The organism is Chryseolinea sp. T2 (genome assembly GCF_037203685.1).
GTDB lineage: Bacteria > Bacteroidota > Bacteroidia > Cytophagales > Cyclobacteriaceae > Chryseolinea.
Map to the genome: position 1 here is coordinate 922747 of NZ_JBBCAU010000003.1, position 57671 is coordinate 980417.

Annotated in this window: 41 protein-coding genes and 1 tRNA gene (2 of these 42 only partly in view); 22 read left to right on the top strand and 20 right to left on the bottom strand. The window is 47.6% G+C overall.

The annotated features are described in order from the left end of the window. Positions 1 to 1498, bottom strand: partial view of an ABC transporter permease gene (locus WBG78_RS13745; RefSeq protein WP_337327001.1) — the 5' portion only. The gene continues 878 nt to the left of window position 1, outside the view; 1498 of the gene's 2376 nt are visible here — the first part of the coding sequence; the start codon lies at positions 1496 to 1498; its stop codon lies beyond the left edge, outside the window. A gap of 211 nt (positions 1499 to 1709) precedes the next feature. On the opposite strand from WBG78_RS13745, the gene WBG78_RS13750 reads away from it, so the two are divergent. Both WBG78_RS13750 and WBG78_RS13755 read left to right on the top strand, forming a co-directional pair. Next, positions 1710 to 1910, top strand: a complete 201-nt coding sequence (locus tag WBG78_RS13750; protein ID WP_337327002.1) for a hypothetical protein — start codon at positions 1710 to 1712, stop codon at positions 1908 to 1910. Positions 1911 to 2157: 247 nt separating this feature from the next. Next, on the top strand, positions 2158 to 3081 hold the full coding sequence (locus WBG78_RS13755; protein WP_337327003.1) for a uroporphyrinogen decarboxylase family protein: 924 nt from the start codon (positions 2158 to 2160) through the stop codon (positions 3079 to 3081). An 817-nt stretch (positions 3082 to 3898) separates the two neighbouring features. On the opposite strand, the gene WBG78_RS13760 is transcribed toward WBG78_RS13755, so the two are convergent. After that, positions 3899 to 4246 carry an MGMT family protein gene (locus WBG78_RS13760; protein ID WP_337327004.1) on the bottom strand — a complete coding sequence of 116 codons (348 nt, stop codon included), beginning with the start codon at positions 4244 to 4246 and terminating at the stop codon, positions 3899 to 3901. A 53-nt stretch (positions 4247 to 4299) separates the two neighbouring features. Between WBG78_RS13760 and WBG78_RS13765 the strand changes: the two genes are divergently transcribed. The 4 genes from WBG78_RS13765 to WBG78_RS13780 all read left to right on the top strand — a co-directional run bounded on the left by WBG78_RS13765 (position 4300) and on the right by WBG78_RS13780 (position 11118). Then, positions 4300 to 5877, top strand: coding sequence for a hypothetical protein (locus WBG78_RS13765; RefSeq protein ID WP_337327005.1), 1578 nt, complete (start codon positions 4300 to 4302; stop codon positions 5875 to 5877). Positions 5878 to 6086: 209 nt separating this feature from the next. Then, positions 6087 to 9335: an FG-GAP-like repeat-containing protein gene (locus WBG78_RS13770; RefSeq protein ID WP_337327006.1), complete on the top strand. Its 3249-nt coding sequence runs from the start codon at positions 6087 to 6089 to the stop codon at positions 9333 to 9335. 220 nt (positions 9336 to 9555) lie between these two features. Then, positions 9556 to 9640: transfer RNA gene (locus WBG78_RS13775), tRNA-Ser, on the top strand. Positions 9641 to 10296: 656 nt separating this feature from the next. Beyond that, positions 10297 to 11118, top strand: a complete 822-nt coding sequence (locus WBG78_RS13780) for an AraC family transcriptional regulator (RefSeq protein WP_337327007.1) — start codon at positions 10297 to 10299, stop codon at positions 11116 to 11118. 82 nt (positions 11119 to 11200) lie between these two features. On the opposite strand, the gene WBG78_RS13785 is transcribed toward WBG78_RS13780, so the two are convergent. The 4 genes from WBG78_RS13785 to WBG78_RS13800 all read right to left on the bottom strand — a co-directional run bounded on the left by WBG78_RS13785 (position 11201) and on the right by WBG78_RS13800 (position 14873). Continuing rightward, positions 11201 to 12232, bottom strand: coding sequence for an SDR family NAD(P)-dependent oxidoreductase (locus WBG78_RS13785; RefSeq protein ID WP_337327008.1), 1032 nt, complete (start codon positions 12230 to 12232; stop codon positions 11201 to 11203). A 178-nt stretch (positions 12233 to 12410) separates the two neighbouring features. Further along, a complete protein-coding gene (locus WBG78_RS13790; RefSeq protein WP_337327009.1) occupies positions 12411 to 12812 on the bottom strand; it encodes a hypothetical protein in 402 nt (133 codons plus the stop codon). Between the two features lie 79 nt (positions 12813 to 12891). Continuing rightward, on the bottom strand, positions 12892 to 13845 hold the full coding sequence (locus tag WBG78_RS13795; protein WP_337327010.1) for a metallophosphoesterase family protein: 954 nt from the start codon (positions 13843 to 13845) through the stop codon (positions 12892 to 12894). A 119-nt stretch (positions 13846 to 13964) separates the two neighbouring features. Continuing rightward, complete coding sequence (locus tag WBG78_RS13800; protein WP_337327011.1) at positions 13965 to 14873, bottom strand: TolB family protein; 909 nt, start codon at positions 14871 to 14873, stop codon at positions 13965 to 13967. Between the two features lie 51 nt (positions 14874 to 14924). Here WBG78_RS13800 and WBG78_RS13805 point away from each other — a divergent pair, with 51 nt between their 5' ends. After that, positions 14925 to 15335 carry a hypothetical protein gene (locus tag WBG78_RS13805; RefSeq protein ID WP_337327012.1) on the top strand — a complete coding sequence of 137 codons (411 nt, stop codon included), beginning with the start codon at positions 14925 to 14927 and terminating at the stop codon, positions 15333 to 15335. 644 nt (positions 15336 to 15979) lie between these two features. Here WBG78_RS13805 and WBG78_RS13810 read toward each other — a convergent pair. From WBG78_RS13810 to WBG78_RS13835, 6 genes are all read right to left on the bottom strand, one after another. Then, positions 15980 to 17653 carry a sodium:solute symporter family protein gene (locus WBG78_RS13810; protein ID WP_337327013.1) on the bottom strand — a complete coding sequence of 558 codons (1674 nt, stop codon included), beginning with the start codon at positions 17651 to 17653 and terminating at the stop codon, positions 15980 to 15982. A gap of 47 nt (positions 17654 to 17700) precedes the next feature. Then, positions 17701 to 20301, bottom strand: coding sequence for a glycerophosphoryl diester phosphodiesterase (locus WBG78_RS13815; protein ID WP_337327014.1), 2601 nt, complete (start codon positions 20299 to 20301; stop codon positions 17701 to 17703). 103 nt (positions 20302 to 20404) lie between these two features. After that, the gene (locus WBG78_RS13820; RefSeq protein ID WP_337327015.1) at positions 20405 to 22687 is read right to left on the bottom strand and encodes an FAD-dependent oxidoreductase; all 2283 of its coding nucleotides are present in this window, start codon (positions 22685 to 22687) and stop codon (positions 20405 to 20407) included. A 12-nt stretch (positions 22688 to 22699) separates the two neighbouring features. Next, positions 22700 to 24730, bottom strand: coding sequence for a glycoside hydrolase family 2 protein (locus WBG78_RS13825; protein ID WP_337327016.1), 2031 nt, complete (start codon positions 24728 to 24730; stop codon positions 22700 to 22702). Between the two features lie 145 nt (positions 24731 to 24875). Continuing rightward, positions 24876 to 26378, bottom strand: a complete 1503-nt coding sequence (locus WBG78_RS13830; RefSeq protein WP_337327017.1) for a RagB/SusD family nutrient uptake outer membrane protein — start codon at positions 26376 to 26378, stop codon at positions 24876 to 24878. 21 nt (positions 26379 to 26399) lie between these two features. Beyond that, positions 26400 to 29453 carry a SusC/RagA family TonB-linked outer membrane protein gene (locus WBG78_RS13835; protein WP_337327018.1) on the bottom strand — a complete coding sequence of 1018 codons (3054 nt, stop codon included), beginning with the start codon at positions 29451 to 29453 and terminating at the stop codon, positions 26400 to 26402. 239 nt (positions 29454 to 29692) lie between these two features. On the opposite strand from WBG78_RS13835, the gene WBG78_RS13840 reads away from it, so the two are divergent. Then, complete coding sequence (locus tag WBG78_RS13840; RefSeq protein WP_337327019.1) at positions 29693 to 30850, top strand: LacI family DNA-binding transcriptional regulator; 1158 nt, start codon at positions 29693 to 29695, stop codon at positions 30848 to 30850. A 93-nt stretch (positions 30851 to 30943) separates the two neighbouring features. On the opposite strand, the gene WBG78_RS13845 is transcribed toward WBG78_RS13840, so the two are convergent. After that, positions 30944 to 31195: a hypothetical protein gene (locus WBG78_RS13845; RefSeq protein WP_337327020.1), complete on the bottom strand. Its 252-nt coding sequence runs from the start codon at positions 31193 to 31195 to the stop codon at positions 30944 to 30946. Between the two features lie 307 nt (positions 31196 to 31502). Here WBG78_RS13845 and WBG78_RS13850 point away from each other — a divergent pair, with 307 nt between their 5' ends. From WBG78_RS13850 to WBG78_RS13900, 11 genes are all read left to right on the top strand, one after another. Continuing rightward, positions 31503 to 32798: a S41 family peptidase gene (locus WBG78_RS13850; protein ID WP_337327021.1), complete on the top strand. Its 1296-nt coding sequence runs from the start codon at positions 31503 to 31505 to the stop codon at positions 32796 to 32798. A gap of 403 nt (positions 32799 to 33201) precedes the next feature. Continuing rightward, positions 33202 to 35037: a methyl-accepting chemotaxis protein gene (locus tag WBG78_RS13855; protein WP_337327022.1), complete on the top strand. Its 1836-nt coding sequence runs from the start codon at positions 33202 to 33204 to the stop codon at positions 35035 to 35037. A gap of 4 nt (positions 35038 to 35041) precedes the next feature. Continuing rightward, positions 35042 to 35719: a DUF5020 family protein gene (locus WBG78_RS13860; protein ID WP_337327023.1), complete on the top strand. Its 678-nt coding sequence runs from the start codon at positions 35042 to 35044 to the stop codon at positions 35717 to 35719. A 186-nt stretch (positions 35720 to 35905) separates the two neighbouring features. Next, positions 35906 to 36739: a CheR family methyltransferase gene (locus WBG78_RS13865; RefSeq protein WP_337327024.1), complete on the top strand. Its 834-nt coding sequence runs from the start codon at positions 35906 to 35908 to the stop codon at positions 36737 to 36739. After that, the gene (locus WBG78_RS13870) at positions 36736 to 37785 is read left to right on the top strand and encodes a protein-glutamate methylesterase/protein-glutamine glutaminase (RefSeq protein ID WP_337327025.1); all 1050 of its coding nucleotides are present in this window, start codon (positions 36736 to 36738) and stop codon (positions 37783 to 37785) included. The genes WBG78_RS13865 and WBG78_RS13870 overlap by 4 nt, the downstream gene beginning before the upstream one ends. A gap of 12 nt (positions 37786 to 37797) precedes the next feature. Next, positions 37798 to 38277, top strand: coding sequence for a chemotaxis protein CheW (locus tag WBG78_RS13875; RefSeq protein WP_337327026.1), 480 nt, complete (start codon positions 37798 to 37800; stop codon positions 38275 to 38277). A gap of 48 nt (positions 38278 to 38325) precedes the next feature. Next, complete coding sequence (locus WBG78_RS13880; RefSeq protein WP_337327027.1) at positions 38326 to 38688, top strand: response regulator; 363 nt, start codon at positions 38326 to 38328, stop codon at positions 38686 to 38688. Further along, entirely contained in the window at positions 38688 to 40688 is a 2001-nt protein-coding gene (locus WBG78_RS13885) for a chemotaxis protein CheA (RefSeq protein WP_337327028.1), read from the top strand. Before WBG78_RS13880 ends, WBG78_RS13885 begins: the two co-directional genes overlap by 1 nt. A 477-nt stretch (positions 40689 to 41165) precedes the next feature. Beyond that, complete coding sequence (locus tag WBG78_RS13890) at positions 41166 to 42842, top strand: PAS domain-containing sensor histidine kinase (protein WP_337327029.1); 1677 nt, start codon at positions 41166 to 41168, stop codon at positions 42840 to 42842. Next, a complete protein-coding gene (locus WBG78_RS13895) occupies positions 42839 to 43492 on the top strand; it encodes a response regulator transcription factor (protein WP_337327030.1) in 654 nt (217 codons plus the stop codon). Before WBG78_RS13890 ends, WBG78_RS13895 begins: the two co-directional genes overlap by 4 nt. Before the next feature lie 115 nt (positions 43493 to 43607). Further along, positions 43608 to 44264: a hypothetical protein gene (locus WBG78_RS13900; protein ID WP_337327031.1), complete on the top strand. Its 657-nt coding sequence runs from the start codon at positions 43608 to 43610 to the stop codon at positions 44262 to 44264. Here WBG78_RS13900 and WBG78_RS13905 read toward each other — a convergent pair. The 4 genes from WBG78_RS13905 to WBG78_RS13920 all read right to left on the bottom strand — a co-directional run bounded on the left by WBG78_RS13905 (position 44230) and on the right by WBG78_RS13920 (position 52228). Beyond that, positions 44230 to 44985, bottom strand: coding sequence for a hypothetical protein (locus WBG78_RS13905; RefSeq protein ID WP_337327032.1), 756 nt, complete (start codon positions 44983 to 44985; stop codon positions 44230 to 44232). The genes WBG78_RS13900 and WBG78_RS13905 overlap by 35 nt on opposite strands. 160 nt (positions 44986 to 45145) lie before the next feature. Next, on the bottom strand, positions 45146 to 47239 hold the full coding sequence (locus WBG78_RS13910; RefSeq protein WP_337327033.1) for a thioredoxin domain-containing protein: 2094 nt from the start codon (positions 47237 to 47239) through the stop codon (positions 45146 to 45148). An 8-nt stretch (positions 47240 to 47247) separates the two neighbouring features. Then, complete coding sequence (locus WBG78_RS13915) at positions 47248 to 50607, bottom strand: VCBS repeat-containing protein (RefSeq protein WP_337327034.1); 3360 nt, start codon at positions 50605 to 50607, stop codon at positions 47248 to 47250. Positions 50608 to 50758: 151 nt separating this feature from the next. Then, on the bottom strand, positions 50759 to 52228 hold the full coding sequence (locus WBG78_RS13920; protein ID WP_337327035.1) for a vanadium-dependent haloperoxidase: 1470 nt from the start codon (positions 52226 to 52228) through the stop codon (positions 50759 to 50761). Positions 52229 to 52598: 370 nt separating this feature from the next. Here WBG78_RS13920 and WBG78_RS13925 point away from each other — a divergent pair, with 370 nt between their 5' ends. Then, positions 52599 to 52805, top strand: coding sequence for a hypothetical protein (locus WBG78_RS13925; protein ID WP_337327036.1), 207 nt, complete (start codon positions 52599 to 52601; stop codon positions 52803 to 52805). A gap of 89 nt (positions 52806 to 52894) precedes the next feature. On the opposite strand, the gene WBG78_RS13930 is transcribed toward WBG78_RS13925, so the two are convergent. From WBG78_RS13930 to WBG78_RS13940, 3 genes are all read right to left on the bottom strand, one after another. Beyond that, positions 52895 to 53299: a RidA family protein gene (locus tag WBG78_RS13930; protein WP_337327037.1), complete on the bottom strand. Its 405-nt coding sequence runs from the start codon at positions 53297 to 53299 to the stop codon at positions 52895 to 52897. A gap of 395 nt (positions 53300 to 53694) precedes the next feature. Continuing rightward, a complete protein-coding gene (locus tag WBG78_RS13935; protein ID WP_337327038.1) occupies positions 53695 to 56136 on the bottom strand; it encodes a glycoside hydrolase family 9 protein in 2442 nt (813 codons plus the stop codon). Positions 56137 to 56416: 280 nt separating this feature from the next. Then, on the bottom strand, positions 56417 to 56887 hold the full coding sequence (locus WBG78_RS13940; RefSeq protein WP_337327039.1) for a GNAT family N-acetyltransferase: 471 nt from the start codon (positions 56885 to 56887) through the stop codon (positions 56417 to 56419). A 121-nt stretch (positions 56888 to 57008) separates the two neighbouring features. On the opposite strand from WBG78_RS13940, the gene WBG78_RS13945 reads away from it, so the two are divergent. Both WBG78_RS13945 and WBG78_RS13950 read left to right on the top strand, forming a co-directional pair. Then, positions 57009 to 57260, top strand: a complete 252-nt coding sequence (locus WBG78_RS13945) for a hypothetical protein (RefSeq protein WP_337327040.1) — start codon at positions 57009 to 57011, stop codon at positions 57258 to 57260. 143 nt (positions 57261 to 57403) lie between these two features. Beyond that, positions 57404 to 57671 carry the 5' portion of an SMP-30/gluconolactonase/LRE family protein gene (locus WBG78_RS13950; RefSeq protein WP_337327041.1) on the top strand. The gene runs 545 nt beyond the window's last position, so only the first 268 of its 813 coding nucleotides appear in the window; it begins with the start codon at positions 57404 to 57406; its stop codon lies off the right edge, out of view.

The following is a 57671-nucleotide window of genomic DNA, read 5'->3' on the forward strand; positions in this document are numbered from 1 at the left end:
CACCGATCAACCCCGACGCGCCGGCAATGGCTTTTATCTGCGGATGAGACGAGAGAGCAAGACGCAGTTGGCGCGCCGGCGCGTAGGCAGCGGACGGTATGCGTAGCACATAAATGTTTTGCTGGTTGAAACCAAGGTCCGCCGACTGCATGAAACGTATCTGTCGGTTCACGACAATGGTTCCCGCCAGCAAAGTGAGTGAGATCACAAATTGAAACACGACAAGCGTTTGACGCATCGTGCGTTCAGCAACGGTAGGCTTAAGCGTCTGAGTGAGCGACTGAACAGCACCGAACCGCGAAAGCCTCCAGGCTGGATATATTCCTGAAAGAAATGATGTGATCAACAAGACACTCACGAAGATCGTTAAAAACTCAGCAGTGAAGAGATCTCTCCATTGAAGGTGAACATCCGCCAGCACATTGAAAGGTTCCATTACGCCTAAGATCAATGCCATTGCAACCAACCCTGCAATGATGGTTATGAGCAGAAACTCCACGTAGAACGAAAGAATGAGGTGCCATCGAGATGCTCCAAGAATTTTGTTAATACCAGAGTCCTTCATGCGCTCGGTGGTGAGCGCGGTTGCCAGATTCACAAAATTGACAATAGCCAAAACCAAAATAAATACTGCGATAGCGAGTATCGCCCAAAGCTGCGATGCCGCATGTGCTGTAACTATGTCCCACTGGAGAACTGTCGTCGTGATTTCGTTCAGCGGTTGCAAAAGGTGGTCATAGCTTTTCAGGTATTCGGCATCAGCCTCTGTTGCATGCGCTAATACGATCCCGTCAATTTTACGCTGAACCGAAGGCACATCCTTTTTATCCGGCACTTTCACGTAGGTAAACGCAAGCGTCTGTGCCCACACATACAACTGAGATGGCAGGCGATGGGCGGGACGGAGATAGTCAAACGACAAATGGGTTCCAACTGGTACGTTCACCACTCCCGTAACGATCAATGAGCGTTCTTCATCCAGGCCAACAATTTTACCCAACGCATCGCCATCCGGAAACAACTTGCTGGCCGCACGTTCACTCAACACGATAGCATCTCTATGCCGAAGTGCCGTTGAAGAATTTCCCTGTACGAATCGAAAGTCGAAGAACTGAAAGAAGTTTGAATCGGCCTCAATCACATTGTCTTCGTAAAAGCTTATATCATTGTACCGAATGATACCCCGCGTTGAGTAATTTCTATAGGGATACCAAAGCCTTACGATGTCCGCCACCTCAGCAACCTCTTCGTGCAGGTGATGTGCAATAGCTGAAGCTCCTCCCGAATAGCGATTTCCCGATCCTTGTTCGTGATTCAGGATCCGATAGATCTTGTCATGATCAGTGAAAAACGTATCGGCATTAAATTGCTTTTCAACAAAGAGAAGCACGATGAAGAAACAGGCAAGCCCCAGTGCGAGACCAGCCACTTCGATGATAGTATAAAAGCTACGGCGAACGATATTTCGCCATGCGAGCAGAACTTGCAGAGGGAGCATGACTGATTATACGGAGCGCTTTCAGTGGTGAGCATGATTGATGGTCCGAACGCAGGCTTCCCATGCCAAATTGCATTCACCTTCGCCTCTCGCGATACGGACATTCATATCCGTATTTGTCATTTCGACGGCTGTCACAGTTACCCCGACCGAATAAGTACTTCAACAAGCACGCTGTCTCACTAAGTTTGCGAATAACTTTTTGATCATCATGAAGAACCTGATCGTTGCCACCCTGGCGGTAATATTTGTGATCTATCTGGGATACCTGGGTATGCAACACAAACACTCCATTGGTCCGTTTCTGATGTTCGTAGGTGTATGCACTTCCATTGGCCTTGCAATCGATATTTCAAATGCAGTACGCGAGTATATCCGAAAGGCTAATCTTCGAAAATTAGGTATCAAGTAAGTAGTGAGTTACGGGCCGGAGCAAAGGCCATTCATTCACGTTGCAGCAGCCAATCCTAAGTCGAGACCAATAATATTTTTCGGGAGCATGGTCATCGATCCAAAAACAAGTAAATTCAATCTCCTCAGAATTTACAATGAAAAGAAAGGCATTCCTCAAAGCTTCGCTGTTAGCGACCGGCTGTTTGCTCACCGCGCGGCAACTACCCTCTTTTGGCGCACGAGCCGCTCTTAGTAAACGTGATCGCATGCTACAGTGGCTTGAAGGTAAGCCTCAGCCTGGATACACGCCCGCCGCATTCTTCCTTCATTTCGATGAGCAGCATCACGTCGGCATGGCTGCAGCGAAGAAACACCTGGAGTATTTTCGATTCACCGATATGGACTTCGTAAAGATCCAGTATGAACAGCAGTATCAGCCGGTCGATTTCATCCAAAAGCCATCAGACTGGTCAAAGGTCAAGGCAAACAAGGTTGATTTTTATGAGCCTCAGCTTGTAGCAGTGAAAGAGATCGTGAAGCAGGCAAAGAAAGAAGCCTTGATCATCATGACCATCTATTCGCCTTACATGTGGGCTGGCCAGCTATCATCGTATACAACGCTTTGGAAACATCTTCATGAAGATCCGGAGCAGGTAAAGAAAGGTCTTGATGCTTTGGTCGAAAGTCAGCTGATCTTCGTTCGGAAATGTATTGAGCTTGGCGTTGATGGCTTCTATATGTCAACGCAGGGATCCGACAGCGGAGAGTTTAGCGATCCCGATATCTTCCTCAAATACATCAAGCCTTCAGATCTTGTTGCTATGCGTGAGGTGACTTCAAAATGTCCATTCAACATTCTTCACGTATGCGACTACGTTGCTCCCTATTCAAACTATGACGCGGTATTCGATTATCCGGGACAGGTTGTGAACTGCAATACGCGGTTGAAAGAAAGAGAACTCTCATGGCAGCAAGTCTCTGAAATATTTAAGCGTCCTAACATGGGCGGCATGGATCGTCACGGAGTAATTACTAATGGAACTCCCGAACAGATTGATCTCGAAGTGAGACGTGTACTCAGTGAAGCTCCCCCGCAGTTTATTCTCGGAGCTGATTGCACGGTTGATAGTAGTACGGACTGGAAGAAGATTAAACGTGCGATTGGAGTAGCACACGGGAAGACAGAGTGAGGGTGGAGTGTGAGAGTGGGGAAGAGTGAGAGTGAGAGTGAGAGTGAAGTGTTAGTGTGAGAGTGAGAGTGAGAGAGAAGTGTTCGGGTGAATAGATGTAAAAAAGGAAAGGCCGCCCCTCCCTCCGAAAGAACGACCTGTTTCCTAGATTAAAAACCAACCCACTTTGCCTTCGTGTCTGTTCGTAAATGGTCTCATTTTACGGTTGCAGACAGCAGTTTCTTTTTTGGATTGTTAAGGAAGGGCCGCCCGGTTAAGAGCGGCCTGATTCCCGATTAAAAACCAACCCACTATGTAATCTTTATAGGCGGGAAGTCAGTGACATCCTCAGCCAGGTTTGGAAGTAAGCCCGCCCATCTGGCGAGCTGTTCTTCCTGTTGTTAGTGCCTCGTTTTTAAACCTTTCAGTGCCTTTGCACTTGAGGTTGCTTGTCCCGCTTTAGCTAGTCCCGCTTTAGCTAGTCCCGCTTTAGCGAGCTGTCCGGCGACGACAGCCTTGTGATCACAAGCGCAGGTGGTATTGTCCCGCAAAAAATGTTGTGCACAAGGCCATCATCATCGAACACCTGGCCATTCGACGGTGGCTTCACTTCCGTCTTGTAGCCTCTGTGTTCAGCGACCCTTTTAAGTTTTTTTATCAGGTCGCGGACGATATGCCTATTGCCAACGGTATGCCACCAGGCCGAACAGTCGAAATCATTGAAATTTGAGCTATCAGGAAAGGAAATGTTCCTGATTTGGGAGACTTGATTCTCTAATCGAAAAAGAGGCGCTTTGTGGGACTCTTTTTCATAGTTGATTACCGACGGAAACCGCCACTATAACTCCAGTTCTTTTGCGGGATCCCAGAAAATATCCTTGAAGCGTTGAATTTTATCGTTCTGCACTTTAACGCCTTCTTTCTTGAGCAATAGCTCCATCGTGGTGGGCGTTTTGAACGCATGTTTGCCAGACAACATACCGGCACTGTTCACGACCCGATGAGCCGGAACACCTTTCGGACACGTGTGCATAGCCCATCCGACCATTCTCGCGCTGGATTTAAGACCCAGATAGTGAGCGATAGCGCCATAACTTGTGACTCTGCCTTTGGGGATAAGTCGCACGACTTCATACACATCACCGAAAAAGTCGCTTTGTGCTCCCTTCTTTTTGATTTGTGGCATTCAATAAAGTTACGGTCTTGGTAAATTTACGGCTCGTTTTTAAACTAATTGACGTGAAGTATCCCTTTTTGATGGCTTTGCTCGCTTGCGCGGGCTCTTCAGCTTTTTGCCAAAACGCTCAAACCGCTCCTCCATCATTCATTTTTCCCGATAGTACCGGTTGGAATGTGGTGAACGAAGGAAAGCATGTTCGTTTCCAGGTGAAATCCACTCATCAGGGTGCTAAGATATACTACAGTCTTGAAGGCGCTGATGGATTGGGAATGCAACTCGACAGTACCGGATTGTTTGACTGGACCCCGTCGTTCGACCTGGTAGACCGGGTTCAGAAGACCCGCGATGTAAACGTCATCTTCCAACAGGCATTTGCTGATGGCAAACGCGAGCGTAAAGAAGTTACTTTCATTCTGCGACATGTTAACCGCCCGCCAGTAGTGGAGGAGTTGCCGGTACTGTATGTAAGACAGTCGTCGGCAAATACTTATCAGATACCCTCTGAACTGGTGTACGATCCGGATGGCGATCCGCTCGTATTCCGATCGAACCTGGTGGTGATGCCGGAAGGAACAGCCCTTTCTCAACAGGGATCATTCACCTGGAAGCCGTCGCGAACTCAGTTTGCGGCCCTGAAAAACAGTCCACTGGTGCTTGAGTTCACAGTTCAGGACCAGCCGGACAAACTTGAAACTACGGGCAAGCTCCGCATTGCGCAAACACAGCTTGACCTTCCGCCAGACATCATGATCGTACCCGGCGACTCGATATTCTCGATCAAAGAAGATGAAATCCTTAACCTGAAGATCTATGTCTCCGATCCAAACGGTGACGATGATGCAAAGACCGTTGGCCTTATCACCAGCGACAAGCGTATACCCCAGGCGATATTGAAAGAGAATACACCTTTGCAGTACGAACTCACGTGGAGCCCTGGCTATGATTTCGTGGAAGACACTCAGCCGCCGGTTAAAACGGACCTTGTAATTTTTGCCCTTGACAAGTCCAACAACCGCACACAGCGAAAGGTAACGGTGCGGGTAAGCGACGCTGAGAATCTAATCAAGAAGGATGCTCATCAGTTCCAAAAGTATCGCAGCAATCTTACCGATGCGGTTATCCTTATCCAGCAGCTTGATCAGAACCAAAAGAATCTGAACAGCGACTACAAGAAAGCTAAGAAGGGAAAGAAGAACCGTTCGATTGTTAACGCATCACTCGGAGCGGTGACGGGAGCGACGCCTGCCGTTGTTGATGATGTTCAAAGCGCCAAGATCATTGCGGGCGTAGGCGGCACAACAGTACTTACTTTCGGAACACTTGAAGCGACAGAAGTAATTGGCCGTTCGAAGGAGGGTATCCTTGAGAAGATCAAGATCACTATCGACCTGCGCAACAAGATCCAGGGAGCAGGCGACGACTTCGCGCGCAAGTATGCACTGAAGGCCCAACGACGCGGCCCTGAATTTGACAAAGACATTGAGAAGTTCAGGACAACGCTAGCCGATCAGCGCATTGTTCTTTTGGAACTTGATGCATATTCGAGAAATCTCCGTATCGATGATCGCGATATTAAGAAGGTGTTTGTTGATTATGTTGAGGAGCAACGCGAAACCGCATCGGTTACACCTAAGTAGCGTTTCCCAGTTTAGCTGGCAGGACCAGAAACTTCATTTAAAGCAAATTACGCAGGGCCCTAGCAGGGCCTTGTTTGTTTTTTCGACAGTGCTATAATTAGCATTATTCGCTTTACCGAGTTACCAGGAACCGGCAACGGCGATTAACTTTGAGACGGCCGTTGTGCCCATTACGATTCAGAATACCCCAACAGCTAAATTCCCCATTGATGCCGAAACTCTACTTCGCGGTCGCGCTACTATCCTGTGCCTTTCCTCTTTTGTCACCGGCGCAATCATTCCAGGAATTTTCTGCTGGTTTGGATCCGCTTTATGATGGCCGTATCAGCTGGAGCGACCTTGACAACGATGGCGACCTCGACCTGATCTATTCAGGACAGGCTAATGAAAACACGTTTCGCACGCGCGTATATGAGAACAATACAGGTGCCTTCGTGTTGAGAGCAACTGCTCTGCCCGACCTTCGGAACGGTGAAATTGCTTTAGGCGACTTCGACAAAGATGGAGATCCGGATGTATTACTCTCGGGACGTGGTGTTGCTGCCAATATTTCGGAGTTATATCTCAACAATGGTTCATTCAGCTTTTCATTGCAGACCTCGTTCGCCGGGCTGATGAACTCGGGTGCTTCGTTCGCAGACATTGATAACGATGAAGATCCTGACATCATCATAACCGGAACAGACGATAGTACCCTTCCCGTTGCTGACAAGGTGCTCGTATACCGGAATGATGGTCCATCATTTACACAACTCACCACCACAAGTCTTCCCGGTTGTTCCAACTGCGCGATTGATTGGGCTGACGTAAATCATGATGGCTTCGTAGATGCTGCGATCGCCTCTGTAGGAAGGAGCAATTCCAGTCACACAGAGCTGTACATCAACAATGGCAATTCAACTTTTACACTTGATAACAGTCAATCGCTTCCTGAAATTAAAAATGGAGATTTGCACTGGGGGGACTTCGATCGTGATGGACAAATGGACCTTCTGGTTGGCGGGGTTCGCTCCGATGGCACGATCACGACAGACGTATTTCAGAACAATGGTGGCAAACTGAAATGGATGGACGAACTGAACCTCTATTATGTTGCTCTGAACCGTCATGGAGGAACTCAATGGGCTGACTATAACAATGACGGCCTGCTGGACATCGTGTTGTCCGGGCAGGGGACTTCGGTCGTTGATGACGAATATATTCTTAAAGGATTTTTGAATCAGGGTGATTCAACGTTCACGGAGGAAGACCTTGTGCCTGAGGGTCTGTCATACAGTTCGATCGACTTCGGCGACTTTGACAACGACGGCGACCTTGACATTGCTTACATGGGGCGACGCAGTACAGGCGTGGTTACCGGAATACTCAGGAACACCCTGCGCAATGCTGCTTTTGCTGTAAATACCAAACCAACGGCTCCGCTGCTGGCCGGGCTTTCAGAGAAGTTCTATCGCAAGTCGGTAAAACTAAAGTGGCCCGGTGGTTCCGATGTGCAAACGCCAACGGCGGCCCTATCCTATAACTTCTGGCTTCAGCGTGGGGCGGTGAAAGTTGTAGTGCCCGGAGCAAATCCTTCTACCGGATATATTACAACGTCTAATCCTCCGAATGGACATTCACAAAAGATCGAGTTGTCTAATCTGCCGGAAGGAAATTATACCTGGGCAGTACAGGCGATCGATGGAACTGGTACAGGATCTCTGTTTACAGCAGCAAAGGCCTTTCATCAGCTGAATGGACCTGAGGCATTGAAGGCAGAGATTGTAGACGAGACTCATGTCAAGCTAACCTGGCTCGATCATTCGGGAATTGAAACGTCATACCGGATCGAACGATCGCTTAGTCCCAATACCGGCTTCGCTACACGCGCGACACCTGCGGCCAATACAACCACGTACTCTGACAACTTCGCTTTCGTAGCGGAAACTCCCTACTATTATCGCATCTATGCCGTCGATGCGACAAAGTCGTCGGGCTATGACTCCTTGAAGGTTGTTCTTCCCGCAAAACCAGCAAATGTCGGTGCTTTAGAGATTCATGCAGCCCGCATGATCATTACCTGGGACGACAATTCCAACGTGGAAACGGCGTACACAATCGAACGGAAACTTGCATCTGCATCCACATTCGACGTGCTGGACACTCTTGACGCTGATGATACCGAATATTATGATAACAACCTCACCGAAGGCACAGCATATGTTTATCGGGTGCGTGCTATGAATGAGAACGGCTATTCCGCATATAGCGATGCTGCTACAATCACATCTAACTTCAGACCGCGCGGAGCCGACATTGCAAAGACTGGTGTGGAAGACCATGAGGTCAAATTTACTGAGCAGGATTTCGCCGACCAGTTCACCGATCAGGACGTCGATGACATGTTCGTCTCCATCTACGTAAGCGCGCTTCCTCAGCGGGGAGCTTTGAAACTTGGCACAGCTTCAGTTACTGCAGGGCAGCGGATTGCGCGAAGCGCTTTGAGCACGCTCTTATATATACCCGCTAAAGACGACAATGGACTTCATCCCTTCAGTTTCTATTTCAGCGATGGAAGAGACAGCTCGGACGTTGTTTACCAGGCAAAAGTTAATCTCACTCCAGTGAATGATGCTCCCGTATTTACCATTCCATTAAAGCTGACATTAGACGAAGACTTTGAAGTACAATCTATCGTGCCTGTTATATCAATTCCAGCTGACGAACAATCGCAGACTATTACATGGACGTTAACGCCGGCAGAGGTGACCAACATTACTGTTGAACTTGATCAGGCCACCGGGACAATCAAACTCACGCCGGTTAAGGATGCATCGGGCACCTGGCAATTCACGCTCACGGCAGATGATGGCCAGGCAACCGACAGTAAACACACAGCAAGCATTGAGATTGTCGTTCGGTCAGTAAACGATGCTCCTTTTATTGGTGAGATTGAGGACATCAGTGTTGAAAAGACGCAGCCAATTCCGCCGGTTACGCTTTCAATATCTGACCCTGATAGCCCGGCAGAAAGTATCATTCTTGGAGTAACGTCGGATAACCAGTCCGTGGTCAAGAATAGTAATCTCCGTATAGAGGGCAACACACTCACTATCGTTCCGGAACTGAAGGTAGGCAAGGCGGTTATCACTGTAAGGGCAACTGATGGGATATCGGTCGGCACCAGGCAATTCACAGTTGACATCACCGTAATTACAGCGATAGAAAAGATCGCCCACGGCGTCGACGTTTATCCTAATCCAGTACAGTCGGCACTAAACATTAATGTTGATGAAAATTTTACGCTGCCTTTCAAGGTGCTACTGCAGGATGTGATGGGAAAGGAAGTGCTAAACATGGTGATCGAGTCAGCCAGCACTCAGCTTGATTTCAGCGAGATAAAGGCGGGGTTATATTTTTTGAAGGTCGTTACGCCAGAGGACAAGGTTTTGTACGAGGGAAGAATAATTAAGAATTAAGAGTTAAGAATTAAGAATGGAATGCCGTGCCCGTTGCTGAGCTGAAGCTAACAAGACAAAATTTATACTATATGGCCGAGTGGGTGCCTGGAAGTGTGTTTTTGCTTAAATAAAGGCATAAAAACAATTCTTGGCCGCGGCATTTGGTGAATGCGCAGAATGGTATAGATTTGCAGTCCCAAAACCAGCAAAAAGGCTGTTTTTAGCTGATTTTGGCTACAGAGGAGTGGCAGAGCGGTCGAATGCGGCGGTCTTGAAAACCGTTGAACCGCAAGGTTCCGGGGGTTCGAATCCCTCCTCCTCTGCAATAGCACACAAAAGGAAAAGAGGTCCATGCATAGCATGGACTTTTTTTGTTTGTATGAATACGAACTGAAACGGCACAAAAGAAATTCACTATTGCCACAGAACTGTTTCCGTTTCAAGTGAGGATTCTACAAACAAAAAAAGGAGCGCAGCGACCTCTTTGACTTTTGTGTGCTTTTGACACTCCCCCGTATGGGATCACCGAAGGTAATCCCTCCTCCTCTGCAATAGCACACAAAAGGAAAAGAGGTCCATGCATAGCATGGACTTTTTTTGTTTGTATGAATACGAACTGAAACGGCACAAAAGAAATTCACTATTGCCACAGAAACTGTTTCCGTTTCAAGTGAGGATTCTACAAACAAAAAAAGGAGCGCAGCGACCTCTTTGATTTTTTGTGCGCTTTTGACACTCCCCCGTACGGGATCACCGAGGGTAATCCCTCCTCCTCCTCCTCTGCTTAGCCTACAAACCGAAGCGCAGTCTGACATTTCTCTATTAGCACAAAACGCGCTTCGTTTTGACGCGGAGTTATCGCAAAATGTAAAACTCCATAACATGTGTACTCCCGCGATTGGCCGCTACATCTCCAAAGTATTTTGTAATTTCTACCCCTGAATAAACAAATCACCAAATAGTGGTTAGTCTTAACACTATGGCTGTGGAATTCAAAGCGAAATACATAACACCCGAGATTAAACTTTCCGTATTTGAAGATGAGCTCTTCAAAACGGAGGCCCACTTTGATCATCATATGTTGATTTGGTTTATGTCGGGTGAAACAAGAATTATCCAGGCGGGGAACACTTATACGTTTAACGCGGGAGACATCTTTCTCATCCCTCGTAACCAGGTGGTGACGGTAGTGAACTATCCTAAGGATGGTTTTCCGCACAAGACTGTTGCCATGCATTTAACAATGGATCGTCTTCGTGAATTCTATTCGGATCTCGACGTTAAGTATACACGCCCGGCTTCAGATAAGATCTATCAATTCGATAAGCATCCGCTGCTTCAAAGTTGTCTTGCGTCGCTAGTTCCATACTTCGACATGCAGGATGATTTCCCTGAAAAAATTGCATCGTTGAAAATCAATGAAGCACTAACCATTCTCCGTACTATCGACAATAACATTGATGGCATCCTGGCCAACTTCGAAACGCCTGGCAAAGTGGACCTCGTAAAGTTCATGCAAAGTCACTTTATGTTTAATTTGCCGCTGGAGAAGTTCGGCTATTTAACAGGCAGAAGCCTTTCTACCTTCAACCGTGATTTCAGAAAAACATTTAATGAAACGCCGCAGAAGTGGCTAACAACGAAGAGGCTGGAGTTGGCGCACTATCAAATCACGCAATATTCAAAGAAGCCCGCTGATGTCTATTTAGAAGTCGGCTTCGAGGACCTCTCACATTTCTCATTTGCTTTTAAGAAGCACTTCGGCTATATACCGACGACCCTGGTTAAGAAGCAGGCGTAAGGCTCATCCCAATTTTCACGTTGAGACAAGCCCTTGAACTCAAGGCTTCAAAATCCAACCTATGTTTTAGGTTCCCAAAGCGTTATTTGACTTCAAATTCAATTCCGGTCATTTTTTCAGCCAGTTTCCAGAGCTTCTTAGCTGACTTCTCATCAACAGCATAGTCACGAACACCGGTTGGTATCGAAGGATGGTCCTGCTGAAGACTAACATCTCCTCTGTTCAAAAATGTAACATCGACATTTTCGCAATACACACCACCAATGTTGTCGAGCATTGGGCTCGTGGCACACCATACAGTCGTTGCTGCGCCCTGAGGAATGGTCTTAAGTCTCGCGAGTACTTCCGAGCGCAGCAGCCCGTTTTCATCTACGTAACCCAATTGTTGAAAGAGCTCAAGCGGCGCCTCCCGTGCCAGCTCGGTACCACCAATTGCTCCCGGATGCAAAGAGTAAGCTCTTATGTTTTGGTCCTTTCCGCGATTGTCCAATTCCACCGCGAACAGAATGGTTGCAGTTTTCGACTGGCCGTAGCCATGCAGTGTTTCATAGCTGCGATGTTCGAAGTTCGGATCGTCGAAATCGAATGGTGCGAACTGATGTCCCTGCGACGAGACGTTTACAACCCTGGCGCCATTGGCCGCCTTCAGGGCAGGCCACAGCTTTGCCACCAGTTCAAATTGCGCCACGAAGTTTGTTACAAGTTGTGATTCAATGCCCCTTTTGTCTCTCCGCAGCGGAACCCACATGATACCAGCGTTATTGATGAGAATATTCAGCGGTCGTTCGGACATAAGGAATCTTTTGCTAAAGGAATCAACTGAGCCGGTATCCATCATGTCCATTGCCTCCAGTTCAACGTTTGGTATACCCGCCAGATTTTTTCTGGCTTTTTCAAGATCTCTCGCTGCAACGATGACCGTCGCTCCTGCGGCAGCAAGCGTCTTCGTCGTTTCTAGTCCTATACCTGTATTGCCACCCGTTACGATGGCGATCTTTCCGTTAAGGCTAATGCCCCTGATAACTTCGTTGGTGGTCGATGCGGCATTGAATCCTGAGTGAAGTGGTTTCTGCAGTGCGCCATTGTAGTTGTTGATTTCTACCGTTGTTTCCATTGTACTTTTGTTTTTTGTTGATACAAAGGTAGATTCAGCCCCTCCCCGGGCGTTTGTTCAAAATTCCAAGTTTGCTTTGTTTAGAATGTCAGCAAGAGCCACCGCCGCAACGATGATCGACGCCGCTCCGAACCTGTAGCTGGGTGCACGTTGGTTCAACTCCAACCATCTAGACTTGTTACCGTGCTTTCTCTGCTTCCTTAAGCGGATGCGTAAACAAAACAACTCCAAAGCTTCCGGCGAACACAGCATACAACACAGCGCATCCATACACAACGTAGGGATACTGGTCAACACTTCCGATTTGTTTCAACAACGCCATTGCACCCACGAAGAAGTGAAGGAAGTTACCCATGGCTAACGGTCTCGCATAGATCCCTCCCATTATAGCGCCCCGTGACATCCAGTTGGTGATTGCAAAACCGAGGTATAACCCGCCTGCGCATTGCAGGATAAAAGATGCAAGCTGGGAATAAGGCAAACCTGCTGCATTGAGTATCTCTGAAGGAGCGAATGATAATATAATGCCGGCGATGCCCATAGCCAGGGCGCTGGCGCTTAAGAGAATTCTGGTATTCATGATGATCGGGTGCGTTAAAACGTTTCTTCTGTACTTGGATATAACCGTGGAAGATACAAAAACGCACGACTCTGTCGTCCTATACCTGATACTTGTAATAGACACTCCGGCAGTCACTCGATCCATCTTCGTAGAGATCAATGATGGAATATACCGGGGGGAATTCATCCAGCACGAATGAATCGCGCCACCAGTTGCCGGAGACGGCTCCATTACAAAGATACTTCACCCCCAGGTATTCGATCGAATCAATGTAATGAACATGGCCGCTCAGGCACAGCTTAACATTCTTATGTTTAAAGAACAGGTTCTTGATCCGTTGATGATCGAGATGCATGTCGCCGGCAGGAAACTTAACGTCGGCAATCGGTGTACGTTGAGTGAGATAGAGCATCGCTCCAATTGACATGATCGGTACATGATTAAACACGCATATCGGGCGGTTGTTATCGATACCCTTAAGTTCACCCTGAAGCCATTCGAACTGCGCATCATCCAGGCCATAACCGTCGTTGCCGTTGATACTGTCGAGGGCTATGAAGTGCCAACCTTTCGACTCAAATGAATAATAACGCTCTGGCATTGACAACATCTCCATCGCCCACTGCTTACCATATCGTTTCTCTTTCTTATACTCTGTATCAAGGCTTTCGTTGGGTCCGTCCCAAACATCGTGGTTGCCCAGCGAACTATACATTTTGATCTTGTTCGATTGCGTTAGTTTACTCCAGGTGCTCCATCGCGCCGAGACTGTTTCCTTAGTTTGTTTGTTCTCGTCCATGACTGTGTCGCCCGTGTTGATGATCAGGTCGGGGCGATCAGGCAATGCGTTGATATCGGCAATGACCAGGGCGAATGATTCTTCGGCGTTGCGTTGATCAAGAATATGAACATCCGTGATGTGCGCTATTCTCAACGCGCGCCTTGCTCCTTTATCTATGGAAGATCCTGCAGCAGGAACGATGGGGAGCAGCGACGTGACGACGCTTCCAAGAGAAGCGTGCTTAATAAATTTCCGGCGGTTGGTATTCATAACGTGAAGGTAGGCTGCCAGTTTCACCCCATGTTTAGGAAATCGTTAAGGTTTTAAGCATGGTCATCGAACTATAACCATGTTTAGCATTGTGCTTCGGCGACAAGCTTCTATATGCACTAATGAGTCATCCACGAAAACTGACTTGTACCTATCCACTTCACATCAAACTCTGAACTGTAGAATAAGTACTTTCCATCCGGCGTAACATACGAACAGTATTCATACGTATCGGTATTCACCTTGTTACCCATATTTTTCGCTTGCGACCAGGATCCATCAGCATTCCGCAGCGAGTAATACAAATCGCCGCTTCCCTTTGAATCATTCCTGTCGACAGAAGTAAATATCATATAGCTTTCATCCGGCGCAATCATCGGATCATGCTCCATCTGCAAGGAATTGATCGAAGGACCAAGGTTCTCCGGCGTCGAATACTTCCCGTGTTCGTAACGGCTCATATAGATATCATGATCGCCAAGGCTCCCTTTTCTATTTGACGCGAAGTAGACGTTGCCATTGTCGGCCACAGAAACATAGTATTCTGTGCTGTCAGAATTTACTGCCCCCAGATTTTCTGGCTTTGACCAGGACCCATCCCGTTGAGGGCGTACATACCAGATGTCGAAATCTTCCGCGGGGCCTGTAGCGTTACGAGGTCTGTTTGAAATGTAGTATATGGTTCCGTCAGCACTGACGAAAGGATCAGCCTGCGAATAATCGAGTTCTGTAAATGGTGCCAGTACCGGTTTATTCCATGTGCCCTCCTTCCATTCACTCATGTATATGATCCACTTTCCTTTTGCAGATCCGGCGAAATAAAATTTTGATCCATCGCGGGAAAAGGCTGAGTTGAAGTCGAGCGAATCGCGGCTCACAATTCCAGGAAGGAAGCGCAAGGCTGCCGAATCGGGCAACGGTTCCGGGTATTCTGTTGACCAGGCAGACTCCTGGCTGGTACATTGAATGATAATACCCACGAACAAAACCGACATCAGGCTTTTTAGCAGAAGCAAATTGTCATTCATGACCAACATCTGTTTATCGCAGCAATTATACAGATTTATTATATTGATACTATGCAAGAAATCCTCACCCGCTACTTTGAGAACCTGATAGCACGCACAGAAGGTCCACTCAATCTTCGATTTTTTATTCAACCAAGTGTATCATTGTTTTTCGCGTTAAGGGCAGCGTTCAAGGATGCAAAAGAAGGAACGGTTCCATTTTTATGGCGCTTCGTTGTATCCAAAGAACAGCGGCTTCATGTCGCGAAAGAAGGCTGGAAAGACTTTGGTAAGATCTTCACCGTTGGGATAGTATTTGATATCGTTTACCAGTTGATCATGATCTTTAAAGTGAAAGCCACATCATATTTCTATCCGCTGGAGTCGATCACAGTTGCAACTTGCCTGGCAATTGTTCCCTACATATTGTTTCGCGGGCCTACGAACAGGATTGTGACGTGGTTAAAGAGGCGGAATGCGTAGGGCGCGGGACCAAGCATTGCAATGTTGCAAACCCGCTTGATGACCGTATAGCTACCTTTTTGTATCACAGGTATTAACCAAGATAACAAAAACGGGCTAAACGGTCACCCGGAAATGAATCCCTTACAGTGACCTTACAGTGAGGTTATGGTGAGGTTATAGTGACTTGTCAGGCGCCTGGTCCCCGTCTTCTCCCCTGCTTGGCCAGCGGTCAGTCGCATTCCTGACTTGGGTTCGTCCGCACCCACTATTTTCACGTCACCATCGTCCTATCCCTTAACCGAAAATTGGGTCTCACGGACAAAGTTTTTGGTAAGTCAGGCAAACAACGCAGTGCTAAACGCAGCCGCGGCAGCGTATTGTCTCAGCATGAGAGCCTGGGAAAGTCTGGGAAATGTTGGGAAAACGACTGGAAACGTCTGGGCGAACCTGGGAAAAAGACTGGGAACGGCTGGGGGAGACTTAGGAAAACGTTGGGAAAGGATTGGGAAAAAGTAGCCTACAGGTTGGGCACGCGCCGCCTTCCACTAGCCAAAACGTTGCGGCCTTATTTAGGCCTTACTGGGAACTACCCGCCGACAATCAATCAGATATAGTCCTTCTATAGGAAGACCAGCACGAAATAACACGTGTAATATTGAAAATTAACCCTCCCGGGAACTGCTCATCCGTATCCTGAAGAACCCCGTTGCGGAAAGCACGAAGATCACCGCCCCGACAAGCATCACGACCGTATTATTTTCTGAGGCAATACCCAAAGCAAAGATTCCGAGTCCGACGACGGCGGCAGCGATCGTGATCACCGTAACACCAAAAACGTTCTGTGATTCGGCAGCCTCATGAGCCGGCGTTATTGCTTTGGGTTCCGACGGCGGGTTGCGAAATTGTGCCGCCTCAGGAGCTTCGAGGTTGGAGGTATAATAGTAGTATTCAAACAGGGCAAGCACTAACAACGGCAGGCCTACCCCTACCAGTGTCTCCATCGTACGATTGAATTTAAAACCAATCAGCACCGGGGCAATCACTTTGAAGAAAAGACCCACAGTGAGAGCAATGATCGTTGTTGTCACGACGGACGTCGCTGTCTGTCGTTTCGAGTAGAGAGACCAGATAATCGGTGCAAACAAGGCCCCTCCGGCAATGGCGGCGATACTCAGCACTACTTCGACAATACCACCCGCCAGCGGAACCATCAACGCAAGGCCTATGGTACCTGCGCCAAAGAGCAATGTAAAGACCCGGGCGACGAGAATTTGTTCGCGTTCCGTAGCGTGCGGTCGCAATACATTTCGATAGACATCCTGGGCAAAAACAGTAGCCGCGAGATTAATAGTTGTATTTGCTTTACTTGATGTGGCGGAGATCATTCCCGATAAAACCAACCCTATGAGCCCGGCGGGTAGCACCTGCTGGCAAAGCATCATGTACGCTCCTTCGGGCTCAAGTCCCTGCAAGTTTGGATTGATGATTCGATAAATCATTGGAGGCAACATCCAGATCACGGGACTTATGAAATACAATGCTGTAAAGAGGTATGCTACCTTTTTTGCATTGCGCTCCGTGGAGACACTCGTGTACCGTTGTACGTATGCCCAGTTTCCTCCGATGTAAAACGTCTGATACCCCACGAAGGCCAGCATGAATATCGCTGTATAGTCGTTGTTGAAAGGCTCGAAAAAATTTTCAGGTGCTTTAGTAAGCAATCCATTCGCACCGCCGATCTGTCCGAACGCAGCAGGTATTACAATGAGCACGGCAGCCATGAGGATGATAAACTGCACCACATCGGTTACGAGTACGGCCCAAAGTCCGCCGGCTGCAGTATACAACACAATCAAGACGCCGATTGCAATGATACACGAATTGAGCGAAAACGGTGTGGCTACATACACCATCTTTCCTACCGGATACAACACGGCCGCAGTATTAACGAGGCTGAGGGCGAGCATCAGGTAGGTATAGAATTGTTGTGCCTTTGTTCCGAAGCGCTTACCAATATATTCTGCCGCAGTCTTTGTGCCTGTGCGTTTCCACTTTCCGGCAATGAACACAGCAACAAGCAGACCGCTGATCGCCATGGTGAGTTGAATCATGTTTGCTACAACACCATGCTTATATGCAATAGAACCCCATACAACAAATGTTCCCGCTGAGAAGTAGCTGATGAAAAGCGAGAGTCCATTAATCCACCACGGTGTTTCGCCTCCGGCCTCGAAGAAGGCCTGCGCATTCTTGCTCCCCACCCGTGTAAAGGCAAGGCCAATCGCAAAGATCAGCAGCGCGAACACGATCATCACAATAAAATCCAGCTGATTCATGCGTGCAGTATAGCGTTAGAAAGTATAAAAGTATACAGAGATTGGGATCAAAGGTCGATGGCGTACACGTTGATACCGTACGGTGCCATCACAACATCAATTGATCCTGCGTTTGGTCCCGATCCCGGCTGAACGTTCGGCTTTGCTTCGAGTACTTTGTTCTCGCCCACCAGCGTGATCTTCTTCACTGCCTTTCCCGGCTGAAACGAGTTGATGTCAATCTGCAACGCATCCGATATGGGCTCATTTACATCGTTCATGACGATGGCATACAAGCGATTGCCATCAGTTGAACTGGCCATAATACACTCAAGGTTTGGATTCTTCAGTTTGAACAGCTCTTCGCGAATAATAAGCCTGGCCGATTCGTTGTAAATCTTTCCATTTTCAAAACCGTAGCTCTGATGCGGACCGACCTTAGGTGTAACAAAGCCACGCGGGAAAATTACCTGGTTGTTTGAACGAAGTTGCGCTTCGGCCATGAGATAATCAGTGATCCAACCGATCTGCCACCATGCATGATGTGGGTACGGACCTGAACCTTTGTTCATTGCCTGCCAGTAATAAGAAGCGACACTTGTAGAAGGCTCCACAAAGGCGTCGCGTCCGATGGCGCCGGCTCTTGCCATGTTGAGGAGAAGCGAATCTCCTGTGAGTTGAAATATGCGAATGAACAATCCTGTATGACTAGCCAACTGGATTGGTCCGTGACGTTGTGCCGATCCCATGATACCACCGTGTTCGAAGCTCAAACCGGCTTGCGCGATCTCCCAGTCTTCACGATCAGTACCATTCACATTCTTGTGTTCACGCGATGGAATCGGATGGGTGTAGATGGACGTTGTGTAGGTACGCGCAGCAGCGACAGCTGCATCCTTGTATTGTCCCTTTTTTGTGATATCGTAAAGATCCAACATTGCCTGCGCTGACTGAGCAGTTGCAAAGTCAGGAGCGTAACGCGCATCGCCGCATACACCAAGATAATGTCCCTTCTCCACTCCCTCTTTGATCATCCACTCAGCGCCACGCTCAGCAGCTTTGAGATACTTTTCATCTTTCAGGATGCGATAAGCAACGATGAGTCCGTAGAACGTAGGACGAAGGTCCTTGATGTCCTTGAACAGTGGCTGATGGGTATCCTGATCATAGGCGACTTCCCAGCTCCCATCATCCTTTTGCCAGTTAAGCAGCAACTCGGCCCCTAAGCGCAATCGCTCACGCAACACTTTATTCTCAGGATCGAAGAGCAGAATGTTGCCGTCATCAAGCATCGTGTAGTACGTGAGACTTACGGGCTCCACAAATGTTCCCCATTCCTCGACAAACACCTTGCTTTTTGAAAGATAATATTGTCCCATGGCTGCACCCTGGAAGAACCCCGGCTTCACCTGTTGCTGCGCCAGCTTGAAGTTGTAGGCATATGGCAGTACTTTGTCTTTTAATTTCGCATCACCGGTTGCGCTGGCAAGCATCCACATGGCACCATAGTCCGAGTTTTTCATCGCATCTCCCTTCGATCCAACGACGCCGCCATGATACTCCTGTGCACCAATCTTAAGTCCCTGAAAGGATTCAACATTCCACAAAGATGTTTTCGGATCGAGCAGGTAATGATGCATTGCCTGCACGCGACTCGTCAAAGATTGTTTGTTGCTTCTCAGGGCAAGCCCCTGCTTAAAATCATAAACATCGTTGATCGCGTGGTTAAGGTTTTTATACCAGTTGCCAGTTTGCACGCTGTAGCGAAACTCGTAAGTGATGGTGTCGCCTGCATTTAGTTTTGAAGAAGGCTCACCCAGTACCGGGTAATAGAGGGACGGTGACAGTTTCGAATCGCGGTTCTTATGCGACACGCCAATGTTCCACTTCTGATGCGTATTCTTATCCTTCTCCCAGGGATCACGTCCAAGTCCTGGTGCAGCGATGATTGAATATGAAACGCTGTCCTTTGTATCGACTATTGATGTCATTGTGCTTACGCAACGCTCCCGATATACGGCAGGCAGATCCGGAACACCCTGGCCATAGGCATATGCGAGCACGAAGTCCTTCTGGATCTCACTGCCCTGAAAGTATCCAGGGACTGTCGCCCAGGCCATGTCCTTCTCATCAATAGTAATTGGAGAGGGTGTTGCAAGGGAATAATATCCCGGTTTCTTGACGATGGCCTGTTGGCGAACAATAATATCGGTGTGATGCTTCGGGTCAAGCCGCCACGTGGCAGTCAGAGTTGCCCATTCATCATCATGGCTAAAGACGACGCCACCTGATTGACTCTCCATTTCTGACGGATAAAATGAAATTTCAGTCCCTGCGGTGTTTAGGGATACCGGTTCCGTTGCGGCCTTCCAGATATCCTGTTGATAATGATAAGCCTTCTCCGGAAACTGTACGCCGGTATTCGTCTCGAAGATTCGTGATGTACTGTCAGGCTTTTCCGCGCTATACAATAAAGTATACTTACCGGACGGCACTCCCAATGATTTCCAATGATCAGAGTTATTGACCTCCAATGATGAAACTGTCCATCCGTCACGCTGCTTCTCCCAGCTCAGTTTTACGTGGTCGTTCTTAATCGTGGCGGTCTTCTGACAACCTACCCACACAAATGCCAGTAGAAGTATACCTAAATGTTGGGTCCCTTTCATCGCTTACAATTCATCAATTTCTGCCTTTTAAAGTTCGGTATCTGTGCCGTTGCGTTTGACGGGTTGCATTGAACATGCTCCGCTTCAGTATCCAGACATTGCATTACTTCTCGTAACACAAGATCTCAAATATTGCCGCTGGAACTTTATCCGAGGGATGTTCGACCTCTAAAGTGATGCTTTTTGTCTGCACGGCCTTACCGAAACGAATTGTGTTTATTGTTTGATAATTTCCTTTACACTCGTGGACCACATTGTTCTTGTCGTCGCGAACAGTGTAATTCCGCACGCAGAAAGGCATGACATTTTCCGGATGCCCCATCAATACTGTTTCCATCGGATGATCCAGGTCTGTATCAAACTTGAGAACGATGGATTTGATTGTTTTTGCTTCAGACCACGTGAGCTTCACCGATGGATGTTTGTCGGCGAAGCCGGCGACCCATGCGTTCGGCTGATTTGTTGGTCTTGCCAAACCGTTGACGAGGTTCTGTACACCAAATGATGATAGCGGCGCACCGATCTTGATTGCTACATTCTCGCCAGCAGGTCTCCGTTGCGGGCACCAGAATTCAAACGCATCGATGCCAATATCTTCTGGCGGTTCCTGTCTTCCGTAGTTTGAAACCGCCTCGTTCACCTGGTTGTAGACGGATAATACACCTGTGATCCGCTTCGAAGTAAAATGCAGCTTCACGTCCGGGTTCTTTCTGAACAGGATGAATGCGTATTGTGAAGATGATAAGTTTGTTTCAAAGTCAAGCTTGATGCAGTTCCTCCCGGGAGTGATAGGAAGCTGTATGGTCTTCAACATTACATCGGGTGTATAGCTGTCGGGACGACTACAAATGCGAAGCTCTACATCCAGGGTGGTTGTCTTTTCAGACTGCAGGTGCACTGTAAATTGAGGAACGCGTCCCTGTGACAATGGCAACATTTGTCCTACCGCCGGATCAAGCGTTTTTAATAGCCCTCCTTCCGGTAGCTCGCTCAGGTGCAACTCACTCGATGCACTAAGGGTAGCGTTGCGTGCTATGTCACCCTCATCAGCCAAAGTGAAAGCAGGGATATGCTGACCTGTGGCCATGAGTTTTTGTTGCAGCCGATGCAGGTTCTTTCCTGAACTAAACGCCGCAGGCAACACATTCAGCTCACGGCAAAGAACAGCAGCCATTCCAACGGCCTGACCACCATAAGCGCTGGTAGCCATCACTCTCGAAGAACCGAAAGCAACGTGCGTTACGCTAATGATGCGACCTGCGAGAAATAGATTTTTAATGTTTTTGCTGTAATAACTGCGATAGGGTATTTGATAGATCCCTTTGCCGTGCCATTGATTGCAACCAGGTTTCTCACTGAATACACCATCTGCAGGATGAAGATCAATGGACCAGCCGCCGAACGCAACGGCATCGGTATGTGTCCTTTGTTCAACAATATCAGACTGCGTTAACATATAGTCGCCGATAAAGCGACGGCTTTCACGTTTACCAGGAATCATGCCTACCCATTCAAGGGTGAGGTTCTTCGCTTCGGGGAATTGCCCCGAGTTCTTGATATGGTTCCAGACACCATAGATCACGCTCCACAACTCCCATTTGATGGTCTCGGTTTCATGGACGGTGTCGAGCCGACCGCCGTATTCGATCCACCACAGATTGCATCCATACTCTCGCGAGTTGAACTTCCTATACTTCGGGATCTTCGTGATATCCTTCAACGCATAGGAAGGGGCGACGAAATTCACAGGCTTGCCCACATCTTTGCTGTAGAAATACAACGAATGGCCTAACAGCTCACCATACTCTTTAGTGGGAGCGAACTTCTCACCGAACTCTTCCCGCGATTCAGCGCCCATCCGAAATGCTGCACCTGACAAAAAGCCCAACACCCCATCACCTGAAGCATCACAAAACAACGGAGCCTTCAAAACATACTCCATTGAATTCTGGCTGCAGAATGCCTTCGCCGATGAAATCATGTCGGATGATGACTTCTCCACTTCGATTACCGCAGTGTTGAGCAACAATCGGATATTCGGCTCACTGACAACTTTATCGAGAACAACTGTATCGAAGATCACCGCATTACCTTCCGGATTGCGATACATATTCTCCACGAGTATTTCATCGATCACGCCACCCTCACGTGCCCATCGATTATTGTTGCCCATATGTGACGTCGCACCAAGCACCCACAAGCGTACTTCACTGGATGAATTACCTCCCAACACCGGACGGTCCTGAACCAACGTTACTCTGATGCCCTGTCTTGCCGCAGTTATCGCGCAGCAAGCACCCGACAATCCACCGCCAACCACCACGAGATCTGAAATGATCTCCTCGTTCTTAAATGTTCGCGATGAAGTTTCCTCTGCAATGATCATGAACTAAAATCTTTATCGTTGAATATTCGTTTTCAGCGCGGTGAATCCACCGGGCTTAATGAGACGCACCTCCCCTGTTGAAGCGGCCGAGACAAACGTCTTGCTTTCGCCGGGCTTCAGCTCAGCGATGTCGAATGTTTCGCCCGCGCACTGCAACTGGTAGTGACGCATTGTATAGCGCGGGAAGTCATTTCGTGCAGTTACCGTAATCGTAGTCTTACCTGAGGCATCCTTACCGAACACAACTGTAGCCGGTGAAAACTCCTCCTGCCACTTTACATACATGCCGCGGATCTCGCGCTCAGGCGAAACGAGGCCCCAGGGGCGATATCCACTTGGATTTGTTCCCGGGAAGCGACTCTGATAATCATTGAAGGTCCAGATAGATGCACCGACGAGAAAGTCGCATTGTCTGAAGTCCTGCATCGCTTTTGAAAGATGATTCTCGCGGTCCTGCTCGTTCTTAACTCCATCAGTTCTTAGTCCGAACTCGCTCACATAAACAGGTTTGTTTGGATAGAGTTCGTGAATGTGTTTTAAATGCTTCAGATGATCGCCGTAGATATTTGCGCTGACGAAGTCGACATACTGCGATGCTTCTTCCTCCGGAGCCTTGATAAAGTCGCGCCACACGATCATGCTAGCGAATGTGTAAAGACGTGACGCATCGTGCTGCTTTCCAAACTCAATCATATCCTTCGTCCATGCCCTGCCCTCGGGAGTTTGTGATGGGTATTCGTTACCAACACTCCATGCAATTACAGACGGATGGTTCCAGTCGCGTTCCATCATCTCAGTAAACTGTGCCTGGAATTTTGCACGCATTACAGGATCGCTCATTTGCTTCGGGGTCATCTGCCAGTTGCCTGGCTCGGCTATAATGAGCAGTCCATGCGCATCGGCCCAATCAAGCAACTGTGTGGATACCGGATAGTGGCTGATGCGCGACAATTCCATTCCACCGGACTTAATAAGAGTAAGATCTTTATCAAGTACTTCTGCCGGATCCATCGATCCATGGCCAGGATAGTCGAGGGGTCTGTTGCATCCTCCCATCCGGACGGATTCACCATTCAACAGCAGACTTGTTCCTTTAACTTCGATCTTACGAATGCCAAAGGAAGAAAGTGCCGTATCAGAATTAAAAACAACTTCGGCTTTGTAAAGCACGGGCTCGTCCTGGTTCCACAACTTTACGTCCTTTGCTGCTACTGTAGCTTCCAGCAGAAATCGTGTTAGCCCGTCAGCAGCTGAAGGAACGCCGACCGTCTTGAAAGTAGCAGGCACAACCGTTCCGTCGCGAGTGATGCGTATGCCGGGTACGTTACCAGGAGCTTTTCCAGTCTTTTTGCCACCTTGTTTTGAAGGTGTCACTGCTGCAGCTGGCGCACCCGCTACATCAACCTGCACATTTATCTTTGCCGTTTTCTTCGTGAGATCCGGATCAGTTACGATCTTCAATCGCTTCACATATACTTCCGGACGAATAATCAGATGTACCTCCCGGTTAATTCCTCCGTAGTTGATCCAGGGATACACTTGTCCCACGTTGTCGTTTTCGTATGCAACCCGAGTCTTGGCACCAGGAATGGTAGTTGAGTCCCAGGCATTGTTCACCTTCAACGCTAATGTGTTTTCACCGTTCAGCAAATCAGTAACATCCACTTCGAACGGCGTGTAACCACCTTCGTGTTCTCCTGCCTTCTTGCCATTGACGTATACTGCTGATTTATAAAATACTGCTTCAAAACGAAGAAAAGCTTTATATCCCTGGGGAACTGGCTGCTGTGTGAACTGTCGTACATACCAGGCGGTACCCGTGTACAACTGATAGCGCCCGTCGATTGAAAAGCAATGCGGCACGTTGACCTTGTCCCATCGCTGCCGGGGAAATGTGGTGGAATACCAATGCGTCTGTTCACCTACATTCAATGGATCGAGAGCGAATTGCCACTCACCATGCAGTGATTGCTTTTTCTGCTGCGACGCAGCCAGAAGCGGCAGACAAATAATTACTAAGAATAGATACAGCTTCTTCATCATTCAATTTAAGAATTCCCGTAGCTGTGGAAACGGATATGCCGAGCCCCGACATATCCGATTTCCGACAACCATCCATACCCAAACTATGGCGTTAGATTTTTAATAGACTTGCAAAATGTTGCCGGTGGCACCAGTTAGTTTTCGGCTACTTCCACGGATCATTTTGCTCCAGGTCTGTGTTTGCGTTCAGTTCATCCTGTGGTATTGGAAAATACCGGTTCTTCGGCTGAGGTGTACGTTGAGGATAATAATCACTCACGGCCAGAGGAATGACTTCCATGAACGTGTTCGTCCTTGTGAGGTCATACCAACGATCTCCTTCTCCAAAGAATTCCCAGGAGCGTTCCTGCAGCACGGCTTTGACGAACGCGTCGGCGTTTAGCCCAGGCGTAAGGTCTGTTAGTCCCGCGCGGTCGCGCACTACTTTGATGTACTTATAGGCGGTTTCTGTTGCTCCATTCAGATGCGCCTCTGCTTCGGCGGCAATCAGGTATACATCCGCCATTCTGAAAATCGGGATGTTGTTAACGTTACCCGAAGTGCTTACAGGGTCCATATACTTCTTTACAAGCACACCTTTAGGCGTGATTGGCGTAATGTTCTTCTGACGCACAGTAGCCCCGGCGTTATTGACGTAAGTGGTATCAAGCAGCAGTCTTCTTTTGTCAATCGGATTGAATGAATTGTAAAAAGACTGATAAGCAAAGAATGATCCGAAGGTGGTAAGTCCATATTGTTTGGACGCACTGCCCGGGGGTCCGCAAAGGCCTACCATCTGATGGCTACGGGAGCTGGTTGATCCGGATACCGAAGTGTTTGATTCCGATTCGAAGGCAAAGATGTTCTCTACGCGCGCGAGGTCCTCCTTTGATACGTCGTATACATCGAGCACGTTAGGCATAAGGCGCAGGTACGCATTTGGCAAAACAGCCTGCGCGTTCGTCAATGCTTTGGCCCAGTCTTCATTATATAATGCAGCCTTTGCGTACAACGTGAGGGCTGCCTCTTTGGAAGCGCGTCCCTTGACAAGTGACGCCGTATGTGTTGGAAGTTTAGCAACCGCCGAATCCAGGTCCGTGTAGATCTGTTTGTACACATCTGCCATTGAACTCTTGGTTACGTAGGCATTGCCAAGCACGTCGCTTGGCGTTGTCTTTACGATCACGTCGCCAAAATTTTTTGTTGCCATCCAATGATAAAAGGCTCTGAGGAAAAAAGCTTCACCGATGATTTCCTTCTTCCGTGCGGCATCCATGCTCACGCCCGGAACTTTGGCAATCACCCAGTTTGCCTTTTCAATGCCATCGTAGCACGATAGCCAGATCTGCTGTGGCGACTCGAACAACCGGCCGGCTGTACGCTGGGCGGTGTAATTAACATCGTAAGTAAATAGCGTCAGCGTGTTTCTGGATACCGCTACCCGGGGATAGGTCTGATCGGCACTCATGTCAGACACCAGCACGGCGGCCGGTCCATTGTACAGGTCGGCGATCGGATCATAAGCCGCCGTGATTGCAGCTTCGGCGTCGGATGACGTCTTGTAAAAGTTCGATGTATATATAGAAGAGTATACTTCCTCCTCGAGATCGCACGAAACTACCAGACTGAATAAACAGACGAGAGGTAATATGTATTTGATGCGTTGCATAAATAAGATCGATAAATTCTGTTAGAAGGTGAGTTGAATGCCGCCAAGTACTGAACGCGCTGACGGATACACGAGGTTGTCAATACCTATAGCCGTGTTGGAACCTGCGTAAGTATTAACTTCCGGATCGTATCCGGTATAGTTGGTTACAGTGAAGAGGTTGTTGGTACTAATATAGATGCGGGCACTGTTGATGCCTTTGATGGCAGGCAATTTGTAACCGAGTGTTATGTTGCGGCACCGGAGGAACGAACCATCTTCCACGAATCTGTCTGTGATGGGCAGACGTCCACCCTGCAACGGACTCGCATATTCATTATTTGGATTGTCAGCCGTCCAGTGATCCACAACACCCTGGAGCAGGTTGCGTTGTCCTAAGGGGTTTTCGAACGATGCACGGCTTACGTTATAAATGTCGTTGCCATAAGTGCCGGTGAGGAAGATGCCGAGATCGAAGTTCTTGTAGGAAAGATTTGTAGAGAGGCCGGCAATAAACTTCGGATTTGGATTACCGGTGATGACCTGATCCGCAGATGTGATTTGTCCATCGCCATTGTAGTCGAGCACTTTGGTGCCGCCTGTACGTCCGTCAGATCCGGGTATGATGGCTTCGCCAGTCTGATATATGCCATCGAACAGGTAGGTCTTAAACAGACCCAACGGCTCCCCTACCTTCAGGATCGTATAGGTTGTCATGAATCGTTCTGTAGTGGTGCCTCCGTCGATATCCGTGACCTCGTTCCGGTTTGCAGAATAGTTTATGTTAGCACTCCACTTAAAATCACCGCGATCAATCAGCCGCGCACCCAGCGACAGCTCGATACCTTTGTTCTCGATGCCACCAAGGTTGCTGATCATTCCAACGCTGTAGCCAGACGAGAGCGGAAGCATCAACTCATAAAGGAGGTCTTTTGTAGTCTTCTTATAAACATCTACTGTAAAGTTGAACCGATCCTGCAGGAAGCTTACGTCCAAACCGATGTTCGTTTGAAGTGACTTCTCCCAACGCAGATCAGGGTTAGAGATACCGGCGGGATTGATGCCCTTAATATAGGCGTGATTAAATTGATAGTCGCTTGATGCTGCAGTTGTTTGCAGTGACAACGACTTATAAGGATCGATAGCACCTGCGTTACCGGTGAGTCCATAGCTCGCGCGGAGTTTCAGATCACTGAGGAAAGTCGCCCCCTGCATGAAGCCTTCCTCGATGATACGCCACGCAGCAGAGGCAGCTGGGAAAAATCCATATTTATGATTCGCTCCGAACTTGCTCGACCCGTCTACCCGTGCCGTTACGTCAAAGAAGTACTTGTCTCGGAAACCGTAGTTAACGCGACCGAGGTACGAGTCCAGTCTCTCCTTTGTACGTTCACTCGAAGTTGAGACCGTGTTGGCAATCTGCAGGGCTTCGTTTGAAGTAGCATCGTTGGGAAAGCCGTTGCCGTTGATTGTATTGCGATTATAGTTTGACACCTGCGTCGCGAATACACCAGTGAACTTCAATGAATGATTTTCGGCTATCTGCTTCGAGTAAGTGAGGATGCTTTCATGAAGCAACATCAGGTTGTTCTTATTTTCTTTCTGAGCGGATCCCGATGTTGCGTTCTGGTCCTTAAGGGCAACGATCGATCGTGGAGAATAGTAATCCTTTAAGCTCGACTGAAGGTCAGCATTGAACGAAGCACGATAGGTTAGTCCCTTGAACAATTCCGCCTCGCCGTAAAGATTTGCCAGCACTCGGCTGATACCAGTTTGATTTTTAATGGCCGCCAGTCCTAATGGGTTTGTTACCTCGCGATAACGGCCATCTCGTTGCTCTGCGAATGGAAACAAGGTACCGTCCTCACGGTATGGCTGGAGTGTGGGAGGAGCACCCAGCGCCGCCCCTACAATGCTGTTGGTTACGACAGCCGCATCGCCCACCGTTGTCGAGCCGGTAGTAATACCGTTGTTTACGTTGTAGCTGCCCATGATACTGGTCCCGATCTTAATACGATCGCTGATTTTGTGATCCAGGTTTAACCGCAGGGAATATCTTTTGAAGTTGGAGGCGATGATGATACCATCCTGGTCGAAGTAGTTAAGAGATAACGCCAGCTGAGTCTTGTCTGTTCCGCCGTTGACGGACAACTGATGATTTTGAATTGGCGCTGACCTGAAGATCAGCTTCTGCCAGTCAACTCCTTCGCCTTCTGCAGCCGGATCAGCATATACATTTGTTTTGAACGTTTCGTTTTCAAGCTGAGCAAACTCAGATGCGTTCATAACATCCAGCATCTTGCGCACCTGCTGCACCCCATAGTATCCCTCATAGGATACGCGTGTTACTCCACTCTTTCCCCGCTTCGTAGTGATCAGCACAACACCGTTAGCGCCGCGCGCACCATAGATCGCTGTTGCCGATGCATCTTTCAATACATCCACCGACTCAATGTCGTTCGGGTTGATCGTCGAAAGCGGACTTACATCATTGATGCCTCCGCTGTTGGATATCTGAATACCATCGACAACGTATAGAGGTTCCGATGTACCGTTGATGGAGTTTGTTCCACGAATGCGAACACTTACGTTACCACCTGGCGCTGCTGAGTTCTGTGTGATCTGAACACCGGCAACCCGAGCCTGAAGGCCCTGAGCAACGTTCACGACCGGCGTTTGAACCAGGTCGGCCGACTTTACCGAAGCAATCGCTGTCGTCGTTTCGATTTTTCGTTGTGTACCATAACCAACCACAACGACTTCATTAAGTGTCTCAACATCGCTTGCGAGCACGATGCTGAAGTTTGTCGTTGTGCCTACAGCAACTTCCTGTGTTGTGTAACCGATGAATGAAAACACCAGCACATCCTCCGGTTTGACATCCGACAAAACAAATCCGCCGTTGGCATCAGTGGCGGTACCTCGTGAGGAACCTTTGATGAGCACGTTTACACCAGGCAATGACTCGCCTGCGTCTGTCGCGACCGTTCCTTTTACAGAACCGCCTTGCGCGAGTGCCATCATCGGACTGGCAAGCAGCGCGAAGAGGAGTCCCAGCATCAGGAGTACATGCGTTTCAGTAGAACATTTCTTCATACACTTTTAAAAATTAGATCCTGAAATGTAATGGCTGATTGTAATGGTTCGGATGTAAACGATTGAAAGTACCGCTCGAAATGTACCGGGAGCGCTTTCGCAACCGCTCTCGATAGGTCGGAACAAACGTCGCAACGACCTGTTTCAATCGTTAATTCCATTTTTCAAGGCCGCGGATTTTTGCTATTTTTCATGTGCATTGGATGGTATCTTGCTACCATCGATGCGATCGACAGATTATGGTCAAGTGCATTAAATGTGGGGAGGTTGATGCCATCGCTAAGTCGGGCATCATACGCGGGAAGCAACGATATTTTTGCAAACGCTGTGAGTACTATTTCACGCAGCCAGCATTGGTGGCTGAAGCGCCTACTCATCGTCGGCATCAGACCACCATCATGGATATAGCCAGTGCGTTGCAGGTATCGAAGTCAACGGTTTCGCGCGCATTGCAGGGCCACAGCGACATCAACGTGAACACCCGAAAGGCGGTGCTCGAGATGGCCCACCAGCTTGACTATCAGCCTAATCTTCTGGCGCTCGGCCTCGCCAAAAGCAGGAGTTATACGATAGGCATCATTGTTCCTGAGTTCATCAATAGCTTCTTTCCTTATATAATAATTGGAGCACAACAGGTCGCTAACCCGGCTGGCTACCATGTGATCATCTGTCAGTCAAATGAGGAGCTCGAAACCGAAATTGCCAACACGAACGTGCTCATGTCGAGCCGTGTGGACGGCGTGGTTGCGTCAGTTACTGCAGAAACCGGCAACCTCGATCACTTTCTGAAATTCCAGCGTGCAGGCATACCGATCGTTATGTTCAACCGCATATGCGACGGACTCGACGTTTCGAAAGTACTGGTCGATGATTACGACGGTGCGTATCGCGGTGTGGAACATCTTATTCAGCAGGGCTGTAAGAGGATTGCCCATTTAGGAGGACCACAGAACCTGCAGATTGGTCGTCAGCGCTTAAAGGGTTATCTCGACGCCATGCGCGACTACAACTTACCTGTAGAAGACGAGCTAATCGTATATTATAATCTGACGAGAGAAAATGCGCGACCGGCGGCACAGCAACTGCTTGATCTGCCTGTTCCACCCGACGGTATTTTTGCAGTAAATGATCCGGCAGGAATAGAAACTATTCTCGTGGCGAAGAGCAAGGGTGTGTGTATTCCGCATGATGTCGCTATTGTTGGATTCAGCAATGAGCCGACATCAGCTTTGATCGAACCAGGCCTTACCACCTTAGCCCAGCCGTTGGATGAAATTGGAAAGACAACGGTGCAGCTGCTGCTTAATGAAATCGAAAGTGAAGATTCCGTTCTGCCCAGCACGAGAATTTTGAAGACCCAGCTGATTGTACGCGCCTCCTCGCTCAAGAAGCCTTGAGAATGTTAGTAGAAATTGGCTTTTTCACCCACAAACCCAACGGGCTAAACTCCCGATGATCAGCACCGGCATTGTGAGATGTGTCATTTGAGGCTAGCGCAAGGTAATTATTGAAATCTTCATGTAAGGATAATAGGGCAATATTGAAAGCTTTCCGGCTACGTCAAACTTGTCCTTAGCCGTCAGCACCAGGTAAATGCCCGCAATATCATCTTTGATGTAGGAAGCCAGGAGAGTGCCATTCACCTCCCACTGCTTCAATACGTCCAGTTCTTTTGGGAGCAATTTAATTCTTGTTTCATCGTCAATTCCTTGCAAAAGAATATCAACCATGAATCTTTTCATGTCGCTGGATTTAGCTTTGCGAATCGTGCGGAAGCAAAGCTATTTTTTGCGGTCGTCGTGAACAACACAGGGCTGTTAATTAACAGTAAAACGAAGCCTTCAAACTATGGCGTATACTGCGACTTAGTCTTAACAAATAATAGATTCACCTCCGGTTTCCGGGAAGGCGTCAGGGTGAAGCGTGCGAAAATGATCGCCAATGCCCAGATCTGGACGAGAACTGGTTGCAATTCATTGATTAACGGAGCCAGGAGTCATTTTGCACCGGCATAGCATTTGTCATGGGTCTGTCAGAATCAGACCATATATGAAAACCCTCCTCTCCGTTTGTATGCTAATCACCGTGATACCCACGTTTGCTCAAAAGACTCAAACATCCATAAACATGCCTGCGCTGGTCGATAGCGTTGGAAAGGCCTTGAACGATACTTACATTTTCCCGGATAAGTCCCGAGTCATGATCGAATACCTGCGGAAGCAACTGAAGGCAGGCCGCTATAAAGACATTAAAGATCCGATTAAAATCGCATCAGCCCTTGAAACCGATCTAAAGACAGCACACCGCGACGATCATCTGCGCGTTCACTATGATCCGGAATTTTTGAAGCGTGCAAAAGCCATTGATGTTCCTCCCGACACCATGCGCAAGAGGGAAGTCATTGACGGCCGCAAGGACAACTTCAATTTTAAGCAATCCATTATACTGAATGGTAATATTGGATACGTGGAATTCACCGGATTCAATCCCATGATTGAAGAAGCAAAGCCAATTATCAGCGCCGCATTTCGATTTGTTTCGAATACCGATGCAGTCATTGTTGACTTACGATCAAATGGCGGCGGAAGTCCTTTTATGGTGCGACAAATCGCCAGCTACTTTGTAAGCGAACGCACGCGACTCAACGACATTTACGACCGACGTGCCAACAAAACGATGGAGTTCTGGGCGGATCCGGCCGATGCAGAAAATATGAATCTAAGCATGCCGCTATACATTATCACAAGTAAGGGAACATTCTCAGGCGCGGAAGACTTCACCTACGCCATGCAGGTGAACAAGCGCGCGATAGTTGTGGGCGAAACGACAGGCGGAGGTGCACATCCAACGGGTCCGGTATGGGTTGGCCTGGGCTATGTTATTGATATTCCATTTGCACGTTCGATCAACTACATTACAAAGACAGACTGGGAGGGTACAGGAGTAACGCCCGATGTTTCCGTTTCGCAGGAGAAGGCACTGGTGAAAGCACAGGAACTGATACTGAACGAACGAATCAAAACTGCAAACGACGACCACGCACGTTCGCAGGCACAATGGCTCGTCGATGCACTGCACGCCCATGATTACAATGCTTCAATCACCGAAAAGGATCTTGCTCCATGCGTGGGAGACTACGATCGATTTAAGATACGTCTCACCTCAGGAAAGCTATACCTGCATGATCACCTTGGAAGGACATTCCTGATGATGCCTGTGGATACCAATCACTTCCTGGCGTCTGATTGGTTGCAGGTAAAATTTAACATCAAAGATGGTATTGGTTCCCAGATGGTACTGAGTGGAAAGCCGGGCTGGGTTGATGTTTATGACAGGAACAAGTGAGTCAGAGTGAGAGTGAAGTGTGAGAGTGAAGCGTGAGAGTGACCTTCGCGCTATTTGCTCTCAGCAGGATCCTTCCCGATAAGGTCGAAGAATACCTTCTTTATCATCCTCTTTGTCTTCCGGCATTTCTACGAATGGCCAAGCAGTCCAACTGATCTTTCGCTTAGACGCAGGCATTTGCTGCCGAGTTGTTGCCCAACATCACCTTATATCGGTGCGCAAGTAGCGGTCTTCTTCACCAACGCAAGGGTTTTCCCCCGTCCAATTTGAGGGACCCCTGTATCAAAATCGCGGACATTCTCCCTGCTCCCGCCTAAGATGCCCACCTACCTTTGAGCCGTCATTGCAAGCTATGCATGTAGTCCTGCATGACTGCTTAAAAACGAGAAATAAATAATCCAATATGACATTGTTAAAGAGGTCTAGCTTAAAGATAAAACTCATTACTTCGAGCGCGTTATTGATCTTTATTGCGTTCGCAGGTATTAGTATCTACAACTACCAGGAAAGCAAATCACAGATCGAGAACAGAATATTCAACAAGGAATTACCCGCCTACATTAAGAATATGGGCTTCGAGATCAGCCAGGAGTTGGTTGAAGAATTGATGATCGGCAAGCTTTCCTCGAATACGGCATTTCTGCACGAGCAACTGAAGCGGCGTCAATACGACGAAAAAGAGATTATTGAGTACATCCGGCTTATTAAGGAGCGCCACAACACCGTTCTAACGATGGTATCGAACCAGACTAAACATTATATCACTGGAGACGGTGTTCAGCGCGAGGTCAGCAAGCAAACAGACCCGTGGTACTTCGACTTCATCAGCCAGGACAAACCCACAGCCTTTAACATTGACCGCGACTATGCCACCGGTGTTACAATGCTATTTGTGAATAACAAGATAGTAGACTCCGATGGAACCGTGCAGGGAACCATAGGCCTGGCGTTAAGTTTGGAGGAGATCAAGCAGTTTGTGTTGTCTCAGAAGTTTGGCGAAACGAGCCGGGCGATGATGGTTGATAAGACCGGCACCATCAGAATCCACAATGACACCACGCTCATCGCCACGTACCAACGTCAAACCGGTGTCAACAACATTCATCAGCTAGAGGGGTATTCAACAGTTGCTGACCGCCTCATCAGCAACTTCGGCCAGGCACTGGAATTCAAACGTACGGATGGCGAAGACATGATCATCATCAGCAAATATATTCCCGAATTCGACTGGTATCTGCTCGTGGAAGTGACGAAGAACGAACTGTTGGCTCCCGTAAAGCAAGCATTCCTTAGCAGCATCGTGTTTGGACTGGTGATCACCTTGATAATCATCGCAGTCAACGTTTTCTCCATCAATTATATCATCATCAATCCATTCAAGAAGATTCAAACCGCCATTATTGAATTCAGCAACGGACGCCTGGATCATAAGATCAACATCAGCCAGACGGATGAGATTGGTCAGCTGGCGGTAGAGCTCACATCAATGGGAAACAGACTGTCATCAATTGTGAAGAGCATTCACGAGAGTAGCAATACGATACTCCAGGTTTCAAAGGAAATCACTTCCAGTTCACAAAGCCTTGCATCTGGAGCAAGTCAGGAAGCGACAAATGTGGAAGAGATCTCTTCTTCGATGGAACAAATGCATGCAAACCTGAATCAGAGCGCGGAGAATGCGCAGCAAACTGAAAAGATCTCGGACGCTGCACGCAAGAGTATTGAAGAAATGCGGGTCATTACTAATAAGAGTAATACATCAGTACGCGAAATATCGGAGAAGATAACCATCATCAATGACATTGCTTATCAAACTAATCTCCTGGCACTTAATGCAGCTGTAGAGGCTGCGCGAGCGGGCGAACATGGTCGTGGGTTCGCTGTTGTTGCTGCCGAGATCAGAAAGCTCGCACAAAGCAGTAAAGACGCTGCAAACAAAATCGGTGTGCTCTCAAAGTCAAGCCTGGAGTTAACTAAGAATACAGAGGATCTATTCAATGCGCTTACACCTGAAATTCAGAAAACGGCTAAGCTCGTTCAGGAGATCAGTGCAGCAAGTGCCGAACAAAGTACGGGCATCGATCAGATCAACAGTGCGCTGGCCGATCTGAATAACATCTCTCAACAGAATGCCGCTTCATCCGAAGAACTGGCTTCCAGTGCCGAGGTATTCATTTCACACGCAAACAGTTTGAAAGAGGTGATCAATTTTTTCAAACTTTCACAAAGCAATAACTAAGCGCATGAAAGGGATAGCTACAACTCTTGTTTTCATCGCGTTGTTTGCAACGACAGCTTTGACTCAAAACCTGCAGGTCCACTACGACTTCGGAAAAGCTAAGGATGGCGATGTGAACAAGGACCGCGGATATTTCACAACGACACTTGAAATGTACAAGCCCGATACCTTAGGCTACACATTCTTCTTCGTTGACATGGACTACAACGGTGAAAATGGAATATCATTTTCCTATTGGGAAATACTCCGTGGCTTCAACATTCCCAGGGTGAACTTTCTGAAACTGGAGGTAAGCTATAACGGTGGCGTAGGTTACGTCAATAATGCGTGGCTCGTCGGGCCGGCTGTGCCTATGAAGATTGGTGACAGCTATATAACACTGAGTGCTTACTATAGAATCGAAAAATTCCAGAAGAGTGCTAATGCGCAGGTCACGGCCGTATGGACAGTTCCTGTGCTTGAAGGGAAAATAAAGTTTATGGGGTTCTTCGATGTATGGAGTCGTGACAATTTCATCGAAGGAAAAGGTAAGATGATCACCTTGTTAACAGAGCCGCAGCTCTGGTACAATCTTAACAACCATTTTGCTCTTGGCAGTGAAGTGGAACTGAGCTACAACTTCTTCACATTCGATAAAGATATTGAAGCAATGCCAACTGCTGCGGTGAAGTGGACATTCTAAGGCTCTAAGGGTGCATGGGTGTACATCGGGCTCAAATGGTTGATTGTCCGGCCCATGCTTTATTCCCCACTGACCAATCAGGGTTTTCCCCCGGTTTAAATGAGGTTCCCTTCCATCAGGATCGCGTGAGTTCTCCCTGTTGCAAGCACAAATCCAATTCTACTTTTGATTATTGAAGTAACGCACATGAGCATCATTACAGGAGTACCGAAAATCGACAAGCTAACTTTCGAGCAGATCAGTGCCTACATAAATCAACAATACGGCATCAATCTCACATCGGCAAAGCTCAACCTGGTAGAAAACAGGTTATCCAAGAGACTGAAGCATTTGAAAATGGATTCTTACGCACAATATGCTGATCACATCTTCAGCAAAGGCGGTAAGAATGAACTGAATCTTCTGTGCGACTACTTAAGCACGAACAAAACATATTTCTACCGCGAGTCCGCACACTTCGACTTCCTGCAGTCGGTACTTGACAAAGCAGCGCCGTTTCAAGCGTACAACTTCTGGAGCGCAGCTTGTTCCGCAGGGGACGAAGTTTATACACTGAGCAGTCTGCTGGAAGAGCATTCAAAGAAAACACCGATCCGCTACTCGGTTCTGGGTACCGATATCTCCAGCCGTATGATCGATGAAGCCATCGAAGGGAAATATGCAGCCGCACGTATCAATATGCTGCCGACACACCTGATCAATAATTATTTCGAGAAAACTGAAGACGACAAAAATCAGGAATGGTTCAACGCTCAACCGGCCATTCGCAAGAATATACGCTTTCAGCAATTCAATCTGATCAAAGACATTCCCGCCCTGGCTATGCGCTTTGATTTCATCTTCTGTCGCAACGTTTTGATCTACTTCAAAGAAGAAACGAAACTAAAAGTTGTTAATGAGATGATTCAAAAACTTAAGCCAGGTGGCTATCTCATTCTCGGTCACTGCGAAGGAATGCTTTGCAGAAACACAGACATGATTCAAATCAGGCCGTCGGTATTTCAAAAGCCCGTTGCATGAGAATGACAAAAGTTATGATCATTGATGATTCCGCACTGACACGATCAGTGCTACAAAATATCATCAATGCTGATCCCGGTATGCAAGTGGTAGGTACAGCCATTGATCCAATCATCGCCGCCAAAAAGATTGGCCAGGTGAATCCCGACGTGATCACCCTCGACCTCGAGATGCCGCGAATGGATGGGCTGACATTTCTCAGGAAGTTGATGCTCACCAGCCCCAGGCCGGTTGTAGTGATAGCTGGCAACAGTACGAAGTCGAGTCATAATGCAATCAAAGCGCTGGAGTATGGTGCAATTGAGATTATAGAAAAGCCCGACATCTCTACACCTGAAAAACTTTCGGAAGTGTCAGGTGTAATCTGCAATGCGATCAAAACCGCCTCGGAAGCGACCTTGCCGGCCACACGATACACCATGAGTACGGAGACATTTGCTAATGAATCTGTTAGAGAGTATTCGTCGGCCGGCGATATATCGAACAAGCTTTGTGTGATCGGATCCTCGACCGGCGGCCCGGACCTGTTGAGAGAAATATTTCAATCCGCAACGGGTGATCTATGCGGGTTTATCGTGGCGCAGCACATGCCTGCTATGTTCACGAAAAGTTTCGCTGACAGGTTGAATACGGTTAGTGGTCTCACCATTAAAGAAGCATCAAGTGGTGACTATATCAGAAACAATCAGGTTCTCATCATTCCAGGCGATCACCACGGAGTAATTAAGAGGGACAGCCGTGGATATTATATCCAGCTCAACCGCGAAGAGAAGGTAAACCGTCATCGTCCGTCTGTAGACGTGCTCTTCAATTCTGCCGCGCAAGTAGCAGGTGGCAAAGCGACCGGCATTTTACTCACGGGAATGGGCGACGATGGTGCGAGAGGATTGCTTAGTCTGCGTCAAAGCGGCGCTAACACAATCGCTCAAAGTGCCTCAAGCTGTGTTGTGTTTGGAATGCCCAAGCGCGCCATCGAACTCCAGGCCGCGCAACATATCCTGGCTACGCACGAAATAATAAAACGAATTAATGAACTGAAGTTCTAATCAATCGACTTTATGTTGACTACAGAGAATCACCTCATATTCAGAATAAAAGATCAGCTGTTTACCCTGAACGTGTCGCACGTACGCACGATTATTCAAATGCCCCGGCTTTTTGCAGTACCACAGGCACCAGATTACATTCTTGGAATCATCAACCTTGAGGGAGATGTTATTCCGGTAGTCGATGCGGCAAAGAAGATAAAGATGGGAACTGTTGAACTTGTTCATCAGTCGCAGGTCATTATCATGCAACGTTCGCTGGAGTTCAGCGACAAACAACATCAGCTGGGCTTCCTTGTTGATGAAGTATGTGACGTGTCGGAGTTGGATCCCCGGAAAATTCAGGCACTTCCTGTTTCAAAGTTTGAGTTTGACCATCGCCTGGTTGACGGCATGCACAAGATCGGTGAAGAGTTCTGCATGCAGATCAATGTCGGGAATTTCTTCAAGGGAGAGACAGAACAACTTTTGGAAGGCGCCCTGGCCCGATAGCTCTAAGAAAAAGACTTTCCAAACAATTCATAAGCTTTTAACTCAATCATGAAAACGATACTTATTGCTGAAGACTTTCAAACATCGCGTAAAGTAATCATCAACGCGTTGGCCCGGAGTGGCTATAAGACGCTTGAGGCGGCAGATGGCGGAGAAGCACTCAGCATGTTCGACGGACGGTCGATAGATTTACTGGTAACTGATTTCAATATGCCGATAATGAACGGTGCCGAGCTGGTCGAAGAGGTCAGAAAGAAATCACAATACAAGTACATACCAGTGCTTGTCCTATCGACAGAAATAAATCAGGGTAAGAAAGATCAGGCAACGAAAGCGCAGATCACGGCATGGGTGCCAAAGCCTTTTGATCTTGAACGATTCATGAAGTTGGTAGAAAAATCTTTGAAGTGATGGAAGAGTATATCCAGGAGTTCAAAGCCGAGGCGGCAAGCATTATCCAGCGATTACAGGAGCAAATTCTCCTGCTCGAACAATCGAAGGAGAACAAGGGCCTTGTCGAGGAGATCTTCAGGAGCGTGCATACGCTGAAGGGCTCGTCCCGAATGTTTGGATTCGAGCAGATCGAACGTATAACCCACGAGCTGGAAACCACCTTTGATAGCATACGCGAAGGGAAGGCCGTGGCGACACGCCCCGTTATCGAACTCGCATTGTCTGTCGCAGATATGTCGGCTGCCATTTTGAGCGGTCAGTACGATCAACAGGAGTACAATGCTTTACTGGAGAAGTTAAGTTCGGAAGAGACATTAACTGTCGAACCGGAATCAAAAAAGGGTGGTGTTTATCAGGTTCTGTACTTTCCGAAGGAAAATATATACGAACGCGGCGTTAATCCCTTGGCCCCGCTGAATGAACTAAAGGAGCTTGGTGATCAAAGTGTTTTTGTATTGCGCCAACCACGATCACTTGAAGAGCAGGAAGCTGACAAAAAGTTCGAATCCATATTTGAGATTATCATCAATATGAGCGGCGAAAGGGCATTACTGGAAGACGTTTTCCTCTTTATGGAAACCGATGAATTCAGCATCGACGTCCTGGAACCACACAATCAAAACTGGCAACAGGCGATTGATCGCGCACAAAGGTTATCCGGAGGCACGTTCAGTAACGATCTGGTAAAAGAGCATTTGGATGTGATGTCAAAGCTATTTAAGAACAATAAAGCGGATGCCGTTACCGAAAATGCTTCCACGTCTCCACCCGCGGAGCCTGCTGAAGCTGTTGTCAGAACGCAGGAGTCAGCTATGAATTTCATTAACGTGAAGCTCGAGCGACTTGATGAGATGATGAAGCTCGTGAGTGAGCTGGTGACTATTAAAGCAGAACTTCATTACCGTGCCAGCATTCTCGGAGACATAGAGCTTTCGAATACGGTGGAGCGTCTCGAAAAAGTAACTACCCGTTTCAGAGACAATGCATTCAGCATGCGACTCGTGCCTCTGCAGATCCTTTCGCTGAAGTTTCAACGTATGGTACGCGACCTCGCTGGTGCACTTGGAAAAGAAATAAATCTCATGACGGATGGGCTGGACACAGAAATAGATAAAACCATCATTACGGAGATCGAGGCACCCATCATGCACATCATACGCAATGCTATTGATCACGGCCTGGAAACAGTTGACGAACGCAGAAGATGCAACAAGAGCGATAAGGGGTTGTTGAAGGTGGTGGCGTTCTATGCGGGCGCTAACGTCTTCATACAGATTCAGGACGATGGGCGCGGACTCAACCTCAAAAGGATCAGGGAGAAGGCAATAAACAAAGGCATCATTTCTGCAAATGATAAACTGACCGATCAGGAAATCATCAATCTCATCTTCGAACCTGGGTTCAGCACTCACGATAAGGCAACGGAATACAGCGGTCGTGGCGTGGGGATGGATGTTGTCAGACAGAAACTTAAGGATCTTCGTGGCTCCATTGAAATTACAACGGAAGAAGGTCTTGGGACCGCATTCACGATCCGACTACCCTTGTCTCTGTCAATCCTGGATGTTCTGCACGTAAAAGTGAAGGGTATTAACTACCTGTTGCCACACAACGAAGTAGATATGTGCATATCGGAAAGGCTCAACGCCGACATTCTCCAGAAGCGTGGTCATAACGTAAAATACAAGGGCAGGTTTATCCCAAACCTGAGCCTTGGAACGATCTTCGAAATGGCAAAGACTGTCGATGGCGAACCCTGCACCATAATCGTCAATAAGAACGATCAGTTTGTTTCCGTTGAAGTAGACGAAATCATCGGTGAAGAGCAATTGGTGATCAAGCCTGTCGATGAGGCCCTGAAGTCTTTGGAATATTTATCCGGAGTTGCCGTTTTGGGAAATGGCGAGCTTGCATTCCTAATTGATGCCATAAAGCTAAAGGATTCTATAGCGGTCTAAATTACACTTCATCCACACCTGCTCTTCGGTTCCGAAATGAGGAAAAAAGTCCTCACATCTTACACGGCTATCTTTGGAATCGGCGGCATTGAAATGGTCGGGGTAATAAGGGTGAATGGCAGCCCATTCAGTTATGGAAGGATGAAGATGCGCAAGAGCTCCGTGTAAACCCCGATACTTTTTTCTTAGTAACCGATTGATGGCAACTGCAGCCCTATCCGGCGCAGCAAAAATTATCATGAAACAGGGGACGCCGTCAACAGAAAAACGGCCTTTCAGACCGTTGCCTTACCCATAACATAATAGACGTATCCTTCAGTTTTCTACCCGGTCTACACCTCTTTTCTTGCGGTCAAATCAGTTGGTAATAGACGACGAAAGTCCGTTTTCTATTGGCGATACTAGACACATAAATCTCAGCTTTTACCTCTTGGGCAACCAAAGGCATCCACATCCTTCGTCCAGTAACTTTAGTTCATGAACCCCCACCTGCTGACATCTCAGAATGTCAATTTTGGAATTGCTCTCTCACGCGACAACATCATCAACAAGTTCTTGCTTGCCAGCTCAGTGTTTGGTGTGATATACCTGGCAGTTACAATCTGGCGAGACCTTTCAGTTGGGATGGTATCGACCAATTCTACTGTCAATTTTATCACAACCGCGATACCGACAATACTGTGGCTGATACGTAACAGAATCACCTACAGCACCAAAGCCGTTTTGCTTTTTGTCACTTTTTTAGTTTCAGGAATTAAATCAGTTGTTCTGTTCGGTACCTACAGCAACAGCATGATCATGTTCTTCTGCTTCTGCTGTATCATCCTTGCCGGCTCACTCAATCTGAAGTTGAGTTTTATCGTGATGTTGGTGCTCAGTCTGATCATTCCGCTGAGGGGCTACCTGCATGTGGCCGGCATCTTTCCTATCGGCATCAATTCTCTTCAGATTGTTTCCGACAAACCCGCCTCATGGGTGCAGTTGTATATAACCTTCTTTGTAATGGCTTCTATTATTACACTCGGAGTCGGCCAACTTCGTACGGAAGTGTACAAATACATCGCCTTGCTTCAAAATAGTATCCGCGAACTGGAGGCAATGAATGACAAACTCACCAACGAGATCAGGATAAAGAACATCCTTCAGGAGAATCTCATTGTAAGTTCGCAGAAGTTCAGGAGCCTGTTTGAAAGTAGCCGCGACAGTGTAATCCTTCTCAACAACGAAGGTCATGTGGTCGAGGCCAATCCAGCAGCATGCGATCTCTCCGGATATTCATTACAGGAGCTTCAGGGAACAAGCATATTTCGCCTCGTCGATGTACCCTATCGCAAGGCGATGATACGCAACTTCACCATGCAAATCGAAGGTAGCCAGCAGACTGCCATAACAGAAATTACATTTATTACCAGGAACGGATCTACACTACCCGTTGAGATCAACAGCAACCTGATCCTGACGGAAGACCAGGTAATGATGTTGAGTACGATTCGTAATGTATCATTCCGAAAACAAGCCGAGAATGAAAAGTTCAATGCCGTGCTTGCTGCTGAAGAAAGGGAGCGAGAGCGTTTCTCCAAAGACCTTCATGATGATTTGGGTCCGGTATTCTCCACGGTGAATCTTTACCTGCAAACACTGAACAATAAAGAAATCGATTCCTCCAAGAAGGGTATTCTTGAGAAGCTTATCGGTATTGTTGACAGCGCTATCAAGCAAGTGCGTGAAATTTCGCACAATCTAAGTCCGTACCTATTACGAGATGCAGGAATTGAGAAGGCCATCGCCACACACCTGGCGAGGATAAAAGAAAGCACGAACCTCACGACTGAGTTTACAAGCGCTTTTGAGTCAGAGCAGCGCATTCCATCCAATGTCGAGATTGTGATTTATCGCGTCTTTCTCGAACTGCTCAACAACACTATTAAGCATTCGGGTGGAGACAAGGTGTGGATTACGATGAGAATGGCTTCACAAAAGCTACAGTTTACCTATACTGATAATGGTCGCGGATTCGACGTTCACAAAATGCGCGAAGAACGACTGGGTATCGGTCTGTTGAACATCGATAACCGTGTGAAGTCCATGGCGGGTATTATCCGATATCGCTATGAAAACAATGAAATGAAAGTAACTATAACAATTCCCGTATGACAAAACTTGTACTCGTTGATGATCACAAAATGTTCAGGGAAGGACTGCGGTTTGCATTGGGTCAGATAGAAGGAATGGAGGTTGTGGGAGAGGCCGACAATGGAAAAGCGTTTATTAAACTGCTTGAGCAATCCAGCCCTGACGTTGTGTTAATGGATATCAGTATGCCTCAGATGGATGGTGCCGAAGCCGCGGAACAGGCGCTGCGAATCAATCCTGACCTGAAGATTATAGCGCTTTCAATGTTCGGCGATTCCGAATATTACCAAAAAATGGTTTCAAAGGGGGTTAAAGGGTTTCTCATCAAGGAGACCGGGATAGACGAGCTCTCAAAAGCGATCGTTGCCGTACATCAGGGCGGAACCTACTTTTCGCAGCAGTTGCTCCAGAACATCATCATCAACATCACGAACCCGGTCGTCAGAAGTTCAAAGACGCGGATCGTTGATCTTACCCGTCGCGAGGAAGAAGTGCTGGAACTAATTTGCAAAGGCTACAGCAACAAAGAGATCGCAGACTCGCTTTTTATCAGCCAGAAAACGGTTGAAGGCCATAAGTCCAACATGATGGATAAAACAAATACCAAGAGCGCCATTAATCTTATGCTGTTCGCTCTGAAGCATGAACTCGTGAACATCGACCTTCTATAAGGGTAAACCCTTGCAAAAAACGGGAGCCAGAAGCCGCATTACAGGGAATTTTTCCAATGAAATTGGTCTGTATTCAAAGGATCTTTGCTAACGCCAAACAAACCAGTTTCTCCCGATGGCTGTTGCTGCCTTTTCCAAACGTTCATTTCTTCTTAAAATAAAGGGAACAACGATGTGCGTCGCACTCGTCTGTCTTTTTCTATCGGTCATTGTACCGCCACGTTACCGCGAAGTCTCCATACTGACATCATTAGTAACTTTATTAGTAGTGGCGCACTGGGTCAATACGAAACAAGCAGATGAACTGGAAGAGCTTAAGGCGCTGCTCGCTGTTAAAGACGAGCAAATCGCGGAGTACATGCACGCATTCGTGCATCAGATCGATCGGGCAAGAGAAGCCGGGTTAAAGGCCACAAAGCGCAATGAAAAGCTCGAACAGAAGGTGGCGGAACGGACCAAAGAACTGAAGATCAGAAATGCGCAGCTGCTGAAGTTTGCTTTCATGAACTCCCACGAGATACGTGGCCCTATCTGCAGACTCATGGGCTTACGGAATCTTCTCGCCATCACGCCCGATCCTGACGAAGCACGGCAACTTCAACATCACATCAGCTATTCGATTGACGAAATGGATCAAATTACCAGGCGCGCGACCAGATTGCTCACAGAAGCCTGCCCATTTACATATGATGAAGAATATTGCCAATACTTTTCGCTGGGCTCATTGCCAGCCAGAGCTACTTCATCAACCATGTCAGCACATCACCCATGAACTGCTGGCATTGATAGTTATTAACATTCTCCCATTGGTTCATGTACAAGCTTGACATTCCATCACCCATCGCCACAATGCGGCCACCTTTTGAAATTTCTTTATAAACGCCGAAGGTCGATTCATCGGTGTTTATAAAACAGAATGGAGTGCCGCCTTCAACAATGCGCGCTCCATGCACCGGAATTGACCAACGCTCCCTGGCAATTACGCCCGGCTTCGCATATCCACCTGAAGTCTGATTCGGATTGTTTTGCTTGAATTCAATGCCAAACTGTTTGACAATATCATTGATGTTGATCTGCTCCAACGTTCCCCAATAATCTTCATCCATAGTTATAAACAAACCTCCACCGTTTTTTACGAAATCAGTAATCGCCGTGACTTCACTTTGGTCGAACTTGCCGCCGGCTCCCTGAAGGAACAACACATTGACATCCTTAAGAGACTCAGTCGTAAACTTTCCCTTTTGGTAGCTGAGGGTGGCTTTCAAGTTATTAGCATTCTTAGTAAGCTCACCAGACATGTACTTAACGCGTTCGATCAGGTCGGGATTTTGCCCAGGCATATCGTTGGGATCATGCCAGAACTTCTGTCCATGGCCAACGTCTACGAGGATTTTCTTTTGATCTGTTTTCGATTGAGCAAAAGCATCGGTGAAAAGAATTAATGAAAAAAGACTTAACGCGACGCCTTTAATAAAGTTGAATTGCTGTTTCATGAGCATGGGATTGGTTGAGGATTCTTATTCAAGGATGATGCCGCAAAAGGAATGGTTTTGTAAGCTGCATTTCGGGTTTCAATTTAAACGGGTGTCCAGTAGCGCATAACTGTGTTCGAATGCGGAATGTTTAAAATTCAAATGGCAGCTGGTAAATCGCTCACTTCAGTTGCCGCACTGCTTCTACAACTTCCTCAACAGGGAACTTGCACACCTTGTTTCTGCAAACGTATATCATCGTCTTACCTGAGACCTTTTTATTCTCAAGCAACGGCAGGTTCTCCTCCTCGCCGCCGCTAATCACTACGGTGGGAAGATACGCTTTCATCAGTTCATCTCTCCTTGTTCCGGCTTCAGGACCAACAATCGCCACTTCATAGGGATCGCTTTCGCCAAGGCCTTTCAACTTCGCCCAACTGGCGTAGAATGGACCCTGCCCAGTAAGCATGGCCGACATAACGTCAACCATATGCGCTGATGTCTTTTGATAGCGTTGATCCTGATAGTACTCTCCCAGAAGAAAAAGCGCTTCTGCGAACACGGCATTTGAGGAGGGGATAACCTCATCAGCTGTTTCGATTTTTTTTGCGAGCTGTTGTGTTGATTTGTTAAGACTATAATAAAAAAGCCCGGTGTGTTCATCCCGGAAGTTAGACAATACATAATCGGCGAGAAGACGAGCGCGGTTGAGATATGCGATGTCAAATGTAGACTGGTAGAGTTTAATAAGCGCACGACAGAGAAATGCATAATCGTCCAGGAACGCCTCAATAGGAGGATGTTCTTTGTCCTTTGTACGAACCAGGCGACCATCTTTATCAATACGATCGTCCTGCAGCGCGTTGACCGCTCCGATGGCTGACCTGAGATACGCTTCCTCCCCGAACGCGCTAAACGCCTGCAGATATCCCTCGATCATCAACGCATTCCACGCAGTGAGAACTTTGTCGTCGGTAGTCGGCCGAACCCGGCGATTTCTGATAGTTAACAAGGCTGCTTTTGAGTGAAGTAGTCCCTTCGCTTGTGCGGTCGTCAGCTCATGATCCGGTGATGATGGCGTTTGACCTAAAGACTCTACGTCACTTTTGTACAACACATTCATGCTATTTTCCCAGTTTCCACCAGCCGTAACGTTGAACGTCTTTGAAAACACATTCGCTTCAGCACCCAGGGCATCGTCGATCTCCTTCTTCCTCCAAACATAAAATACACCCTCTTCTCCTTCGCTATCAGCATTGATCGAGGAATAGAACAAGCCATCTTCGCGCGTGAGTTCGGCGTTAACAAATGCCAGCGTCTCTCTTACTACCGTTTCATATTGTGGTTCTTTCGTGAGTTGATATGCTTCAGAGTACAGTTTGACCAGCTGAGCGTTGTCATATAACATCTTTTCAAAATGTGGAATCCGCCAGATTGAATCGGTGGAGTAGCGGGCAAATCCGCCGCCTAGATGATCATAAATTCCACCACGGCTCATAGCGTTAAGGGTAGTTAAAGCCAACTTCAATGACGAGCTGTCTTTCGTCGTATAGTGAGCCTGAAGCATAAATTCCCAAATTACAGGCATGGGGAACTTCGGTGCACCTGAAAGTCCGCCACGATTAGAGTCGAAGAATGGCTTCCAGTCTGCAAGGATATCCTTCTGAGAAACCGTAGACTTCGAAACACTATCAAGTGCCGGCATCCAGGCATCCTGGGCACGTACATTTTGCATGATTGCCGCAGCCTGCTTTCTCAATGATCGTTCATCATCCGCATACGTCCGGGCCACCTGATTGATCAACTGCATCCATTGATCTTTCGGAAAGTAAGTAGAAGCAAAAAAGGGTCGGCCATCCGGAAGGGCAAAGGCATTCAGCGGCCATCCAGCATTACCAGAAATCAGTTGAGCAGCGTCTATAAAGATCTGATCGATGTCTGGTCGTTCCTCACGGTCGATTTTGACGCACACAAAATTTTCATTCATAATGCGTGCAACGGCCGTGTCCATGAATGTTTCGGCCTCCATCACATGACACCAGTGGCACGACGCATACCCGATGCTAACCAACAACGGCTTGCCCTCCCGTTGTGCCCGTGTTAAGGCTTCATCTCCCCATTCGTACCAATCCACAGGGTTGTCGGCATGCTCTCTCAAATAAGGGCTGCTGGCATTCGCCAGACGATTGGTGAATGAGTTGCTTTTCGAGCCGCAGCCAATCAGGCCGCAGCAAAAAAGAACAAGTCCAATTCTCAGCATCAGGTGAGGACTCATACCAGCGTTCACTTTACAGCGACGGTTCTGTGACCGTCCTTCCGAACTGCAAACATCCGCAGCTTGTCATTGTTCGAAGCAACGACAATTGTATTTCCATTGACAGACTTCAATTGGTGCGCATCCTTGACATTATACGGAACAAAAAATCCGCTCTCCGTCGACTTCAACACTCTGAACTTAAGATCTCCCAGGCCTTTCATATAGAATCCGGGCGACCCGTCTGCAGGCGTAGTTTCCACCTCAGTGTCAAACTTGTTTCCTGCAAGAAGAATATCCTTGATACCGTCGCCGTCGAAGTCGTCGACGATAATCGAGTTAACAACTGATACCTGCACATCGACGGGCAACTTCCGGCTGCGAAGTTTACCTCCTTCATTTATCATCAACACACTGGAGAACAGAGTCGCCTTCTTATTCACCGCCTGTTTAATTCCATCACCTATTATTCCGGGAAGGTCTGAGTTGGCGAAGTCCCGGAACGTTGGAAACTTCTCCGCTATGACGGGCATTTGCTGTGAGGTGCACTCCCGTCCCCGAATCGGCACAAGCATTGAGTCGGTTAAATATCGCGCCAGGAAGATGTCATTCGTCCCGTTGTGATCAAAGTCGTCGGCATAAACCTGGAATGGCTTCTCAACTGATGCCTTGAACTTGTAGTTCTCACCGATGTTACCCGCGATCAGATCCTGATCACCGTCACCATCGATATCGTCTGCCGTGATGGTGCTCCACCAGCCTGAAGTCTCCTCACTGATAAAGTCTTTGGAAACATCCTTCATTCTTCCATTGACATGAGAAAAAACGGTGACAGGCATCCATTCACCTACAACGATCAACTCAGGACTTCCATCGCCATCCAGATCGGCCGTTGTTGCCGAACTTACCATTCCCACCTTTGCCAATTCGGGTGCGATTTCAGCAGTCCGATCGATGAGTCGGCCTTTGTCATTTACCAACAGGTAGCTCGAGGGTGGCGATGGATACTTGTGAGCAACCACCTGACCTCCGCGAAAAAGATCCATGTCTCCATCCTTATCAAAATCTATTGGCACCACGCATGATCCACTGCTTTTAGTATCGATCATTTGCGCCTTGCCAAAGTTGCCCTTGCCATCGTTCAGATACAGACGGTCTTTATATCTCGGTGAACCTTCATCGAATTCCGCTCCTCCGCTACTTACATAAAGATCGAAGTCGCCATCACCGTCGAAGTCCTGCATGACTGAACCCATGTCTTCAAAACCTTTGTCTGCTTCGAATGACGACGTTGATTTTTTAACGTATTGAGAATTTCGTTGTAAATACAGCGCGCCCGACTGACCACTAGCCCCACCGATGTAAAAGTCGTCACTGCCATCACGATCAACATCGCCGACTGAGATAAACGGTCCATTGCGTGAAAACATGTGTGGAAGTAGTACCTGATCAGCGTACTCGTCTACTTTGTTCTCCTTATGCACGAAAGGAGCAGACAAGGCCTGTGTTGTTGATTCAGTGAACGGCAACAGCGAGGGCTGCTTTTTTAACTGAGCGGGCCGGGCTGCGATATAACTAACTTTCAGCGTTTGGTTTGCCTTCGTTTGAGCAAGAGTATTTTCCTTTCCATCCGGCCAGTGAACCACGATACTGTCAACAGCAGTAACATCAGCGAGTCCGAAATGTACGATCGGTTCGTTGGATGAAAGAAACCCGCGCACGGTCTTGTTTTGAAAGTGCTGCAACTTGTTGTTGTAGTAGATAGTCACCTTAGCATCTATGCCATCGCGATTTCCGGCCGGACCTTCGAGTTTCACCTTCAGATAATTTGTCTTGCCCGCTGATGTATTCTCATAAACAAACGCCTCATCGTCGAGGTTATTGATCACCATGTCCAGATCGCCGTCATTGTCGAGGTCGCCAACGGCCGCGCCATTGGAAAAGCTCACCTCGTTAAAACCCCAAAGCGTTCCTGTATTTTGGAACGTAAGATCTCCCCTGTTCCGGAACAAATAGTTCTTCACCTTGATCGGCTCATAGTTTTCTATAAACCCCTTGAAGTCATTTTCAAGCATTTCCATTGGTGAATTGTACTTGCCCCGGTTTGCTTTTGCAAACTCGGTCAGTTTAGATGCCACGTCGCCGTCGAACACGTCGCGGCGATAGCCATTGGCAACAAAGAGATCGCGGTTGCCGTCGTTATCAAAGTCCGACAACAGGCATGACCAGCTCCACTCCGTTTTTGCCACGCCGGAGAGTTGAGATATCTCACTGAAGAACAGATTGCCCTGATTCAAATGGAGCGCATTATGCATGTACTGCTTGTGCATTCCGGCATCGACAATTGCATTGAACCCGGCCACATCCATGGAGGGCATCGATATGCGCGACCTCTTGTAGTCTTCCGGAAGCATTTCGCTCACCATGATGTCTTCCAGGCCATCGTTGTTGATGTCAGCAATGTCGGTACCCATCGAGTACATCGAGATATGATTCGTGGCCTTCTTGATCTCTTCCTTAAATGTTCCGTTGCCCTGATTGATATACATATAATCTCCCTCGGCAAAGTCGTTAGCAACGAATATGTCGGTATAGCCATCGTTGTTCAGGTCTGAAGTAACAACGCTGAGAGCATAACCGAAATTACTATTGATACCTGCCTGGAGCCCGATTTCTTTGAACTTGCCATTATCGTTTCTGTACAGCTTATCGCGACTCGATGTTGGCGATAATCTTTTCTGGCGAATCATCTCCGTCAGCGGAAGATCGAATGAGTCAGGCCGGTTGGTTACATACGCATCAAGATCGTTGTCGTTATCCATGTCAAAGAACGAAGCGTGAATGGAGTACCCCGCTTCATCGAGACCAAAATCCTTTGCCTGTTCTTTGAAGGTGAGGTTTCCCTGATTGATGAACAGCAGGTTTCTCCGGTCGGTTTCTTTGTCGTGCCAGCCGCCCTTGCTAACGTAGATGTCAACAAAGCCGTCGCCATTCACGTCCACCATAGTCACACCGTTGTTCCATCGGCCGTTTCCTGCAACGCCGGCGCTTTCGGTGATGTCTTTAAACTTCATGCCACCCTGATTGAGGTACAGCTTGTTCGGCACCTCGTTCCCGGTAAAATATACGTCCGTGAGTCCGTCGTTATTGATGTCGGCCAGACCGACACCGCCTCCGTTGTACACGTAGGCAAAGTAGTCGAAGTAGTTGTTGATGTTCTCGTCGACGCGGTTAGCGAACGTGATGCCACTATGCGATGACTCAACTTTCTTAAACAGCGCTTCAGCAGATGCCGAAGTTGTAGCGGCCGGCTTTACGGCGCCCTCCTTTTGACACCCGCATATGGCGAGCAATATTGATGTAGTAGCTATGCCTGTATAAATCCTCATAAACAAATAAATCTACCTAAACCATACTCAGATTGTTAGTAAAGCAATGCGTAAGGCGCCTTTAGCGATGTCACCAATTCGGAGCACCATATCCTTCACCTAAGCCAGTATTCATCTGAAAGTACTCACGATTCATCTGAGTACTCTCAATTTATCTGGAAGTATTCTCAGCAACAGCAGAGGACACATGTTTCATGTATTTACTCCATACCTGATGTGCAACGCCCCTGCCTAGCTTCAATCCTTCAACATTGTCTGCCTGTATATGATAACCTCCCAACACACGCGATTGCCCGGCCATGTTTGCAGTTTCCGTCAAGGTTGGAAAGTTGATTGTAACGCTATCGCCGACATGTTCGGGTTCCGTCAATGCGCCGGGCAGCAGCCTTACCGTTAAATCAAAGTCATCATTCTTAGTGAACAGTTTTAACACTTCAGCACATGCCCCGCTTACACAACTATGTCCTGAAACATAACTTGGAAAGGGGGGACATAAGAACGTATCCGGTGAATAGGGCCGCCACTCTGACCCCTTAAACGATGTCATGCCAACGGTTGGGCCACCCCAACCTTTGATCATTTCATTTTGATAGTAATCATGAACCAACTGGTAGGGTCTCGCAAAATCATAATACATCTTTGCATCCCAGGCGGCAATGAACGCATCCATTGCAGCCGTCTCCACGAGGAAATACATCTTTACATCTTCATCCAGCGTATGGTGATCGCGTGCCGAAACATGCTGAGCAAAAACCAACCAATGTCCCGCCTGCTGCACCGACTTCGGCCCGTCTCTCATGAATTCAACTAACGCTTTCTGTTCGTTAGTAAGCCTGGATTGAAGGTCGACAACTTCCTTCACCTCGGTTTCAAGTTGTTTCGAACCTATGGCAGGGGGTGGACCGGGCCGCAACTGCGACGGAGAATCAAGAGCAAAGGGCGTCACCTTCGACCAGTGAGGAGTAAGACACGCGGGACAAAACTTCCCGCCCTTTCCGTCTGCAAAGTACTTCGGCTGCCATCGACTGATGTTGACGAGCTTGTCCGCCGTATTCATCGGAACATATCCTGTATAGTCGGCATAACGCGTTCCATCAGAGTTTGACATGGTACCACGTTCATTAGAACCATCATTGCTCCTTGCTTTAATCGTTGCTAAAGCTGAAAGATTTCCAATGCCCGTTGGAGTCGTCGGATCAAGCGAATGATCTTCGGGATCAAATCCCAGTTCACGCATCTTGTCTTTAAGAAAAAGTGAATCTGAAAAATAATACTCTTTCATCGCGCGATACGCAGCGTAGCTGATCGCCTTCTCTTTGTTGGCAAGCGTGTGCTCGTCTGAAGATCGTCTTTCAACTGACGTTGCGTAAACGGGGGTTGCAGTATCATCGTACCTGCTCCAGGAATCGAATACAGAGATCCATATCAGCGCGAGGATCCGTGATGTTACGGTTGGCCGTGGCCGAAAACGCTCCGTGTCCCTGGCCGTGCACTCCAACGCAATCTTTGCCCATCGATATGCGACATTGTTTTCTCCCAAGGGTTCTGGCACCCGTTCAGACGAGCGCGAACAAGCGCTGATAGCAAGCACAACAGCAAGAATAATTGGTCCAGGTTTCATTGGGGGAGGCCATATGGCCAGCAATGGCTAATATATCAAAATATTCAATCGATTGCACAGAAGAATAAACGATGGTGTTTTCGTGCTCTTGCCTGGGAGACAATGCAAATGGGCCTCGGGAAAGGACTGAGGATTCTTAAATCAAGAATCAGCATTTAGAAGTAATTCCGGATCGAGGAAAAATACCCCGCAATCGTTCTCTGTATTGCAAACATTAGACCACTTGCGGATGATGGTTCCCACGTGAACATCCAACGACCACGCTATCCGACTACTCGTCGCCGAATTCCGACGGTCTGTCTACACGCCCATAATACCGGCAAAGCATGGCGCGTTAATTGTCCAGTATAATGAAAACATTTTTTTTGATATGGAACTCGGTTCAATGATTCAACGCTCTCTCAAATTACAGGATATACGCGTCGTTCTTCAACGCTATTTCAACAATGCTTGCTCTGAAGATGAATTGTCGCTCGTACACTATTGGTACACATTGTTGACCAAGCGCTGCTACGATCGTGACGAATTATTCGTTTCACTGGAAGAACGCATCTGGGCTAAAGTCAGCTGCAATTAAAGACAGAGTGAGGAACAGTGTGAGAGTGAAATCAGGGTGAGGGTGAACCACGTTCTTCAGCCTGATTACATTGTTTGATTTAATAGCTCTTACTTCCTGAATGCGACGGCCTCGATCTCAACGAGGTAGTCGGGATTGGCAAGACCTGCCACAACAACCCCAGTAATAACCGGCGGATTGCTGAGCTTCTTCAAAAAGCCCTGCGCCCCCTGGAACCCCTTCAGCACGTCCTGGCCTTGTACAATGTAAATCGTCAGCTTGAACAGATCGTCCAAGGCTGCATGGCAAGACTTTAGCGCAACCTCTATATTCTTAAGTATATATTCGGTTTGCGCCGCGATGTCGCCCTTGCCGACAATCTTTAAGTCTTTCGTTATTGCATTCTGCCCACCAATGTAGATGGTTGTGCCCTCGCCTCTCGTCATCGCGATTTGAGAGAAAGCCGGGTTCTTCATTAGTTCATCCGGATTTAGAAACTCAATGCCTGATTTCATAACGATTCATTTTAAATTGATTTTCTCAACTGTGTGTTCAACGGATAAGTTATACGTAGAACACCTATTAAAATGTAACCGGCAATTACTAAGCCAGCGAAGAGAGACAATGAAGAAATGAGGTTTTAAACAACTGAACGCGAGGCAACGCCGAACGAATGAGCCCGCACGACTGACAAACAAGTAACATCAAGTGATTGATTCTTAACAACCATTGGCAAGTCTATTGTGTCAGGGAATCCCCGAATGCGGTGATGTTCATCAACTCAAATAGATGACTAGTGTGTTTCTGGTTGCCCGTCTATCAACATTAGTCGTCTATTAAAGCGTCAAGTCAATGTAGCACGTGATATCTGATACATCCTGTCAGCTAAAAACCAAAGAATTAATTCGAATTAAAACTCAGCGATCAGAGACATCCATCTTGCAGCCGGTGCACCCCATAGCTCCTTGTAAGTCGCCGTGTTGAACTGTGGCCAGTAAGGCTTGTCATCATTAAACCTCGACTGCATGCCCACGGGTATGCCTCCCACTGTCTCACCAGGCAACGCCGTATAGAGCTGAGGATAGTTGCTTCCCTCGCCCCAGATGATCGACTGGCCAAACGGATTCTTTCCTACTATCCAGAACAATTGTTCTTCTGCAATGTTCATCAGTTCCTTGTCACGCAGAAACTTCCCGGCCAATGCGGCAGCCTTTCCTGTCGACAAATGCACCGCCGCGTTTCCTCTGAATGAGAACCACACGGGAAATACGCGCAGATAGTGCTCGTTGTCGAGCTTCACGCCGTTCTCAAGTTGTTCTTTGTAGTCTTTACCTGCACCCTTAAAGATGCCCACCTGTACTTTATAAAAGTTTATGGAGTCTTTTACTTCATTTATGTTGTAGACTCCGCTTGGTGCCAACCCATATGGCTTGACGAATTGCATGGTTGTCTTAAGGTAGTCGCCGAACAATTTGATTGATGCTGCCCATTTGGAGTAATCCGGATGATCAGGCTGTGTTTCGCATAGGGTTGTCAATGCCTGCATAAACACCTGGTCGCGTGATTGGTGCGTATAGTGCACGATGGACTTCCTATTCAAGTCGCGGTAAAAGAAGCCACGCGTTTTATTATCACCCAAAGGCTCTGTTCGCTGGCATTGTAAAGTATACTGTATTGCTTTCGCTGCTTCTTCTGCGTAGTACTTGCTACCGGTTAACTTAAATAATAAGCTTGCTGTGAACGAGAGGTTCGCAGAATACTGACTGTTTGATGCCATTGCCGCGTGATCACCTCCGCCGCCGATACTGCTGATGTCGTTGAACGACAGGCTGTCGAAACGCTTCTTCGCAAAAGCAAAGTCTTCGATCGCTACCTTTTGCAAGTAGGTTTTCAACATCGGATCATTCGAAAGGTTCATTGCTGCATATGCTTCGACGCCTGCAAATACGAAATTCTCAAAACCTCTGTTATGTACACGAACCTTACGCCTTCTCGTTGAGTCATCTTTCGTATTGATATAGCCATCGGTCCAGAGATTTGTACCCCATGTCTGCGCACGATAGCCGTCGCCAAGACGAGACTTCAGAATACAATCCACGCCCCACTCTGCTTCTTCCTGCAACCTTATATAAAGAGGAGCGTTTCCTTTTTCTTTCGCCCGGTTTGCCATTTCCAGAAGTGAGAATATGATCTCGCCAGACTGCACCACTTGCTGTGACATATCGGCCGCGTCGTGCCATCCGCCACTGAACGGGAAGATGCTATCCTTATAAACTGCGTGCAGATCGCTATGACAAGCCCCGTGCTTACCAGGAACCGGATAGCCACACCGTTCGCAAAAGATGAAGTTCAGCACACGCCAGGCCGAATTGTCCCAAATGTTCGAGCTGATGTAAAAAGGTTGTGTGGTTACTGAACCTACCCGCAGCAAATATTGCCCCTCCTTCTTAAAGTCACTGAAATCGATGGTTTCGAATGTTCCGATCGAACCCTTCTGTGACTTTAATTTACCTTCATATACAACACCATTGCTTGTGTTGTCAACCAGCTGAAAACGTCCGTCGTTATTCTTTACATTCACGATTGCCGACTTTGCGCTCTCCACGCCGTAGCCTGTAGTCGAATACACAATCCTGTTTTGTGCGGGCATCCATCCCGTTGCAACCTCAGGATCTTCGATTGTCTGAAGAGAAACTGCATCAATATCAAACTTCAATGAATCACCCATGGTGCGTTCCTTGCCGAATATTTCCATCGCGAACGACAGTTTCGTCACCTTATCACGAGGAAGGGCCGGCATTTCGACATAACATTCGTTCCATTGGCCATTGATCAGGTTGATCTCGTGAATTCCCTCGCGCTCATATTTATCGGGCACTTTTGTCTTTCCATCATTTTCGACAATGAGGTTCAGATAAATGCTCCTCGCTCCTTCGCAATGAGGATAAATATAGAAGTGTATACGGTTATACTTCTCCCAGTTCGCACCGCCTACGTCGAAGGTCGCCATGGACGTACCAAGGCCAATACCCCAGTTAAGGAAGGTGGCATTGGTGGTTTGCCCTACAAGCCGCAGACTCCGCTTGCCACTTATACTCCTTTCGTCTGTAAGGCGCATTCCTCCGAATCCTTTGTGCGACCATTTGTTCAATGTCTCCATGTCAACCAGCATCGCCGAGGCCAGTACCTTCTTTTTCAGCCCGGCAGATTCCAATGATTTACTATAGTCGAGCGGCAAAGGTGAATGCAGATAGCCGCTTTCGATGATGTCTTTCCTTAACTTATCATCGATCTGAGCAATAAGTGAGGTGAAGGTCACAAGCGTGAGCGCGATCGCAAGAAGCGTTCTCATGAAATTTGGTTTTGAAGGTGGGATGAGATGTCTTTTGTATTTGATGCCATCCATACTGGCGGTCCAAAGTAAATGGTGTGTACAAAGCACATTTCAAAAATGACAATCATTAACAATTATCTTTCTGACCAATGGTGTTTCGGGCCAGTAAGCGGTATGTGTCGCTCATGTACTTCTCAATCCCGAACTCTGCCTCCCTGTTTGATAGAACGAATGCTGTCTGGATCACGCACATTATGTTGTGCATGTGCTTTGTGTGAAGGTATTGAGTGATATGAAACTAATTCGAAAGGTCGGTTCTCATCAACAACATGTGCGGCTTGAAACCCTCTTTTTCATATGCGCGCTTTGCCCTAACGTTGTCGTCATAAACCTCAAGTCTCAATTCAAAGATGTTACGTGCGCGTGACCAGGCCTTCAGTGCATCGAGAATCAAATGATTTGCACCCTTGCCGCGATACTCAGGGCGCACGAAGATCAAACCAACATAACAGAACTGAACATGACGTAGGTAGTCCTTCGCGTTTCTGATCTGACCGTATCCACAACCAATGAGGCTGCCATCGGCAACTGCCACGACTAATTCCGAATCGGTTGATGCGATGATACTCGGAATATCATGATACTGAAGTTCTCCGTCCTTCAGAGTAGGATCAAAAGGACGTTCAGCCTGAACAATACCTTGCTGAAATTCAAGCAAGGTGGGCAGATCATCCATTGTCGCGGATCGAATCGTTATCTGAGGCACCATAATACGCAGTCCTGATAAACCTGGAAGGACTGTCCTTTATGGAAAATTATAACATAATGACCTTTAAACAATGGCGTATTTAAGCTTGCTCCTTAAATTTCCAATCCAAAACAGATTGCATATGTTCAACGGGCCCGACTTTCCAAAAGCTCTTGATGAAGAAGTATTCAACACCTGGCTTGAAGCTGGCAGACTGGACAAGCTCGGCTATCAATATCTGGTTGTTATTTGGGATGAATATGACAATGAGTATCGCCCAAACTACGTAAAGAATCGCGACGAGATTGAGCAGTATGAGAGGTATAAATCGTCGGTGGGACGAGAATCGCTGATCGCGGCATACGATCTTTATTCAGAATCTAAGGTTTATTGAACACCTTCCAGATACCAATATTGTTCAGGCCAAATCTCAGTAGAAACAAATTGGTTTCACTTCGGGTCTGGCATTTCGGGTAAATCGGCTACTTTCGTCATTGTCAATTTAGGGTTATTCAAAAAATTACTTTAACAATGTTTATGAAATTCGCGTTATCAGTTCTGTTTTTATCGATCGCTCTGGCGACACAGGCACAACATACTCTTGAAAAAATTTGGGAAAGCGACACCACTTTGGCAGTACCCGAATCGGTTCTCTTTGAAAAAAACGGGTTATACGTAGCCCTCATTGATGGTTCGCCCTGGGACGCCGATGGCAAAGGAAGCATTGGCCGTCTTGACAAAAACGGAAAGATCATCAACGCAACCTGGGCAACCGGGTTGAATGCACCAAAGGGAATGGGCATCC

What these genes read in the sequence shown, in the direction of transcription:
- WBG78_RS13815 (WP_337327014.1), bottom strand. Translation starts at nt 20,301, where the DNA reads ATGAAAGGGACCCAACATTTAGGTATACTTCTACTGGCATTTGTGTGG.
- WBG78_RS13890 (WP_337327029.1), top strand. Translation starts at nt 41,166, where the DNA reads ATGAACCCCCACCTGCTGACATCTCAGAATGTCAATTTTGGAATTGCT.
- WBG78_RS13750 (WP_337327002.1), top strand. Translation starts at nt 1,710, where the DNA reads ATGAAGAACCTGATCGTTGCCACCCTGGCGGTAATATTTGTGATCTAT.
- WBG78_RS13900 (WP_337327031.1), top strand. Translation starts at nt 43,608, where the DNA reads ATGGCTGTTGCTGCCTTTTCCAAACGTTCATTTCTTCTTAAAATAAAG.
- WBG78_RS13835 (WP_337327018.1), bottom strand. Translation starts at nt 29,453, where the DNA reads ATGAAGAAATGTTCTACTGAAACGCATGTACTCCTGATGCTGGGACTC.
- WBG78_RS13845 (WP_337327020.1), bottom strand. Translation starts at nt 31,195, where the DNA reads ATGAAAAGATTCATGGTTGATATTCTTTTGCAAGGAATTGACGATGAA.
- WBG78_RS13755 (WP_337327003.1), top strand. Translation starts at nt 2,158, where the DNA reads ATGCTACAGTGGCTTGAAGGTAAGCCTCAGCCTGGATACACGCCCGCC.
- WBG78_RS13910 (WP_337327033.1), bottom strand. Translation starts at nt 47,239, where the DNA reads ATGAGTCCTCACCTGATGCTGAGAATTGGACTTGTTCTTTTTTGCTGC.
- WBG78_RS13780 (WP_337327007.1), top strand. Translation starts at nt 10,297, where the DNA reads ATGGCTGTGGAATTCAAAGCGAAATACATAACACCCGAGATTAAACTT.
- WBG78_RS13935 (WP_337327038.1), bottom strand. Translation starts at nt 56,136, where the DNA reads ATGAGAACGCTTCTTGCGATCGCGCTCACGCTTGTGACCTTCACCTCA.
- WBG78_RS13865 (WP_337327024.1), top strand. Translation starts at nt 35,906, where the DNA reads ATGAGCATCATTACAGGAGTACCGAAAATCGACAAGCTAACTTTCGAG.
- WBG78_RS13880 (WP_337327027.1), top strand. Translation starts at nt 38,326, where the DNA reads ATGAAAACGATACTTATTGCTGAAGACTTTCAAACATCGCGTAAAGTA.
- WBG78_RS13885 (WP_337327028.1), top strand. Translation starts at nt 38,688, where the DNA reads ATGGAAGAGTATATCCAGGAGTTCAAAGCCGAGGCGGCAAGCATTATC.
- WBG78_RS13940 (WP_337327039.1), bottom strand. Translation starts at nt 56,887, where the DNA reads ATGGTGCCTCAGATAACGATTCGATCCGCGACAATGGATGATCTGCCC.
- WBG78_RS13905 (WP_337327032.1), bottom strand. Translation starts at nt 44,985, where the DNA reads ATGAAACAGCAATTCAACTTTATTAAAGGCGTCGCGTTAAGTCTTTTT.
- WBG78_RS13850 (WP_337327021.1), top strand. Translation starts at nt 31,503, where the DNA reads ATGAAAACCCTCCTCTCCGTTTGTATGCTAATCACCGTGATACCCACG.
- WBG78_RS13855 (WP_337327022.1), top strand. Translation starts at nt 33,202, where the DNA reads ATGACATTGTTAAAGAGGTCTAGCTTAAAGATAAAACTCATTACTTCG.
- WBG78_RS13870 (WP_337327025.1), top strand. Translation starts at nt 36,736, where the DNA reads ATGAGAATGACAAAAGTTATGATCATTGATGATTCCGCACTGACACGA.
- WBG78_RS13810 (WP_337327013.1), bottom strand. Translation starts at nt 17,653, where the DNA reads ATGAATCAGCTGGATTTTATTGTGATGATCGTGTTCGCGCTGCTGATC.
- WBG78_RS13920 (WP_337327035.1), bottom strand. Translation starts at nt 52,228, where the DNA reads ATGAAACCTGGACCAATTATTCTTGCTGTTGTGCTTGCTATCAGCGCT.
- WBG78_RS13760 (WP_337327004.1), bottom strand. Translation starts at nt 4,246, where the DNA reads ATGCCACAAATCAAAAAGAAGGGAGCACAAAGCGACTTTTTCGGTGAT.
- WBG78_RS13875 (WP_337327026.1), top strand. Translation starts at nt 37,798, where the DNA reads ATGTTGACTACAGAGAATCACCTCATATTCAGAATAAAAGATCAGCTG.
- WBG78_RS13945 (WP_337327040.1), top strand. Translation starts at nt 57,009, where the DNA reads ATGTTCAACGGGCCCGACTTTCCAAAAGCTCTTGATGAAGAAGTATTC.
- WBG78_RS13805 (WP_337327012.1), top strand. Translation starts at nt 14,925, where the DNA reads ATGCAAGAAATCCTCACCCGCTACTTTGAGAACCTGATAGCACGCACA.
- WBG78_RS13825 (WP_337327016.1), bottom strand. Translation starts at nt 24,730, where the DNA reads ATGATGAAGAAGCTGTATCTATTCTTAGTAATTATTTGTCTGCCGCTT.
- WBG78_RS13830 (WP_337327017.1), bottom strand. Translation starts at nt 26,378, where the DNA reads ATGCAACGCATCAAATACATATTACCTCTCGTCTGTTTATTCAGTCTG.
- WBG78_RS13795 (WP_337327010.1), bottom strand. Translation starts at nt 13,845, where the DNA reads ATGAATACCAACCGCCGGAAATTTATTAAGCACGCTTCTCTTGGAAGC.
- WBG78_RS13925 (WP_337327036.1), top strand. Translation starts at nt 52,599, where the DNA reads ATGGAACTCGGTTCAATGATTCAACGCTCTCTCAAATTACAGGATATA.
- WBG78_RS13915 (WP_337327034.1), bottom strand. Translation starts at nt 50,607, where the DNA reads ATGAGGATTTATACAGGCATAGCTACTACATCAATATTGCTCGCCATA.
- WBG78_RS13790 (WP_337327009.1), bottom strand. Translation starts at nt 12,812, where the DNA reads ATGAATACCAGAATTCTCTTAAGCGCCAGCGCCCTGGCTATGGGCATC.
- WBG78_RS13840 (WP_337327019.1), top strand. Translation starts at nt 29,693, where the DNA reads ATGGTCAAGTGCATTAAATGTGGGGAGGTTGATGCCATCGCTAAGTCG.
- WBG78_RS13800 (WP_337327011.1), bottom strand. Translation starts at nt 14,873, where the DNA reads ATGAATGACAATTTGCTTCTGCTAAAAAGCCTGATGTCGGTTTTGTTC.
- WBG78_RS13820 (WP_337327015.1), bottom strand. Translation starts at nt 22,687, where the DNA reads ATGATCATTGCAGAGGAAACTTCATCGCGAACATTTAAGAACGAGGAG.
- WBG78_RS13895 (WP_337327030.1), top strand. Translation starts at nt 42,839, where the DNA reads ATGACAAAACTTGTACTCGTTGATGATCACAAAATGTTCAGGGAAGGA.
- WBG78_RS13930 (WP_337327037.1), bottom strand. Translation starts at nt 53,299, where the DNA reads ATGAAATCAGGCATTGAGTTTCTAAATCCGGATGAACTAATGAAGAAC.
- WBG78_RS13770 (WP_337327006.1), top strand. Translation starts at nt 6,087, where the DNA reads ATGCCGAAACTCTACTTCGCGGTCGCGCTACTATCCTGTGCCTTTCCT.
- WBG78_RS13860 (WP_337327023.1), top strand. Translation starts at nt 35,042, where the DNA reads ATGAAAGGGATAGCTACAACTCTTGTTTTCATCGCGTTGTTTGCAACG.
- WBG78_RS13785 (WP_337327008.1), bottom strand. Translation starts at nt 12,232, where the DNA reads ATGGAAACAACGGTAGAAATCAACAACTACAATGGCGCACTGCAGAAA.